This window comes from Roseomonas marmotae (genome assembly GCF_017654485.1).
Taxonomy (GTDB): Bacteria; Pseudomonadota; Alphaproteobacteria; order Acetobacterales; family Acetobacteraceae; genus Pseudoroseomonas; species Pseudoroseomonas marmotae.
The window spans coordinates 1-56504 of the sequence record NZ_CP061094.1; the positions used below are offsets into that span (position 1 = coordinate 1).

The 56504-nt window shown below is 67.2% G+C and carries 49 protein-coding genes and 4 pseudogenes; 28 read left to right on the forward strand and 25 right to left on the reverse strand.

All coding sequences use genetic code 11. The annotated features are described in order from the left end of the window. Positions 1-6 precede the first annotated feature (6 nt). Together repA and repB are read left to right on the forward strand one after the other, a co-directional pair. Entirely contained in the window at positions 7-1212 is a 1206-nt protein-coding gene (gene repA, locus IAI58_RS18530; RefSeq protein WP_208776264.1) for a plasmid partitioning protein RepA, read from the forward strand. After that, positions 1212-2270, forward strand: coding sequence for a plasmid partitioning protein RepB (repB, locus tag IAI58_RS18535; RefSeq protein WP_207446417.1), 1059 nt, complete (start codon positions 1212-1214; stop codon positions 2268-2270). The genes repA and repB overlap by 1 nt, the downstream gene beginning before the upstream one ends. Positions 2271-2371: 101 nt before the next feature. Here repB and IAI58_RS23535 read toward each other — a convergent pair whose 3' ends face one another. Beyond that, on the reverse strand, positions 2372-2623 hold the full coding sequence (locus IAI58_RS23535) for a transposase (RefSeq protein ID WP_208776265.1): 252 nt from the start codon (positions 2621-2623) through the stop codon (positions 2372-2374). Positions 2624-2709: 86 nt separating this feature from the next. Here IAI58_RS23535 and IAI58_RS18545 point away from each other — a divergent pair, with 86 nt between their 5' ends. Further along, entirely contained in the window at positions 2710-3738 is a 1029-nt protein-coding gene (locus IAI58_RS18545; RefSeq protein ID WP_207446459.1) for an IS110 family RNA-guided transposase, read from the forward strand. Positions 3739-3966: 228 nt separating this feature from the next. Here the strand turns inward: IAI58_RS18545 and IAI58_RS18550 are convergent. Then, positions 3967-4377 (reverse strand): annotated as a pseudogene (locus IAI58_RS18550) (IS5 family transposase); the annotation flags it as partial. A gap of 117 nt (positions 4378-4494) precedes the next feature. Next, positions 4495-5451 carry a LysR family transcriptional regulator gene (locus IAI58_RS18555; protein ID WP_207451470.1) on the reverse strand — a complete coding sequence of 319 codons (957 nt, stop codon included), beginning with the start codon at positions 5449-5451 and terminating at the stop codon, positions 4495-4497. An 814-nt stretch (positions 5452-6265) separates the two neighbouring features. Between IAI58_RS18555 and IAI58_RS18560 the strand changes: the two genes are divergently transcribed. Both IAI58_RS18560 and IAI58_RS18565 read left to right on the forward strand, forming a co-directional pair. Next, positions 6266-7282: a zinc-dependent alcohol dehydrogenase family protein gene (locus IAI58_RS18560; RefSeq protein WP_207451469.1), complete on the forward strand. Its 1017-nt coding sequence runs from the start codon at positions 6266-6268 to the stop codon at positions 7280-7282. A 70-nt stretch (positions 7283-7352) separates the two neighbouring features. Continuing rightward, entirely contained in the window at positions 7353-7721 is a 369-nt protein-coding gene (locus IAI58_RS18565; RefSeq protein WP_207451467.1) for an antibiotic biosynthesis monooxygenase family protein, read from the forward strand. Between the two features lie 15 nt (positions 7722-7736). Here IAI58_RS18565 and IAI58_RS18570 read toward each other — a convergent pair whose 3' ends face one another. After that, positions 7737-9068: an IS701 family transposase gene (locus IAI58_RS18570; protein WP_208776159.1), complete on the reverse strand. Its 1332-nt coding sequence runs from the start codon at positions 9066-9068 to the stop codon at positions 7737-7739. Between the two features lie 202 nt (positions 9069-9270). Beyond that, on the reverse strand, positions 9271-10602 hold the full coding sequence (locus IAI58_RS18575) for an IS701 family transposase (protein ID WP_208776159.1): 1332 nt from the start codon (positions 10600-10602) through the stop codon (positions 9271-9273). Positions 10603-10723: 121 nt separating this feature from the next. On the opposite strand from IAI58_RS18575, the gene IAI58_RS23410 reads away from it, so the two are divergent. The 8 genes from IAI58_RS23410 to IAI58_RS18610 all read left to right on the forward strand — a co-directional run bounded on the left by IAI58_RS23410 (position 10724) and on the right by IAI58_RS18610 (position 19395). Then, positions 10724-10942, forward strand: coding sequence for a DUF6726 family protein (locus tag IAI58_RS23410; RefSeq protein WP_336512712.1), 219 nt, complete (start codon positions 10724-10726; stop codon positions 10940-10942). Between the two features lie 620 nt (positions 10943-11562). Next, positions 11563-12576 (forward strand): hopanoid-associated sugar epimerase, encoded by a 1014-nt coding sequence (gene hpnA / locus IAI58_RS18580; RefSeq protein WP_207450996.1) that lies wholly within the window; start codon positions 11563-11565, stop codon positions 12574-12576. Beyond that, positions 12573-13742 carry a glycosyltransferase gene (locus tag IAI58_RS18585; RefSeq protein WP_207450994.1) on the forward strand — a complete coding sequence of 390 codons (1170 nt, stop codon included), beginning with the start codon at positions 12573-12575 and terminating at the stop codon, positions 13740-13742. Before hpnA ends, IAI58_RS18585 begins: the two co-directional genes overlap by 4 nt. After that, positions 13739-14623, forward strand: a complete 885-nt coding sequence (hpnC, locus tag IAI58_RS18590) for a squalene synthase HpnC (RefSeq protein ID WP_207450992.1) — start codon at positions 13739-13741, stop codon at positions 14621-14623. Before IAI58_RS18585 ends, hpnC begins: the two co-directional genes overlap by 4 nt. Further along, positions 14620-15471 (forward strand): presqualene diphosphate synthase HpnD, encoded by an 852-nt coding sequence (gene hpnD / locus IAI58_RS18595; RefSeq protein ID WP_207450984.1) that lies wholly within the window; start codon positions 14620-14622, stop codon positions 15469-15471. Before hpnC ends, hpnD begins: the two co-directional genes overlap by 4 nt. Then, positions 15468-16742 (forward strand): hydroxysqualene dehydroxylase HpnE, encoded by a 1275-nt coding sequence (hpnE, locus tag IAI58_RS18600; protein ID WP_207450976.1) that lies wholly within the window; start codon positions 15468-15470, stop codon positions 16740-16742. The genes hpnD and hpnE overlap by 4 nt, the downstream gene beginning before the upstream one ends. After that, positions 16742-18703: a squalene--hopene cyclase gene (gene shc / locus IAI58_RS18605; RefSeq protein WP_207450968.1), complete on the forward strand. Its 1962-nt coding sequence runs from the start codon at positions 16742-16744 to the stop codon at positions 18701-18703. The genes hpnE and shc overlap by 1 nt, the downstream gene beginning before the upstream one ends. Further along, a complete protein-coding gene (locus IAI58_RS18610; protein ID WP_207450957.1) occupies positions 18700-19395 on the forward strand; it encodes a phosphorylase family protein in 696 nt (231 codons plus the stop codon). The genes shc and IAI58_RS18610 overlap by 4 nt, the downstream gene beginning before the upstream one ends. Here IAI58_RS18610 and hpnH read toward each other — a convergent pair. Beyond that, positions 19309-20520 (reverse strand): adenosyl-hopene transferase HpnH, encoded by a 1212-nt coding sequence (gene hpnH, locus IAI58_RS18615; RefSeq protein WP_207450955.1) that lies wholly within the window; start codon positions 20518-20520, stop codon positions 19309-19311. The two genes, IAI58_RS18610 and hpnH, sit on opposite strands and share 87 nt — an antisense overlap. A gap of 12 nt (positions 20521-20532) precedes the next feature. Continuing rightward, the gene (ispH, locus tag IAI58_RS18620; protein WP_207450953.1) at positions 20533-21489 is read right to left on the reverse strand and encodes a 4-hydroxy-3-methylbut-2-enyl diphosphate reductase; all 957 of its coding nucleotides are present in this window, start codon (positions 21487-21489) and stop codon (positions 20533-20535) included. 254 nt (positions 21490-21743) lie between these two features. Here ispH and IAI58_RS18625 point away from each other — a divergent pair, with 254 nt between their 5' ends. Next, the gene (locus IAI58_RS18625) at positions 21744-21959 is read left to right on the forward strand and encodes a hypothetical protein (protein WP_207450951.1); all 216 of its coding nucleotides are present in this window, start codon (positions 21744-21746) and stop codon (positions 21957-21959) included. Further along, positions 21956-22558: a CDP-alcohol phosphatidyltransferase family protein gene (locus IAI58_RS18630; RefSeq protein ID WP_207450949.1), complete on the forward strand. Its 603-nt coding sequence runs from the start codon at positions 21956-21958 to the stop codon at positions 22556-22558. Before IAI58_RS18625 ends, IAI58_RS18630 begins: the two co-directional genes overlap by 4 nt. Positions 22559-22576: 18 nt before the next feature. On the opposite strand, the gene IAI58_RS18635 is transcribed toward IAI58_RS18630, so the two are convergent. From IAI58_RS18635 to aepX, 4 genes are read right to left on the reverse strand one after another with little or no spacing between them, the layout of a single operon-like run. Further along, positions 22577-23665 (reverse strand): 2-aminoethylphosphonate--pyruvate transaminase, encoded by a 1089-nt coding sequence (locus IAI58_RS18635; protein ID WP_207450947.1) that lies wholly within the window; start codon positions 23663-23665, stop codon positions 22577-22579. After that, positions 23655-24644: a lysylphosphatidylglycerol synthase domain-containing protein gene (locus IAI58_RS18640; RefSeq protein WP_207450945.1), complete on the reverse strand. Its 990-nt coding sequence runs from the start codon at positions 24642-24644 to the stop codon at positions 23655-23657. Before IAI58_RS18640 ends, IAI58_RS18635 begins: the two co-directional genes overlap by 11 nt. After that, positions 24641-25792 (reverse strand): phosphonopyruvate decarboxylase, encoded by a 1152-nt coding sequence (aepY, locus tag IAI58_RS18645; RefSeq protein WP_207450936.1) that lies wholly within the window; start codon positions 25790-25792, stop codon positions 24641-24643. Before aepY ends, IAI58_RS18640 begins: the two co-directional genes overlap by 4 nt. Positions 25793-25800: 8 nt before the next feature. Then, positions 25801-27453: a phosphoenolpyruvate mutase gene (aepX, locus tag IAI58_RS18650; protein WP_207450933.1), complete on the reverse strand. Its 1653-nt coding sequence runs from the start codon at positions 27451-27453 to the stop codon at positions 25801-25803. Positions 27454-27583: 130 nt separating this feature from the next. Here aepX and IAI58_RS18655 point away from each other — a divergent pair, with 130 nt between their 5' ends. From IAI58_RS18655 to IAI58_RS18675, 5 genes and pseudogenes are all read left to right on the forward strand, one after another. After that, a complete protein-coding gene (locus IAI58_RS18655) occupies positions 27584-28324 on the forward strand; it encodes a phosphocholine cytidylyltransferase family protein (protein ID WP_207450927.1) in 741 nt (246 codons plus the stop codon). Between the two features lie 240 nt (positions 28325-28564). Beyond that, the gene (locus tag IAI58_RS18660) at positions 28565-29470 is read left to right on the forward strand and encodes a polyprenyl synthetase family protein (RefSeq protein WP_237182955.1); all 906 of its coding nucleotides are present in this window, start codon (positions 28565-28567) and stop codon (positions 29468-29470) included. Then, positions 29470-31435 (forward strand): annotated as a pseudogene (dxs, locus tag IAI58_RS18665) (1-deoxy-D-xylulose-5-phosphate synthase). The gene IAI58_RS18660 and the pseudogene dxs overlap by 1 nt, the downstream one beginning before the upstream one ends. Positions 31436-31447: 12 nt before the next feature. Then, positions 31448-34057: an MMPL family transporter gene (locus IAI58_RS18670; protein WP_207447660.1), complete on the forward strand. Its 2610-nt coding sequence runs from the start codon at positions 31448-31450 to the stop codon at positions 34055-34057. Between the two features lie 62 nt (positions 34058-34119). Then, complete coding sequence (locus IAI58_RS18675) at positions 34120-34860, forward strand: MlaA family lipoprotein (RefSeq protein WP_208776186.1); 741 nt, start codon at positions 34120-34122, stop codon at positions 34858-34860. Positions 34861-35341: 481 nt separating this feature from the next. Here the strand turns inward: IAI58_RS18675 and IAI58_RS18680 are convergent, their stop codons facing one another. From IAI58_RS18680 to IAI58_RS18715, 8 genes are read right to left on the reverse strand one after another with little or no spacing between them, the layout of a single operon-like run. Further along, positions 35342-36613, reverse strand: a complete 1272-nt coding sequence (locus tag IAI58_RS18680) for an NAD(P)/FAD-dependent oxidoreductase (protein ID WP_207447664.1) — start codon at positions 36611-36613, stop codon at positions 35342-35344. Beyond that, positions 36610-36888, reverse strand: coding sequence for a c-type cytochrome (locus tag IAI58_RS18685; RefSeq protein ID WP_207447666.1), 279 nt, complete (start codon positions 36886-36888; stop codon positions 36610-36612). Before IAI58_RS18685 ends, IAI58_RS18680 begins: the two co-directional genes overlap by 4 nt. Further along, positions 36885-37622: a sulfur oxidation c-type cytochrome SoxA gene (gene soxA / locus IAI58_RS18690; RefSeq protein ID WP_237182956.1), complete on the reverse strand. Its 738-nt coding sequence runs from the start codon at positions 37620-37622 to the stop codon at positions 36885-36887. The genes IAI58_RS18685 and soxA overlap by 4 nt, the downstream gene beginning before the upstream one ends. After that, complete coding sequence (locus tag IAI58_RS18695; protein WP_207447670.1) at positions 37619-37948, reverse strand: thiosulfate oxidation carrier complex protein SoxZ; 330 nt, start codon at positions 37946-37948, stop codon at positions 37619-37621. The genes soxA and IAI58_RS18695 overlap by 4 nt, the downstream gene beginning before the upstream one ends. Positions 37949-37950: 2 nt before the next feature. Continuing rightward, a complete protein-coding gene (locus tag IAI58_RS18700) occupies positions 37951-38391 on the reverse strand; it encodes a thiosulfate oxidation carrier protein SoxY (RefSeq protein WP_207447671.1) in 441 nt (146 codons plus the stop codon). After that, positions 38388-38816 carry a sulfur oxidation c-type cytochrome SoxX gene (soxX, locus tag IAI58_RS18705; protein WP_207447672.1) on the reverse strand — a complete coding sequence of 143 codons (429 nt, stop codon included), beginning with the start codon at positions 38814-38816 and terminating at the stop codon, positions 38388-38390. The genes IAI58_RS18700 and soxX overlap by 4 nt, the downstream gene beginning before the upstream one ends. 19 nt (positions 38817-38835) lie before the next feature. Next, positions 38836-41016: a xanthine dehydrogenase family protein molybdopterin-binding subunit gene (locus IAI58_RS18710; protein ID WP_207447673.1), complete on the reverse strand. Its 2181-nt coding sequence runs from the start codon at positions 41014-41016 to the stop codon at positions 38836-38838. 13 nt (positions 41017-41029) lie between these two features. Then, positions 41030-41491, reverse strand: a complete 462-nt coding sequence (locus tag IAI58_RS18715) for a (2Fe-2S)-binding protein (RefSeq protein ID WP_207447674.1) — start codon at positions 41489-41491, stop codon at positions 41030-41032. 384 nt (positions 41492-41875) lie between these two features. On the opposite strand from IAI58_RS18715, the pseudogene IAI58_RS23145 reads away from it, so the two are divergent. From IAI58_RS23145 to IAI58_RS18725, 3 genes and pseudogenes are all read left to right on the forward strand, one after another. Then, positions 41876-42031 (forward strand): annotated as a pseudogene (locus IAI58_RS23145) (IS6 family transposase); the annotation flags it as partial. Positions 42032-42270: 239 nt separating this feature from the next. Further along, on the forward strand, positions 42271-43344 hold the full coding sequence (locus IAI58_RS18720) for an alpha/beta fold hydrolase (RefSeq protein ID WP_207447675.1): 1074 nt from the start codon (positions 42271-42273) through the stop codon (positions 43342-43344). A gap of 239 nt (positions 43345-43583) precedes the next feature. After that, positions 43584-44219, forward strand: coding sequence for an ABC transporter substrate-binding protein (locus IAI58_RS18725; RefSeq protein WP_208776188.1), 636 nt, complete (start codon positions 43584-43586; stop codon positions 44217-44219). Between the two features lie 16 nt (positions 44220-44235). On the opposite strand, the gene IAI58_RS23540 is transcribed toward IAI58_RS18725, so the two are convergent. The 3 genes and pseudogenes from IAI58_RS23540 to IAI58_RS18735 all read right to left on the reverse strand — a co-directional run bounded on the left by IAI58_RS23540 (position 44236) and on the right by IAI58_RS18735 (position 45320). Next, complete coding sequence (locus IAI58_RS23540; RefSeq protein ID WP_408906204.1) at positions 44236-44493, reverse strand: hypothetical protein; 258 nt, start codon at positions 44491-44493, stop codon at positions 44236-44238. 149 nt (positions 44494-44642) lie between these two features. Then, positions 44643-45047, reverse strand: a pseudogene (locus IAI58_RS23545) (transposase); the annotation flags it as partial. Positions 45048-45086: 39 nt separating this feature from the next. Continuing rightward, positions 45087-45320, reverse strand: coding sequence for a transposase (locus IAI58_RS18735; protein ID WP_207447677.1), 234 nt, complete (start codon positions 45318-45320; stop codon positions 45087-45089). Positions 45321-45595: 275 nt separating this feature from the next. Between IAI58_RS18735 and IAI58_RS18740 the strand changes: the two genes are divergently transcribed. After that, the gene (locus IAI58_RS18740) at positions 45596-46912 is read left to right on the forward strand and encodes a CapA family protein (protein WP_207447678.1); all 1317 of its coding nucleotides are present in this window, start codon (positions 45596-45598) and stop codon (positions 46910-46912) included. Positions 46913-46958: 46 nt separating this feature from the next. Next, complete coding sequence (locus IAI58_RS18745) at positions 46959-48527, forward strand: ABC transporter substrate-binding protein (RefSeq protein ID WP_207447679.1); 1569 nt, start codon at positions 46959-46961, stop codon at positions 48525-48527. A gap of 62 nt (positions 48528-48589) precedes the next feature. Here IAI58_RS18745 and IAI58_RS18750 read toward each other — a convergent pair whose 3' ends face one another. Beyond that, positions 48590-50410 (reverse strand): tetratricopeptide repeat protein, encoded by a 1821-nt coding sequence (locus tag IAI58_RS18750; protein ID WP_207447680.1) that lies wholly within the window; start codon positions 50408-50410, stop codon positions 48590-48592. A 282-nt stretch (positions 50411-50692) separates the two neighbouring features. Here IAI58_RS18750 and IAI58_RS18755 point away from each other — a divergent pair, with 282 nt between their 5' ends. Further along, positions 50693-52864: a DUF4214 domain-containing protein gene (locus IAI58_RS18755; RefSeq protein WP_207447681.1), complete on the forward strand. Its 2172-nt coding sequence runs from the start codon at positions 50693-50695 to the stop codon at positions 52862-52864. A gap of 278 nt (positions 52865-53142) precedes the next feature. Here the strand turns inward: IAI58_RS18755 and IAI58_RS18760 are convergent, their stop codons facing one another. Then, on the reverse strand, positions 53143-53379 hold the full coding sequence (locus tag IAI58_RS18760; RefSeq protein WP_207447682.1) for a hypothetical protein: 237 nt from the start codon (positions 53377-53379) through the stop codon (positions 53143-53145). Positions 53380-53589: 210 nt separating this feature from the next. After that, the gene (locus IAI58_RS18765; protein WP_207447683.1) at positions 53590-53895 is read right to left on the reverse strand and encodes a hypothetical protein; all 306 of its coding nucleotides are present in this window, start codon (positions 53893-53895) and stop codon (positions 53590-53592) included. A 534-nt stretch (positions 53896-54429) separates the two neighbouring features. On the opposite strand from IAI58_RS18765, the gene IAI58_RS18770 reads away from it, so the two are divergent. Both IAI58_RS18770 and IAI58_RS18775 read left to right on the forward strand, forming a co-directional pair. Then, the gene (locus tag IAI58_RS18770; protein WP_207447685.1) at positions 54430-54975 is read left to right on the forward strand and encodes a DUF488 domain-containing protein; all 546 of its coding nucleotides are present in this window, start codon (positions 54430-54432) and stop codon (positions 54973-54975) included. A gap of 247 nt (positions 54976-55222) precedes the next feature. Then, positions 55223-55915, forward strand: coding sequence for a haloacid dehalogenase type II (locus IAI58_RS18775; protein WP_207447686.1), 693 nt, complete (start codon positions 55223-55225; stop codon positions 55913-55915). The last annotated feature ends 589 nt before the right edge of the window (positions 55916-56504 follow it).

Genomic DNA, 56504 nt, shown 5'->3' on the forward strand with positions numbered 1-56504 from the left:
GATAGCTTGGCCGGAAACCGTAAGGCGGTCGCGGATATCGACACCATCATCAGCGCGCAGGCTCAGGAATTATCCGAGAAGCTGCAGGCGCATCGGCTGGAACTCTTCCCCCCTGCGGCGGAGAAGCCCATGCGCGCCTTCCAGGCCGCGGAGGTCGCTAAGCTGCTAGGTGTGAAAAGCGGCTATCTGCGCAACCTCTCCCTGGAAGGAAAAGGTCCTGCGCCGACTGTCACCAGCACAGGACGCCGTTCCTATACCGCCGCCCAGATCCAGGAATTGCGGACCTATCTGGAGGAACATGGCCGTGCCAGCCGGCGCTATGTGCCGCACCGGCGGGGCAAGGAGCACATCCAGGTCGTCGCTGTCGTCAACTTCAAGGGTGGCAGTGGCAAGACCACGACCACGGCCCATCTGGCACAGCATCTGGCACTGACGGGCCATCGGGTGCTGGCGGTCGATCTGGACCCCCAGGCGAGCCTGTCCGCGCTGCATGGATTTCAGCCGGAATTCGATCTCGGACCGAATGAGACGCTCTACGCGGCGCTCCGTTATGGTGACGAGGCGCGTCCGCTGAAGGAGCTGATCCGCCACACCAATTTCCCTGGCCTTGATATCGTTCCCGCCAATATCGAGCTGATGGAATTCGAGTATGACACGCCCCGCGTGCTGGCCACGCATGAAGGCGGGGTCACTGGGCGGGACTTCTTTGCGCGGCTCGACAGCGCGCTGGCCACCGTCGCGGACGACTACGACATCGTCGTAATCGATTGCCCCCCGCAGCTCGGCTACCTCACCATGGCCGCGCTCTGCACGGCAACCGCGGTGTTGATTCCGGTCCATCCGCAGATGCTGGACGTGATGTCGATGTGCCAGTTTTTGCTGATGCTGGGGGATGTTCTCGGGCATCTAAAAGCCGCTGGCAGCAGCCTGCGCTATGATTGGCTGCGCTATCTCGTCACCCGCTATGAGCCCAGCGACGGGCCGCAGACGCAGATGGTGGCCTTTATGCGGTCGCTCTTTGGCCAGCATGTGCTGACACACCCGATGGTCAAAAGCGTGGCGATTTCCGATGCCGGCATCACCAAGCAGACGCTTTATGAGGTGGAGCGGAGGCTTTTCACGCCCGCGACCTATGACCGCGCCATGGAGTGCCTGGACGCTGTGAATGGCGAAATCGAAGAACTGATTCATGCAGCGTGGGGGAGGGGGTGATGGCGCGAAAGAACCTGCTGGCCGGGTTGACCCAGCCAAAGTTGACGGCCGTCAACTCGGATGGCGCCGTAGCCCCGACACGCCCCGCCGCGTTGCCATTCACAAGCCGGGGGGCTGTTGGAGCCGTCACGCGCAGCATCGACGATCTGGCCAGCAAGGCTAACGCGGCAAAGGAACTGGAAGCCCGCCTGATCTCGGGACAGGTGATCGTCGAACTCGACCCAGGCATAATCGATGCCTCCTTCGTAGCGGACCGGATGGCGCAGGATGACGAGGACTACCGCGCGCTACGTGACAGCATCGCACAAAGCGGACAGGATTCACCGATCCTGGTGCGGCCGCATCCCACCGCTGCCGGACGCTTCCAGGTGGCTTTCGGACATCGACGCCTGCGAGCGGCAACGGAACTGTCCAAACCCGTCCGGGCAGTGGTGCGGCCACTCTCAGACCGCGAGCTCATCCTCGCCCAGGGGCAGGAGAACAGCGCGCGGGCCAACCTCTCCTTCATCGAAAGAGCGCGCTTCGCCCACCGGCTGGAAGAGAGCGGCTATGACCGCGAGACGATCATGCTGGCGCTAAGTGCTGATAAAACAACGGTTTCCCGCCTCATCACCGTCGTAGAGCGCATCCCTGCCAGTGTCATCGATGCTATCGGCCCGGCCCCGGGTACCGGCCGTGACCGCTGGGTGGAACTGGCGAATGCCTTCCAGCGGGGCCATCCCCCCGGGGCGCTGGATGCTTTCTTGAGCGGAGAGATATTCCTCAACGCGGCTTCAGACGAACGGTTCCAGCAGGTCCTGGCGCAATTGAGCGATCCTGCACCGCTCCTCCCCTCCGGGGGAGGAGCAGGGAAGGACCGGCGGGAGCCCGCAAGATTCTGGGCCCATTCCAGCGGCGCCCGGGTGGTAAAGATCGCCACCACGGCGCGCAGCACCGTGCTCGCCATCGACAGAGGCGCCGCCCCCGGCTTCGACAACTTCCTGCTGGAGCAGATGGAAGAACTCTACTCACGCTTCCTGGCAGATGCCGCGCAGCGTGGACGGAAGAGAACCCGCTGACTCCTGGTCAGGGCGCCGGACCGGCGGCGGTAAGCGTGGCCAGGCCTTCATGCGGCCGAACATGCGCTCGATGACATTGCGGCCACGGTAGGCACGGCGGTTCAGCGGATGGGGTCTGCGGCGGGTGCGGGTGGAGGGGATGACCCCTCGGTGCCCTGCGCCTCCAGGGGCTTGCGGAGGTGATCGGCATCATAGGCCTTGTCGGCCAATACGCGTCGCGGCGGCGCGATGCCGCCGAGCAGGATGCTGATGTCAGCGACGTTGCCGGGCGTCAGGACGAAGGCGAGCGGTTTGCCTTCGGCGTTGGCTACAGCGTGGATCTTGCTGCTCCGCCCGCCACGTGGCCGGCCGATCGCCTGCGCGGCTTCGCCCCCTTTATGGAATGGCCCGCCCCTCTTTCGCGTAGCCTGCCTGGGGCAACCGGAAAGGGAGGCGGAACATGGACGTTCAGGTTCTCGGGATCGACCTCGGCAAGAACAGCTGCAGCCTGGTAGGGCTGGATGCGTCTGGCCGTGTGGTGGTGCGGCGGCGCATGCGGCGGGAGAGCATCGCGGCCTTTGCGGCCAAGGCGCCGGGCTGCATCGTGGCGATGGAGGCGTGTTGTGGGGCGCACCACCTGGGCCGGCAACTGGCAGGCCAGGGTCACGAGGTGCGCCTGATGTCGCCGGAATACGTGCGGCCCTACGTCAAGGCGCAGAAGAACGACGACCGGGATGCCGAGGCGATCGCTGAGGCTGCGACCCGGCCAACGATGCGGTTCGTCGCCCTCAAGAGCGAGGAGCAGCTCGACGTGCAGATCCTGCACCGGGCGCGCGATCGTCTGGTGGGGCAGCGCACCGCGCTGATGAACCAGATGCGCAGCATCCTGCTCGAGCGCGGCATCACCGTCGCGCAGGGGGTTCGCAAGCTCAGGGACACCCTGGCGGACGTCCTCGCCGCGGAGGTTCCATTCGTGAGCGCCAGGGTGGGGCAGCTGCTGGAGGACATGGCGGAGCAGTGGCGGCGGCTCGACGAGCGCATCGCCTCGCTCGACGGGGAGTTCGCCGGGATGGCCCGCAACGATCCTGCGGCCCGGCGCCTGGCGACGATCCCAGGCATCGGTGTGCTGAACGCGACCGCGTTGGTGGCCGCCATCGGCAGCGGCGAGACCTTCAGGCGCGGCCGCGACCTCGCGGCCTGGCTCGGCCTCGTGCCGCGGCAGGCGACCACCGGCGGCAGGCCGAAGCTGCTCGGCATCACCAAGCGCGGCAGCAAATACCTGCGCAAGCTTCTGATCCAGGGAGCACGATCAGCCCTGCCGTCGTTGTCCCGGACCGCAACTCCCCTGGGCGGCTGGCTACGAGGTCTCCTCGCCCGCGCCCATGGCAACACGGTCGTGGTTGCCCTCGCGGCCAAGATGGCGCGCATCGCCTGGGCCCTGCTGCGGAACAGGTCGGAGCTCGTCGCCATGCAGCCCGCAAAAGCCTAGAAACAAGATCGGCCCCTGACACGCACCCGCGCTCAGGAGGCTGTAGGAGGTCTGCGGGTGGTGGACGTGAGATGGCCTGACAGTCACCGGTGTCCCACAAGCCTATGGCGCAAAATTGCACCTGATGCCGGCCCCTTTATGAGGCCTGGGACGCGCGGATCTCCATCTTGGCCAGGGCTCGACCCTGAGACCGGATACGTTGATGCAGACTGCCTGCGCCAGATCTCAGAAACCGCTTGCCGACGGGGCGGGCCATACGTTTTGCGCCGCCTTCGCCGTCTGACTGTCGATGATGGCCATGGTCGGGCTGGCCTCGCGTCCTGCTTGCTCGCGCATCGCGACGTAGAGCGCGTGGTGCATGCGCTCGATGGTGCCGTCTCATTCCCAACGCGAGAAGTAGTCCCACACCGTGCTCTTGGGCGGCAGGTCCTTGGGCAGCGCGCTCCACTGGCAGCCGGTGGACAGCACATAGAACACGGCGTTCAGCACCTCGCGCACATCTGCCTTGCGCGGCCTGCCGCCGCGCCTCGCTGGCCGGATCAGCGGCGCCACCAGCGCCCACTCCGCATCGGTCAGGTCAGAGGGGTAGAGCAGACCGTACCGGTCCGCCGCAGGCCGATGTTCTGCCGTCCATGTCATCTGTCTGCCTCTGCGAAGCATCCACAGAGACAGCGAATCATAACCGATTCAACGGATTCAACTTCTTCCCGGATGGGCTCTTAGACGAGAACCCGGCCCCTCCGTGTACTCAGGCTATCAGTGACCCGCGGCAGAGTTTTCAACACAGTCATTTCCAAGTCCGGTCACTGCTTCGAGATCACGGTCCCAGTATGGCTCCGGCCCGAATCTAGCAACCAGCCAGTCGATGAATGCCCTGACTTTGGGCGCAAGCTCGCGCGAACTCGGGTAGAGCACCCATAGCGTTTGCGTCGAGACAAGCGAGTACTCGGGAAGCGCTGGAACCAGCAAGCCATTACGGATTTCCTCCGCCGCGCACCAAGTGGCCATAAGCGCGATCCCAAGCCCGGCACATGCGGCATCGCGCACTGCGCCGCCGTCATTGATGCGCAGGGCAGGCATCACCCTCCGCTCCAGGGTCTTTCCGTCCGCTCCCTTGAATGTCCAGAGGTCAAGAGTGCCGACGACGAGACAGGTGTGATCGGCAAGGTCGTCCGGTGAGCGTGGCCGACCACGGCGCGCGATGTAGTCCGGCGATGCGACCAGCACGCGCCGGTCGGGCGCCAGCCGCCGCGCGACGAAAGACGAGTCCCCAAGCTCCGTATAGCGGACAGCGACGTCGAATGAGCCCTCCACGAGGTCGACCACACTGTCGGAGATGCGCATATCGAGGATCAGGTCCGGGTAGCGGCTACAGAACTCGCGAAGGCCCGGCACAATATGCATGCGCGCGAAGGAAGACGGGGCCGCCACACGAAGCGTGCCGCGGGGCGTCGCCTGCTCGCGGCCAAGCGCCGCGCGTGCGGCCTGTGCCGCATCCAACACATGTTCGGCATGCGGCAGGAAGGCCATCCCGTCCTCGGTCAGCGTTGCTTGCCGCGTCGTGCGATGGAGGAGGCGCGCTCCCAACCCCTTCTCGAGCGCTGCGAGGCGCGCGCTTGCCCCTGCCGGCGTGACGTTGAGGTCACGTGCCGCAGCGCTGATGCTGCCAAGCCGGGCGATGCGCACGAACAGATCCAGGTCACTGATGTCCATGATGTGGCTTTCAAGTCAGCGTTGAAGCCGCCATCGACCGGCGTGTGCTTCTCAGAAGTTGGGACAGAGACTCCCATGCCCGCTTGCAGGCGCCGAAGATCTGCTCATGGGCGCGGGCCTCGGTTGCCGAAGCAGACATCAGGCCGTGGCCAGACTTCGGCGCGCTCATTTTCAAGAATCCCTTGAAGCTGATTCGGGAGAATGCCCGCTTCTGCCTTTTCCTGAAAGGGTTCAGATAGGCAACGACAACACGCGACGGCCCCGTCGAGCACCCTTCAGGCAGGAGGCATCCATGCGAACACCAGTGGTTGATGCCTTCGGAGAGGCTGAGGTCCGTCGGCTCGTGATTCTGGCCGGCGCTCGCCCAGGCCGAGGCGTGGTGGTGGCGATTGCAGCCACCAGCGTGAACCCTGTCGATTACGAGATCCGGCGCCAGGCCCTTCGCCGTGCCAAGTCTATCGGAGATGAGGCTCCTGGACGTGTCGACAGAGGGCGGACGCAGGCGGCGGGGTTTACGCTGGGCGCATCGAGGCAGCTTTCCATGCAGACCGCTTCAACCATCGGAGATGCGGAGCGGCACGCCAGACCTCTTGCTGTCGCTCTCCGTCCACTGCTTGCGTCAGGGCTCAAGCCAAGGACTGCCGCCGACGGCCCATACACGATGGGCGGTGTGGGCCTCCTTCGGCCGGCATTCTGGGCAAGGAGCGCCGCATGCGGACCAAGGCATGGAAGCCGACCCTGCCAGCAACCTGACACCAACTCCGAACGGATCTTCACAGACCGCTGAGCCATTCACTGTTGAAAGGAAGCTACCATGTCACAGACCATGAAGGCTGTCGTTCTTACCCGCTTCGGCGGACCGGATGCGTTCGAACTGCGCGAGGTTCCGGTGCCGCCAGTCGGGGCGCGTCAGGTGCGAGTGCGCGTGCACGCGACTGCCGTGAACCCGCTGGACTGCCAGATCCGCCGTGGTGACTACGCGGATTACGTGCCGCTCCCCGCCATCATCGGCCACGACATCTCCGGCGTCATTGAGGAAGTCGGGTCCGATGTTACCGAGTTCGGCATTGGCGATGAGGTCTACTACACGCCAAAGATCTTCGGCGGTGCCGGCTCCTATGCCGAGCAGAACGTCGCTGACGTGGAACTCGTGGGCCGCAAGCCCAGGAACCTGTCTCACATCGAGGCCGCGAGCCTGACACTCGTGGGCGGCACTGTCTGGGAAGCCTTCGTTCAGCGCGCGCAGCTCAAGGTTGGCGAAACCGTGCTGATTCACGGCGGAGCGGGCGGCGTGGGGACCATCGCGATCCAGGTCGCCAAGGCGATCGGTGCGCGGGTGATCACGACGGCACTGGCCCGCGATCATGATTTCGTACGCTCCCTGGGCGCAGATGAGGCGATCGACTTCATGGCGGAGGATTATGTGAAGGCGGTTCTGCGGCAGACTAATGGAGATGGCGTCAACGTCGTCTTCGACACGATTGGTGGTGACACGCTGACGCGGAGCCCGCTGACGCTCTCTGCCTTCGGCCGCGTCGTCAGCCTCGTTGATATCGCGCAGCCTCAGAACCTCATCGATGCCTGGGGCAAGAATGCCGCCTACCATTTCGTGTTCACCCGCCAGAATCGTGGGAAGCTGGACGAGCTGACCAACCTGATCGAGCGCGGCCTGGTGAAGCCTGTGATCGGCGCGGCGTTTCCGCTCGCACGCATGGGGGAGGCACATGATCTCCTGGAGAACGGGAGGACGCATGGCCTGCGCGGAAAGGTCGTGATCGACGTGACAGGCGAGGCGGGAGCGCTGCACCCCGGCCAGCGGGCCGCTGCATGACACGTCGCGCGGACGACCGGCGGATCCCCCCGTCCAGGCCGGTCGTCCGCCCCAACCCCGAGGGAATCAAATGACCACCGAACTCGCGCTTCTTCTCCTTCGTCCTGGCTCCAGCTCGGCCTTCGTGGCTGCCTTCGCCGATGTGGCTCCGCTCCTCACCAGCGCCGATGGTTACATCCGGCACCGCCTCGTGCCAGCGCTCGAGGATGCCGATCTTTACCTGCTGACGGTGGACTGGCGGGACGTGGCGGCCCACAAGGAAGGATTCGAGCCGAGCGAAGCGCATGCTCGCTTCATGGCGCGTCTCGAACCGTTCCTCTCCGGCAACCCTGTCGTTCTCCACGTGGAGGCGGGGCCGCAGCCGGGAAGCCAAGGTCAGGCTGCCTCAGCACGAAAGAGCGACTTCCACTTGGTTCACCAGCCAGAGGTAGCAATCTAGCACTACCTGGGCATTTTATGATGAGGTGACAGGAACCTGCGTCGGCAGTGCGGACATCGGATCGGCGTGACGAGATGGCTGAACAGGCGGTCGAGAATGGCGCGTCGCACGGCGGGCAGGCTTGGTGAGGGTGGCGGGCCCGGCATTGGGGGCCGCATTTTCCCCCCGCCTCGTCCGGCGGTGCGCGGCGAGGCGGAGGTGCTGCAGGTAGGCACAGGCGATGCAGCTCATCAACGCGTGTCGGTGCAGGCCTGTCCAGGACCGTCCCTCGAAGTGGCCGAGCCCGAGTTCCTGCTTCAGCTGCTGGTGCGCCTGTTCGCAGATCCAGCGTCCTTTGATGGTGGCCGCCAGCGCCCGCAGCGGTGTGTCGGCGGACAGGTTGCTCAGATAGTACTTCCGCTCGCCGCTAGAGCGCCATTCGCCGACCAGCCAGGCTTCATCACCCGGCAGATGCCGGTTGTTGCCCCAAACCGCGCCGTCGCCCACCCGGATGCGCGCCGCGGCGAACCGGGCCGCCAATGCGCCCTTGGTACCCTGCCGCCAGGCGATGCGGCGCCAGGTTTGCGAGGCCAACACCCTCTCCGCCTCTGCTGGCTCTTCGTTCGGCACTGGCTTACGAGCCCGTCCCTGCGGCGGCACCAGCTGCACGGCGGCGCTGTAGACCTTCTGGTTGCGCGGGATGCCCACCGCCCAGCGCAGATCCCGAGCATCCAGGCCCTGCCGGAACGCCGCACTTGCGCCATAGCCCGCATCGGCCAGCACAGTGCCGAACCGCACGCCCGCCGCCCTCAGCCGGTCGAGTTCGTCCAGTGCGATTTCGGCCTTGGTTCGCGGCGCCATCGCCGCCTCCGGCACGCCTGCCTGGGCACAGCGTGCAGGGTCATCGGTCCACTTCTCCGGCAGGAACAGCCGTAGACCGACCGGAACAGGCACCTCGCCCTGTGCCAGGGTGAGCGACACCAGCGATTGGCAATTGGCCTTCTTGCCGAGTTGGCCGCAGTACTGCGGCAGCACGCCGACTGACATCGTGCCTTTCTTAGGCAGCGCCGTGTCATCGATCACCAGCCAAGCCTGCGGACCGCCGACCAGCTTGTCGGCCTGCTGCGCCAGCACCGACCACAGCGGCGCATCATCCCAGGCGGGGCTGGCGATGAAGTGCTGCAGCTGGTCGTGGCCGCCCAAGCCAAGCCGGGCGGCCATCGGCTGCAGGCTCTTGCGCTCGCCGGGTCCGAGCAGACCCCGCAGGTAGAGCGGTGCCCAGGTGCGGCGGGTCTTGCGCCCCAGAACCTCCAGGAACGGCGCTAGCCAGCGATCCAGATCTGCTCCACCACCAAGGATGCTCGTCATCATCGTCGCCTCCAGCAGGAGGCGTCGCACACCATCAGATCATACGCAAACAAAATGCCCAGGTAGTGCTAGAGGCTGTTATGAACCACTCATAACATGCTGGATCTGCTCGGCCTTCCGCAGGTAGGTCCGCTGGGGAAGGCCAGCAAAATCAGTTCTCTAGCACCAGGTTCATAACAGCCTCTAGCACTACCTGGGCATTTTATGATGAGGTGACAGGAACCTGCGTCGGCAGTGCGGACATCGGATCGGCGTGACGAGATGGCTGAACAGGCGGTCGAGAATGGCGCGTCGCACGGCGGGCAGGCTTGGTGAGGGTGGCGGGCCCGGCATTGGGGGCCGCATTTTCCCCCCGCCTCGTCCGGCGGTGCGCGGCGAGGCGGAGGTGCTGCAGGTAGGCACAGGCGATGCAGCTCATCAACGCGTGTCGGTGCAGGCCTGTCCAGGACCGTCCCTCGAAGTGGCCGAGCCCGAGTTCCTGCTTCAGCTGCTGGTGCGCCTGTTCGCAGATCCAGCGTCCTTTGATGGTGGCCGCCAGCGCCCGCAGCGGTGTGTCGGCGGACAGGTTGCTCAGATAGTACTTCCGCTCGCCGCTAGAGCGCCATTCGCCGACCAGCCAGGCTTCATCACCCGGCAGATGCCGGTTGTTGCCCCAAACCGCGCCGTCGCCCACCCGGATGCGCGCCGCGGCGAACCGGGCCGCCAATGCGCCCTTGGTACCCTGCCGCCAGGCGATGCGGCGCCAGGTTTGCGAGGCCAACACCCTCTCCGCCTCTGCTGGCTCTTCGTTCGGCACTGGCTTACGAGCCCGTCCCTGCGGCGGCACCAGCTGCACGGCGGCGCTGTAGACCTTCTGGTTGCGCGGGATGCCCACCGCCCAGCGCAGATCCCGAGCATCCAGGCCCTGCCGGAACGCCGCACTTGCGCCATAGCCCGCATCGGCCAGCACAGTGCCGAACCGCACGCCCGCCGCCCTCAGCCGGTCGAGTTCGTCCAGTGCGATTTCGGCCTTGGTTCGCGGCGCCATCGCCGCCTCCGGCACGCCTGCCTGGGCACAGCGTGCAGGGTCATCGGTCCACTTCTCCGGCAGGAACAGCCGTAGACCGACCGGAACAGGCACCTCGCCCTGTGCCAGGGTGAGCGACACCAGCGATTGGCAATTGGCCTTCTTGCCGAGTTGGCCGCAGTACTGCGGCAGCACGCCGACTGACATCGTGCCTTTCTTAGGCAGCGCCGTGTCATCGATCACCAGCCAAGCCTGCGGACCGCCGACCAGCTTGTCGGCCTGCTGCGCCAGCACCGACCACAGCGGCGCATCATCCCAGGCGGGGCTGGCGATGAAGTGCTGCAGCTGGTCGTGGCCGCCCAAGCCAAGCCGGGCGGCCATCGGCTGCAGGCTCTTGCGCTCGCCGGGTCCGAGCAGACCCCGCAGGTAGAGCGGTGCCCAGGTGCGGCGGGTCTTGCGCCCCAGAACCTCCAGGAACGGCGCTAGCCAGCGATCCAGATCTGCTCCACCACCAAGGATGCTCGTCATCATCGTCGCCTCCAGCAGGAGGCGTCGCACACCATCAGATCATACGCAAACAAAATGCCCAGGTAGTGCTAGGCTTGACCAGACAAAGAGTCGGGTCAGGGAGGCTGGATTCATGCTGAAGATGATTGGCCGGACAAGGCGGCTTCATGAAAGCGGCCTTGGGACCAGGGTCAGCCAGATAAGGCTGTTCCTGTTCCTTGCGGTGCTGCTGCCCCTGGGGGGCTGTGGCGTGGTTGCTTTGCCCTTCCGTGTGACAGGCGACGTCGTGAAGGCTGTGCCCATCGTCGGTGACCCCGTTGGGGCGCCTATTCACGCAGTGGGTGATGTCGTTGATCCTTAGGGCAGGCGTTCAGTAGCCCGGAAGGACCAAGGGGTTCTGTTACCGATGGCGCCGGGGTGCCGGCTGTGGTGCAGGGCAGCCGCTGGAATATGCCGCTACATCAAGCAGGGCGCTGTAGCCTTCGCTCACGGGAAGCGCATCATCGCCGGACGATTTCCATATGAAGCGGCTTGGACACCCGGCGGGCAGGCATTCGCCAAACTGTTCCGTGAGAGTTTGAGCCCAGGATGAATGCCTGGGAGGTCTATGCCGCAGAGGTTGATAAGCGAGTCATCGACCTCATCGCTCATCTACCAGCAGACGCAGCGCAGGCCGACCACGAGGCGATGGCGATGAGCAGGAGAGGGCGGACCAACAACCCTCGACGGCTGCGGGCTGTAAGCGCAACCTAGGCTGATCGCGAAGCTCTGTTCCCAGCATGGCCTGATCAATCGTTTACAATAGAATCTCCATGAGATTACCCTCCCGGGCACCGGCTGCCCGCCCGGCGCAACACCTGCCGGAACCATGCGCGCGGCCAGTCGAAAGCGGAGGATGAGCACTGTGGCTGTGGAGACCGGACAGTTCTTGCAGGCCCGGAGCTTCCAGCACGGTGGTGCCATGCACGGGTCGCTGAACGGATGAGCGTGGCTTTGCTGCCGGAGGACAGCGTCCTCGTTACGGGGGCCTCGGGTTTCCTTGGCTCGGCCGTGGCCAGGGCGCTCAACCGGCGGGGCGTTCGGCCCCGGCTGCTGATCCGTCCCTCCAGCCCGCGCGGCAACCTGCACGACCTCGATCATGAGCCAGCCTATGGCGACCTGACGGACGAGGCCTCCTTGGGCACCGCATTGCAGGGTATTCGCTTCCTGTTCCATGTCGCGGCCGATTACCGGCTTTGGGCGCCGGACCCTTCCATGATGCTTCGCGTCAATCTGGACGGCACGGCGGCGCTGATGCGGCAGGCCCTCGCCGCCGGGGTGGAGCGCATCGTCTATACCAGCAGCGTGGCGACGCTGCGGGTGGCGGGGGCGACGCAGCCGGTGGACGAGACGGCGGCGCTGAACCCGGAACAGGCCATCGGCCCCTACAAGCGCAGCAAGACGCTGGCGGAACGCGCGGTACAGGCAATGATCCGCGAGGAGGGGCTGCCGGCGGTGATCGTCCATCCCTCCACGCCTATCGGCCCCTATGACATCCGGCCCACGCCCACCGGGCGCATGATTCTCGATGCCGCGCGCGGCAGGATTCCCGCCTTCGTGGAAACCGGCCTGAACTTCGCGCATGTCGACGACATCGCCGAGGGCCACCTGATGGCCTTCGAGCATGGCCGCATCGGCGAATCCTACATCCTCGGCGGCGAGAACCTGTCCCTGCGCGATTTCCTCGCGGCGATCGCGCGCCGCACCGGGCGCCCGGCGCCGCGCATCAACCTGCCGCGCCTGCCGCTTTATCCGCTGGCGGTGGGGTCGGAGGTGATGGCGAGGCTCACCGGCAAGGAACCCCTGCTGACGCTGGATGGATTGCGGATGTCGCGCTACCGCATGTACTTCACCTCGGCGAAGGCGGAGCGCGAACTGGGCTACCGCAGCCGCCCCTGGGAAGACGGCATCGCGGATGCCCTGAGCTGGTTCCGCCAGGTGGGCCAGCTGGCATGAGCGCCGCGCTGGGGATCGGGCTTCTGGCCCTGGCCATCTGGGTCTATCTGCTGTCGGCACGCGGCGGCTTCTGGCTGGCGCGCCAGCGCGATGACCGCGACGAACCGCCGCCGCCCGCGCGCTGGCCCTCCGTGGCCGCCGTGGTGCCTGCGCGGGACGAGGCCGACATCATCGCCCGCTCCATCGGCAGCCTGCTGGCGCAGGATTACCCGGGCGGGTTCCGCGTCATCCTCGTCGATGATGGCAGTGCCGACGGCACTGCCGAGGCGGCGCGGGCCACTGCGGAATCCCTCGGCGTGGCGGAGCGGCTGACCGTGCTGCCAGGCGCCGCCTTGCCCGCCGGCTGGACGGGGAAGGTGTGGGCGCAGCACCAGGGCATTGCCAGGGCGACAGGGGACACAGCCGAGGGAGCGCCGGAATACCTGCTGCTCACCGATGCCGATATCCATCACAGCCCCGGCAATCTCCGCGCCCTGGTGGGCCGCGCGGAGCAGGGGCGTCACGTGCTGGTCTCGCTGATGGCGCTGCTCTGCTGCACCAACCGGGCGGAGCGGTTCCTCATCCCCGCCTTCGTGTTCTTCTTCCAGATGCTCTATCCCTTCCGCTGGGTGGCGCAACGCGGGCGGCGCATCGCCGCGGCGGCGGGGGGCTGCATGCTGGTGCGCCGGGCCGCGCTGGAGCAGGCGGGCGGCATCGCCGCCATCCGTGGCGAGATCATCGATGATTGTGCCCTTGCCCGGCGGCTGAAGCAGCAGGGGCCGGTCTGGCTCGGGCTGACGCGCCGCGCCGCTAGCCTGCGCCCCTATGGCAGCGTGGCGGAGATCGGCCGCATGATCGCGCGCTCCGCCTATGCGCAGCTCGGATACTCGCCGCTGCTGCTGGCGGCCACGCTGGCTGGCATGGCGCTCACCTATCTCGCCCCCCCGGCGCTGGCGATCCTGGCCGATGGCGCGGCGGCCTGGGCGGGCGCCGCCGCCTGGCTGCTCATGGCGCTGAGCTTCCAGCCGATGCTGCGCTTCTACCGCGTCTCCCCGCTCTGGGGCCTGGCCCTGCCGGTGATCGGCGCGGCCTATGCGCTGTTCACCCTGCAATCCGCGCTGGGCGTGTGGCGGGGCCGGGGCGGCATGTGGAAGGGCAGGGCCCAGGCCATGGCGGGTGGCGCATGACACAGGCAGCCGACCTCGCCTCCGGCAAGGGGCATAAGGACGAGAATTTTCCGGTCGCCTCGCATCTGGTCCGGGCGGAACTGCGCCCCACCATCATGGCCTTCTACCGCTTCGCCCGCGCCGCCGACGACGTGGCGGACCACCCCGCGGCCGCGCCCGGCATGAAGTTGGAGCAGTTGGCGGCCCTGGAGGCCGGGCTGCGCGGCGAAGCGCACGGAAGCCCGGAAGGACAGGCGCTGCGTGCCGCCCAGCAGGCGCGCGGCCTCACCGAACGCCATGCGCTCGACCTGCTGGAAGCCTTCCGGCGGGATGTGGCGCAGCTCCACTATCCGGACTGGGACGGTTTGATGGATTACTGCCGTTATTCCGCCGCGCCCGTCGGGCGATTCGTGCTGGACCTGCATGGTGAATCGCGCAGGCTCTGGCCGATGAATGATGCGCTCTGCGCGGCCTTGCAGGTCATCAACCACTTGCAGGATTGCGGGAAGGACTACGCGGCGCTCCGCCGCGTCTACCTGCCGCTGGATGCCATGCGGGCGGCGGGCGTCACGGTGGAGGCGCTGGGCGAGGCGAAGGCCTCCCCCGCTCTGCGCGGGGTGATTGGCGGGCTGGCGGAACGCTGCGGCCTGCTGCTGCGGCAATCCCGCCCCTTCGCCACCAGCATCGCCGACCGTCGTCTGGCGATGGAAGTGGGCGTCATCCACACACTGGCGGAAAGCCTGACGGAACGCCTGCTGCACCGGGACCCGCTTTCGGAGCGCGTGCATCACCGCAAGGCCGAGGTGCTGACCCTGTCCCTTCGCGGCGGGCTGGGCGTGCTGGCGGCACGCATGGGGCGGCGGCTGCGCGGGCGGCCTGCCATGGCGGGAGGCGGGGCATGAGCGCGGGCATGCAGGCGGCGTTCGACCCCGCGGCCTTGCAGGCGCGGGTTTCCGGAAGTTCCTTCTACACGGCCATGCGGCTGATGCCCAAGGCAGAGCGGGCGGCGATGTTCGCCATCTACGCTTTCTGCCGGCTGGTGGATGACATCGCCGATGACGGCACGAGGCCGCGCCCCGCGCGCGCGGAGGAGTTGCGGCAATGGCGCGCCGACCTCGCGGCGCTCTACGAGAACCGGCCCGCCGGCCGCGCCGCCTTCCTGGCCGATGCGGTGCGCGATTTCGGGCTGCGGCAGGCGGATTTCCTGGCGGTGGTGGATGGCATGGCGATGGATGTCGAAGCCGATATCCGCGCCCCGGATCGTGCCACGCTCGACCTCTACTGCGACCGCGTGGCGAGTGCCGTCGGCCGCCTTTCCATCTGTGTCTTCGGCATGGAGGAAAGGCCGGGCCACAGGCTGGCGCATGAGCTGGGTCGCGCGCTGCAACTGACGAATATCCTGCGCGACCTGGAGGAGGATGCGGAGATCGGCCGCCTCTATCTGCCGCGTGAGGCGCTGGCGGCGGCGGGCATCACCTCCTCCGATCCCGCCATCGTCATCACCGATCCGCGGATCGACCAGATCTCGCGCGGGCTGGCGGCGGAGGCGGAGGCGCATTTCGCGGCGGCGCATGAGGTGCTGCGCGCGCGGCCGCGGGGGCGGCTTTTCGCGCCCCGCCTGATGGGCGCGGTGTACCGATGCCTGCTGCGGGACATGCTGGCCCAGGGCTGGGCGCCGCCGCGCCGCCGCGTGCGCATCGGCAAGCCGCGCCTGCTGTGGATCGTGGCGCGCTGCGGCCTGGGCGGATGACGCGCGCGCCGCGCATTCACGTCGTGGGGGCGGGGCTCGCCGGCCTCTCGGCGGCCGTGGCGCTGGCCGCGCGCGGGATGCGTGTCATCCTCTCCGAAGCCGCGCCGCAGGCGGGGGGGCGCTGCCGTTCCTATCACGATGCCCGGCTGGGCATGCTCATCGACAATGGCAACCACCTCGTCCTGTCCGGCAATTCTGCCGTGGGGCGCTATCTGCGGAGGATCGGCGCCGAACACCGGCTGGCCGGTCCACCCTCCGCCGAATTCCCCTTCCTGGACCTGCGGGACGGGACACGCTGGACGCTGCGCCCGAATAACGGCGTGTTGCCCTGGTGGGTGCTCTCCTCCAGGCGGCGCGTGCCGGGCACGGTGCTGCGCGACTATGCCGCCCTGGCGCGGCTCGCCCGGCGCCATCCCGGTAAGCGGATCGACGAGATCCTGCCCTGCCGGGGGACGCTCTGGGAGCGGCTGTTGCAGCCCGTGCTCATCTCCGTGCTCAACACGATGCCGGAGGAAGGCTCGGCGGAACTGGCCGGCGCGGTGATACGGGAGAGCCTGGCGCGTGGTGGCGCCGCCAGCCGCCCCCTGGTGGCGGTGCCCAGCCTGGATGCCGCCTTCATCGAGCCCGCGCTGGATTACCTGCGCGGAGCGGGCGCCGCGATCCGCCTGGGCCGCAGGCTGCGCGGGCTGAAGGTCGCGGGCGACCGTGTCGCCGCGCTGGACTTCGCCGATGGTGTCGAGCTGCTGGACGCGCAGGATCGCGTGATCCTCGCCCTGCCGCCCTGGGTGGTGGCGCCGATGGTACCGGGGCTGATGGTGCCCGATTCGTTCCACGCCATCGTCAACGCCCATTTCCGGCTCGCACCGCCGCCGGGGACGCCGCCCATCACCGGGCTGGTGGGCGGCAAGGCGGATTGGGTCTTCGCTTTCGCTGACCGCGTCTCCGTCACCATCAGCGCCGCCGATCACCTGCTGGAGCACGATGCGGACGCCTTGCTGGCGGCGCTGTGGGGGGAGGTGGCGGTGGCACTGAACCTGCCGCCCGAGCCGCCGCCGGGGCGGATCGTCAAGGAGAGGCGGGCCACCTTCGCGGCCACGCCTGGGCAGGATGCGCGCCGCCCCCCGGGCCGGACGGCCTTCGCCAACCTGGCCCTGGCGGGGGATTGGACGGCGACGGGCCTCCCGGCCACCATCGAGGGCGCCTTGCGCTCGGGAGAGACGGCGGCGGCGCTTGCGCTCTCGGGGCTTCTCGCGGCACAAAATCCCCTGTGATGAAAGATGCCCTTTCGTTCCAGGCAAGCCCGGCCATGCCGGTCCTGCCGGATGGTGTCGAGGACGCCATTCGCCATGCCACGGCCGCGCTGGGGCGATACCAGCGTGATGACGGGCACTGGGTGTTCGAGTTGGAGGCGGATGCCACCATCCCCGCCGAATACGTCCTGCTGCGCCAGTATCTCGGCGAGGCGGATGATTTGCCGCTGGAGCGCAGGATCGGCAATTATCTGCGTCGTATCCAGGGCAAGCATGGTGGGTGGCCGCTCTTCCATGGCGGAGCCTTCGATATGAGCGCCTCGGTGAAGGCCTATTTCAGCCTGAAGATGATCGGCGACGATCCGGCCGCACCGCATATGGCGCGTGCGCGGGAGGCCATTCTCGCCCATGGCGGTGCCGCGCGCTGCAATGTCTTCACCCGTATCCTGCTGGCGCAGTTCGGGGAGCTGCCCTGGTCCGCCGTGCCAGCCATGCCGGTGGAGATGATTCTTCTTCCCCGCTGGTTTCCGGTGCATCTTTCCAGGATGTCCTACTGGGCGCGCACCGTGGTCGTGCCGCTGCTGGTGTTGCAGGCCCTGAAACGGCGCGCGCGCAACCCGCGTGGCATCGGGGTGAGGGAATTGTTCCGCCCCGGCATACGGGCCGGCACGGGGCGCACGCATCAGCGCCGTGGCTGGGCGGCCTTCTTCAACGGCCTGGATATGGCACTCCGGAAGGCGGAGCCGTTCTGGCCGCGAGGGCAAAGGCAGCGGGCCATCGCCCGTTGCAAGGCTTTCGTCACGGAGCGGCTGAATGGCGAGGATGGCCTCGGCGCCATCTACCCCGCCATGGCCAACAGCGTGATGATGTATGACGCGCTGGGCGACGGCCCGGAGCACCCCGGCCGCGCCATCGCCCGCCAGGCGATCGAGAAGTTGCTCGTGGTGGGCGAGGACGAAGCCTACTGCCAGCCCTGCGTCTCCCCGGTATGGGACACCGCCCTGGCGAGCCACGCGATGATGGAGGCGGGGGGGGAAGCGGCCGGCGCCGCGTTGCGCGGCCTGGAATGGTTGCGCCCGAGGCAGGAGCTGGAGGTGAAGGGCGACTGGGCCGAGATGCGCCCCAATATCCGCCCCGGCGGCTGGGCCTTCCAGTACCGCAACGCCCATTACCCGGACCTCGACGACACGGCCGTCGTGGTCATGGCGATGGATCGTGCCCGGCGCCAGTTCGACGCAGGGGAGGGGCATGACACCGCCATCGAGCGCGGCGCGGAATGGGTGGTGGGGTTGCAAAGCTCGAATGGCGGCTGGGGCGCCTTCGACGTCGATAACAACCATGATTTTCTTAATAACATCCCCTTCGCCGACCATGGCGCGCTGCTGGATCCGCCGACGGCTGATGTCAGCGCACGATGTGTCAGCATGCTGGCTCAGCTCGGGCGGACGGATACGCCGGAGATGCGGCGCGCGCTGGATTACCTGGGACGCGAGCAGGAGAAGGACGGAAGCTGGTTCGGCCGCTGGGGCGTGAACTATGTCTATGGCACCTGGTCCGCGCTGTGTGCGCTGAATGCGGCTGGCTTCGACGCCTCCCGTCCCAGCATGCGCCGGGGTGCCGAGTGGCTGCTCTCCATTCAGAACGATGATGGTGGCTGGGGCGAGGATTGCGACAGCTACAAGCTGGGCTACCGGGGCTACGAGCCGGCCCCCTCCACCGCGTCCCAGACAGCCTGGGCGTTGCTGGGGCTGATGGCGGCGGGCGAGGTGGATAACCCGGCCGTGGCGCGCGGCATCGAATGGCTGTGCCACGCACAGGGGGAGGATGGGCTCTGGCCCGAGGAAGCCTATACAGGTGGCGGCTTCCCGCGTATTTTTTATCTGCGTTACCATGGATACCCGAAGTTCTTCCCACTCTGGGCGCTGGCGCGCTATCGCAACCTGCGCGCCGGCAACGCGCGATATGTGAGCCAGGGGATGTGACCATCCTGGCCGTAACGGGGCTGCGGCGGGAACAACGCATCCTCGCCACCCCCGACATCGAGGTCCTGGCAGGAGGTGGCAATGCCGGGCGGCTGGCTGCCCTGCTGGAGACCCACGCGAGACAGGCGGAAGGCATCATCAGCATCGGCATTGCCGGCGCGCTGGCCCCGGAATTGCGGCCTGGGAATTGGATTGTTGCCACTGCTGTGCGGGATGGAGAGGACAGCTGGCCCACGGATGCGGCATGGCGGACCCGCCTCGCGGCCCTGCTGCCGGGCGCCGAGGAAGGTGTGCAGCTCGGCCGCGACACCATGGTGGCGCGCGCGGTGGAAAAGGCGGCGCTGCACCGTGCCACAGGGGCCGTCGGCGTCGATATGGAATCACATCTGGCGGCACGCGCGGCGCGGCGGCATGGCCTGCCCTTCGCCGTCGCGCGGGTGGTTTCCGATGGGGCGGACCGCGACCTTCCCGTAGCGGCCCAGCGCGGGATGCGGCCGGATGGCGGGGTGGACATCTCTGCCGTGCTGCGCGCCCTGGCGGCCGATCCGCGTCAGCTCCCGGCGCTGATCCGCACGGGGTGGGAGGCGGAGAAGGCCTTCCGCGCCCTACTCGGCGGCCACCACCGGCTCGGGGCCCGGCTTGCTGCCTCCCCCATTGCTGCCTCCAGTGCGGGTGATACGGGGCTTGTGTGACCCCGGGTGCTTGGCAGCGCGGATCTCGCCCAGCTTCTTCTCCACATGGCCGGAAAAGACGAATTCGGCGGGGCGCTGGTTATCCAGCGGAATATCCCTCGCCATGGCGCCTTCCGTCCGCACGCCCTTCAGCGTGATAGCCAGCGCCTTCAGCGGGTGGCGCATCATGTCGTCCACCGCCGAGGCCTCGAAGCCCGAATGCACCATGCAATCGGCGCATTTCTCGTAGTTGCCGACGCCGTATTTGTCCCACTCGGTATCGTTCATCAGTTCGTCAAAGGTTTTGGCGTAACCTTCGCCCAGGAGGTAGCAGGGCTTCTGCCAGCCGAAGACCGTGCGCGTCGGGTTGCCCCAGGGCGTGCAGTGGTAACTCTCGTTCCCCGCCAGGAAGTTCAGGAACATGCGGGACTGGGTGAAAGGCCAATCCCTGCCGCCGCGCCCCCGTGCAAGGATGCCGCGGAACAGCTCCTTCGTTTTGGTGCGGTTCAGGAAATGCTTCTGGTCCGGCGCGCGCTCATAGGCATAGCCGGGGGAGACGGTGATGCCGTCGAGCCCGAGGGTCTTCATCTCGTCGAAGAAGGCGGCGGTCTGCGCGGGGTCCGCGTCATTGAACAGGGTGCAGTTGATGGAAACTTGGAAGCCCTTCGACTTCGCCAGCCGGATGGCCTCCACCGCCTTGTCATAGACCCCGGTCTGGCAGACGGATTTGTCGTGCATCGCCTGGTTGCCATCCAGATGGATGGACCAGGTGAAGGCCGGGCTCGGCTTGTAGTCGTCGATCTTCTTGGTGAGCAGCAGCGCGTTCGTGCAGAGGATGACAAACTTCTTGCGCTGGAGGTAACCCTGGACGATCTCCGGCATCTCCTTGTGCAGCAGCGGCTCGCCGCCGGCGATGGAGACGACGGGCGCGCCGCATTCATCGATGGCGGCCATGCATTCGTCGAAGGAGAGGCGCTGGTTCAGGATTTCATTCGGGTAGTCGATCTTGCCACAGCCCGCACAGGCCAGGTTGCAACGGAACAGCGGCTCCAGCATCAGCACAAGCGGGAAGCGCTTGCGGCCGGACAGTTTCTGACGGACCAGATAGGCTCCGATCCGGGCTGCTTGCCCAAGGGGAATTCCCAAAATCGCGCTCCTTCACTCGCCCGGCTGGGCGACCGTTCCGCCGGACGGATTGCGGAGCTCCTGCGGCAGGCGGAACTCGACATCCTCGCGGATACCATTCATCTGGGTGACTTCGATGTCGGCGTGCTGGCGGAGCGCCGCGATCACGTCGAGGATCAGTTCCTCCGGTGCCGAGGCGCCGGCGGTCAGGCCTACCATCTCCACGCCCCGCAGCCAGTCAGGGTCGATCTCGCTGCCATCGGCGATGAGATGGCTCGGGATCCCGCGCTCCACGCCGATCTCGCGCAGGCGGTTGGAATTGGAGCTGTTGCGGCCGCCGACCACCAGCAGCAGTTCCACCACCTCGCACAATTCGCGCACGGCGGTCTGCCGGTGCTGGGTGGCATAGCAGATGTCGGAAAGATCCGGGCCTTCCAGATTCGCGAACCGTGCTTGCAGGGCCGCGATGATGCCGCGCGTGTCATCCACGCTCAGCGTGGTCTGGGTGACATAGGCCACCGGAGCGTCGTCCGGCAGATCGATCCCCGCGACATCCTCGGCGGTGGAGACCAGATGCACCCTGGCATCGATCTGGCCGATGGTGCCCTCGACCTCCGGATGCCCGGCATGGCCTATCAGCACCAGCGCCTTGCCGCGCGCGACGTAGCGCTTGCCCTGGACATGAACCTTGGACACGAGGGGGCAGGTGGCATCGAGCACCGGCAGCCCCCGCTGGGCGGCTTCATCCACAACGGAGCGGGCGACACCATGCGCGCTGAAGATCGTGACGGCGCCATCGGGGATCTCGGAAAGCGACTCGACGAAGACCGCTCCCTGCCGCTTCAGCTTTTCCACGACGTGGCGGTTATGCACGATTTCGTGACGGACATAGACCGGCGCACCGAATTTGACGAGCGATTGCTCGACGATCTCGACAGCTCGCACGACACCAGCGCAGAAGCCGCGGGGCTGTGCCAAAAGAACCTTCATGCAGGATAGTTCTCCGTCATAGCGGTTATCGCCAGGATCGGGTGAAGCGCTGAAGCAAAGCCAAAGGTTTGTGATCAAAAACGTGATACGGCTGGCAGAGCCGGATCCGATCCGCAGCACAGTCCGGTGACAATAGTCCAGCAATGTCGCGCGGGATGCAAGCATTCACATGTTCAGGCTGCCCTCAGGAACAGGTTGCGCCACGCCGCCAAAATAACGATAACGGACTGTAAAGAAGGGATACTCGTGCTGTAATGATTCCCGACAATGACAAGGCATTGATCAGCCCAAAGGTTGTCGGGGCGGAGCAGACTGTCCGCCACATCTGCCTCAGCGAGGATGAGCGCCACATGGCGGGCCAGGATCCGCGCCTGTCGCGGTCGGGCATCATCCCCTCTGCCATCTGCTCCGCCCGCCGGTTCATGGGTGGGCCGAAGCCGGCGGCGGAAGCCGGGGGAGGCGTGGCGTGAGCGCCGACACCATCATCCACCGCATCGTCCGCCCGGCGGTCCGGCTGGTGGCGCCGAGCCGGATCACGCCCAACCACATCACCACCCTGCGGCTGATCACGGGCATCGCGGCGGCGGTGGCCTTCGCCGCGGGGGATGACGGCTGGCTCGCCATTGGTGCCGCCATCTTCCTGCTCTCCATGCTGCTGGATCGCGCGGATGGCGAACTGGCCCGGCAGACAGGCCAATCCAGCGTCGCCGGGCACCGCTATGACCTGGTGAGCGACTGTTTCTCCAACATCATCGCGTTCATCGGCCTTGGCATCGGGCAGATGGGCGCGCTGGGGCTGCTGGGCCCGGCCTTGGGCGTGGCGGCTGGTCTGGCCGTCGGCGTGCTGTTCTGGCAGCTCCACATCCTGCGGGTCGGGCAGGTGCGGGGCTATCGGCTGGCGCCTGGCATCCTGGTCGATCCGGATGACCTGCTGGTCTTCGTGCCGATCCTCGTCTGGGCCGGGGCCACGGTGCCGATGCTGTTCGCGGCGGCCATCATCACCCCGGCCGCCGCCCTCTGGCTGGCCATCGCCGGATCCCGGCAGGGTGACGCGGAACGGGGGGCCTGACGGCCTTCCTCAGTGCCATCAGGCGCCGATCACATCCTCGATCGCTGCCAGCAGGCGCCTGAAATCGGTCTCATCCAGGGCGCCGATGCAGCCGATGCGAAAGGTCTCCGCCTCGGTCAGCTTACCCGGGTAGATCAGGAAGCCGCGTTCCGCCAGGGCATCGTAGAAGGGCCGGAACGCCAGGGCCGGCGCCTGGGGCAGCCGGAAGGTGGCGATGACCGGGGCCTGCACGGCAGGGTCCAGGTAGAGCTCGAAGCCGAGCCGCGCCATGCCCGTGGTGAGCGTCTCCAGGTTGCGGCGGTAGCGCGCGAGGCGTGCCGGCGGCCCGCCCTCGGCCTCCAGCCGCCGCAAGGCCTCCACCAGCGCGGCCACCACCTGGACCGGCGGCGTGAAGCGCCACTGCCCGTCCTTCTCGAAGCCACGCCATTGCGCGTGCAGGTCCAGGCTAGTGGAGGGGCTGCGGCCTTCCGCCGCCGCCAGTGCCGCCGTCTCGATCAGCGCGAAGCCGAGGCCCGGAACCCCTTCCAGGCATTTGTTGGAGGATGCCATGAGCGCGGTGACGGGCGTGGTCCGGAGGTCGATGGGCAGGGCGCCGAAGCTGCTCATGGCATCCAGCAGGAAGGGCCGGCCCGCCGCCGCGACGGCCGCCGCGATCTCCGGCAGGGGGTTCAGGATGCCCGTGGTGGTCTCGCAATGGACCAGCGCGACATGGGTGATGCCTGGGTCGGCCTGGAGCGCGCTGGCCACCAGGCCCGGCGTCACGGGCTCATCCTCCCGCCAGCGCAGGGCCTCGGCCCGGCGGCCCATCCGGCGGGCGATGGAGACCATCCGCTCGCCATAGGCGCCATTGACCAGCACGAGCAGCTTGCCCTCCGGAGGCAGGAGGGTGGCCAGCGTGGCCTCGACCACGAAGGTGCCGGAGCCCTGCAACGGCACCGCGACATGGCTCCCGGCACCCTGCGCCACCTGCAGCAGGCGGGCGCGCATCTCGGCGGTGAGGGCGATGAAGCCGGCATCGCGCGAGCCCCAGTCCCGCAGCATGGCCTGCCGTGTCGCCGGGTGGGTCGTCAGCGGGCCGGGGGTGAGCAGGATGGGGCTATCGGTCATGGCTGACTTCCAGGTTGCCTTCCGGTTTCGGCCCGGCCGCGGCGCCCAGGCGCCAGGCGATGAGGCCGGGGACGCCGAGCAGGATGTCCCGCAGCCGGCGGATGAGGGCGAGGGCGATGGCCTTGTCCGGTGGAATCCCGAACAGGGCGCAGATGAGGACATAGCCGCCTTCCTGCACCCCCAGCGTGCCGGGGATGAAGAAGCCGGCGCTCCGGATGGCCTGGCCCAGGCTTTCGATGACCAGCGCCTCGGCAAGGCTGGCCTGCACCCCGAGCGCGTAGAGCGCCGCCCAGGTCTCCAGCACGCCCAGCAGCCAGGAGAGGGAGTGCCAGGCCCCGCTGCGCCAGAAGCGGGCGGGCTCGCGGTAGAGCCTGACGACCGTCTCGTGAAGGCCGAACAGGTCGCCCGGCGAGGCCCGGCCGAGCCGCGCCGCCAGCTTCGGGAGCATGCTCTCCACCAGCCGGAACAGGCCCCAGCGCTGCGCCGCCATGAAGCTGCCCGTGATGCCCGCGCCCAGCACGATGCCCATGATGGCCCAGTACAGGGTGTCGCCGCCGCCCTGGTGCGGGATGAGCAGCAGCACGGCGAGCCCGAGCAGGGAGAAGGCGATCTGCGAGGCCATCTCGGTGCCGAGATCGGCGGCCACGCTGGCGATGACGCGCAGCTGGGCCACGCCCTTGCGGGCCAGGAGCTGCGCGCGCACCAGCTCCCCCACCACCGGCAGCAGCGCGTTGATGGCGCCACGGATCCAGCGGATCCGCGCCAGGGCCATCAGCCCCGGGCGGCGCGGGTCGTCGATCAGCGGCGCCCAGGCCTGGGCGGAGGCGAGGATCTGCGTGACATAGAGCCCCACCACCAGCGGCATCCACCAGCCCGCCTGCAGCAGGAGGTGGCCGATGCTGGCGGGGTCGTTGGTGGCGATCAGCGCGATGGCGATGGACAGCCCGACCAGCAGCCCCGGCAGGTAGGACCGGATCACACCGGGCCCAGCAGGAAGTCACGGAAGCGGCGCGCCACATCCTCGGGCCGGATGGTGGGCCTGCCGAGCCTGGACATGGAGCCGGGCGCGATGCGCAGATGGATGAGCGCGGGTCCCTGGCCCAGCGCCTCGCCGAACGCCCTGGCGAAGCCTTCCAGCGTATCGGCCGAGGCGGCGTAGCGGTAGCCGCAGGCCAGGGCGATGGCGGCGAAATCCACCGAGGGGGACACGGTGGGCTGGCCGCCGGTGGAGTCATGCACGCCATTGTCCAGCACCACATGCACGAGACGGGCGGGCGCCTGCGCGCCGATGGTGGCGAAGGTGCCGAGCTTCATCAGCGCGGCGCCATCCCCATCCAGCACGACCACCGGCTTCATCGTGTTGAGCGCGACGCCCAGCGCCATGCCGCTGGCGCCGCCCATGGAGCCCACCTGGTAGAGATGCTGGGGACGGTCCGCGAGGGTGAAGAGCTCCCGCCCGCATTTGCCGGTGGTGGCGATGATGGCGGCTTCCGGCGGCACGATCTCCAGCAGGCGCTCCAATGCGGCTGCGCGGCCGGGACGCTCGCCGGCCCGCGCCGCGCCCGCGGTGTAGTCCGCGCGGGTGCCAGGGCCGGGGAGGGACGGGGCGAGGGCGGAGAGGCCGGTTTCCGCCACATCCCCCTGCCGCATGACGAAGGCGAAGGGCAGGGCGCTGGCATTCATGCGCGCGACGGCGCGGCCGAGGGCGGGCGCGAGCTGCCCAGGCTCCGCCGGGAAGGGCTCCTGCTCCACGCCGACAAGCGCGAGCAGAGGCTGGGTGATGCGGCCCATCACATCATGCTGCGGCTCATCCGGCCGGCCGGGCTCGCCCCGCCAGGTGGTGATGAGCAGGGTGGGAATGCGGAACGGGGCGTTCAGCGAGGTCAGCGGGTTCACCGCATTGCCGAGGCCGGAATTCTGGCACATCACGACCGTCTGGCGGCCGGCGAGCCATGCGCCGGAGGCAATGGCGACGGCCTCGCCCTCGCTGGTGGCGCCGACATAGGTGAGGGACGGGGCCGACAACACGCCGTTGATCAGCGGCGTCAGATAGCTGCAGGGCACGCCGGTATAGAAGCTGAACCCGGCCGCGCCGGCCTCGGCGATGAAGGAATCCGCGGTGATCATGCCTGTGCTCAGGTAAAGTTTCGGGCTTTGGCGAGGTCCGTCAGTGTATCGACATCCAGCCAATGGCCACTGAAATACTTCACGCGGACGGGATGTTTCTCGGCCAGCCGGGTGAGGAGCAGGGGCATGTCGGCATTCTCCAGCAATCCCTCCTGCTCCATCGAGGCCAGTTCCTCCCGCAGCCAGACGGCGCCCCGCGCGCTGAAGCGGACGAGGCCCATCCACTCGCCGCAGACCTCTCCCTCGGCGATATCCTGGCCGATGCGGCGCAGATGGGCGGGCCTCTCATCCAGGTATTCACCGGAGAAAGGCTGGTCCGCCAGCACGAGGTCGCGTGGCTGGCCTGGCCTCGGTTGCAGGCGGCCGAGCGCATCCACGGCGATCGCCACATCGGCGCTGCTGGTCAGCAGGTTGTCGAGGATGTAGCGGCGGAACAGCACGTCGCCATAGGCCACCACGGTCTCGCCCCCGATGGCGTTGCGCGCACAGTGCAGGGACCAGACCTCGCCCGTTTCCGCATATCGATCATTGTCGATCATGTGGATGCCTTGCAGGACGACCAAATCCTTGCGGTAGCCGCGCACCACCTTGATGTCGCGCACGCCGCTTTCGCGGAGCGTGCCCGTCAGGCGCTGCAACAAGGATTGGCCACGGATATCGGCCATGCATTTCGGCTGCCCGGGGTCGCCGACATCGCCGGCGGAAGCGGCGAGGACGATGGCCGTAGTGGCGGGCTTCGCCGGGAGATAGCGGCGCTCGGCCTCCTCCAGCTCGGCATTGCCGACCAGGCGGAAGATGTCCTTCACCGTCGCGACGCTGCCTTCCACGCGGACCAGGGACTGGTCATCATGGATGCGCGCGGCGGTCTCCCGCATCGCGGTGATGGAGCTCCGGAGCAGGTGGTTCGCCCAGATGATGGTGGAAATGCCGGCCTGCCGGAACAGCTCCGTCGGCGTGGCGTAATACATGGTGGGCACGATCACCAGCGGCGCGCGGTCGCCCCAGCGCCCGGCGAAGGTGAAGATCTCCTCGGCGGTCGATTGCTTGGAGTGGATGAGGATGGCATCGGCACCGGCGCGGTGATAGGCCTCGGCGCGGCGTAGGGCCTCCTCCATGCCGCGGCCGGAGACCAGCGCCTCGACGCGCGCGACGAGGGTGAAATCCAGGTCGGTCTGGCTGTCCTTGCCGGCCTTGATACGACCGCAGAATTCGTCGAGATCCGCGAGAGGCTGTGCCTCCCCGATAAAGGAATTGGTCTTTGGGAAGAGCTTGTCCTCGATGCAGACGCCAGCGATGTTACGCTCGCACAGCTTGCGCACCAGACGGCGGACATTGTTGAAATTGCCATAGCCAGTGTCGCCATCCACCAGAATCGGCAGGGTGGTGGCGTCGGACATGTATTCAAGCACGTCCAGAACCTGCGTCCAGGAGGCTTCGTTGCTGTCCCTGAGGCCGAGCGACGCGGAAATCGTCAACCCCGATGCCCAGATGCCACGGAACCCCGCTTCCTCGGCGATCTTGGCGGAGAGGCCGTCATGCGCCTCCATCAGAAAGGAGAGGGACGAGGATTCGATTTCCCGCCGCAGAGCAAAGAAGCGCGTCTGCGCTTGCCCGGCGGTGGGTGAGACTCCATTCCCGAAGGAGTTGGCCGTATCGTTCAAGGCTCGATCCCTCTTCCATTGATGGGGATTCGGCACGGATGCGTCGCTTGCAATTCCTTGAAGCATCGTATTAGCTTCAAGGAATTGCAAGACTAACGCAGGGACTCCTGACGTGGCGGCATACGGATCCGTGACTTCCGCCATCATCCTGGCCGCCGGCGTGGGGCGCCGCCTGGGCGTGGATCAGACAAAGCCCAAGATTCTGCTGGAGTTCGGGGGCGAGAGCCTGCTCTCCCGCCATCTTTCCGCATTGGGGCGGCACGGCATCGAGCATGTCGCCATCACGGTTGGATACAAGCAGGACCTGATCGTCGCCGAAACCGAGCGTCTCGGCTGGCACGGGCGCGTGCGCTTCGTGCGGAATCCCGACTATCGCAAGGGCAGCCTGCTGTCTCTGGCCGTGCAGGAGGAGGCTTTGCGCGCCGGCGAGCCGCTGCTGCTGATGGATGGCGATGTTCTCTATGACGACCGTATGATTGCGGCGCTGGTCGAGGCGCGAGGGGAGAACATTCTTCTCCTGGACCGCGAAGTCGAACCCGGTGACGAACCTGTGAAGATATGTTTTCGCGGGGAAACGATTGTTGATTTCCGCAAGATCCCCGAACATGCGCATGACTCGTTTGGGGAATCGGTGGGATTTTTCCGTTTGTCGCCAGACATGGCCTCGCGCCTTGCCGATCGCTGCGCCGCGCATATCGGCGCCGGACATCTTCATCTCGAGTATGAGGAAGCCTTGCGCGACCTGATGCTGGCGGAGCCGCACCGGTTCACGGCGCGCGATGTCACCGGACTTCCCTGGGTGGAGATCGATTTCCCCGCCGATGTCACGCGGGCGCGTGGCGAAATTCTGGCGCAGTTGCAGGTTGCGTGACGCGCTTCGGCATTGACGTGGAAGAGAGGGATGTTCCCCTCATATCGCAACGCCCGCCCGGACCAGCGAGGGATCTCGTCACAATGAGTGGCGGGCTCGCTTTAGGACGCTGCTCGCGACAGATGCCGGGTTACCCTGCTCGTGATGCGGTATCCAGGTCTGGCTATGACCTGGCGGCCTCTCGCCGTGCCGGCACGCCGTTAGGATGAGGCGACAGATAGATTGAACCGGGAATACGCCGTGACCCTTCTTGCTTCGCCTCTGTTCGATTCCCTGTCCATCGCCGCCTTAGAAATAGAGGAGGCGCTGGAGACGTTGTTGCCGCCGGAGGAGGGGCCGGAGGCGCGTCTGGCGGCGGCCATGCGCTATGCGACGCTGGGTGGTGGCAAGCGGCTGCGCGGCTTTCTGGTGCTGGAGAGCGCGCGGCCCTTCGGCGTGGCGCGGGCCAGCGCCCTGCGCGTCGCCGCCGCGGTCGAGATGCTGCACGCCTATTCGCTGGTGCATGACGACCTGCCGGCGATGGACAATGACGAGCTGCGCCGCGGCAAGCCCACCACCCACCGCGCCTTCGGGGAGGCGACCGCCATCCTGGCCGGCGACGCGCTGCAGGCCCATGCCTTCGCGGTGCTGGCGGATGAGGACACGCATTCCGACACCGCCGTGCGGGTGGAGCTGCTGCGCCGCCTGGCCATCGCCGCCGGGCCGCGCGGCATGTGCGGCGGCCAGATGCTGGACATGCTGGCCGAGGAGGGGGCGGAGCCGCCGACCGAGGCCTCCATCGGCCGGCTCCAGCTGCTCAAGACCGGCAAGCTGATCGAATTCGCGGCCGAGGCCGGGGCGATCCTGGGCAAGGCGCCCTCGCCGCTGCGGCATGCGCTCTGCGCCTATGGCCGCGACCTCGGCGCCGCCTTCCAGATCGCCGACGACGTGCTGGACGCGACCGCGACGGCCGAGGAGACCGGCAAGGCCACCGGCAAGGATGCCGGGGCCGGCAAGGCCACCCTGGTCGGGCTGCTGGGGCTGGAGCGGGCCCGCGCGCAGGCGGAACGACTGGCGGCCCAGGCGCGCGACCATCTCGACAGCCTGGGGGAGCGCGCCGATCTCTTGAGGATGCTGGCCGGCTACACCATCGCCCGGAGATCCTGATGGCTCAGTCCCCGACCCCCCCGGCGGCCAATCCCCGCCCGGTGACGCCGTTGCTGGACCGCATCCGCACGCCCGCCGACCTCAAGAACTTCTCCGCCGACCAGCTGCGGCAGGTGGCGGATGAGCTGCGGGCGGAGACGGTGCATGCCGTCAGCCAGACCGGCGGGCATCTCGGTGCCTCGCTGGGCGTGGTGGAGCTGACGGTCGCCATCCATGCCATCTTCGACACGCCGCGCGACCGGCTGATCTGGGATGTCGGCCACCAGGCCTATCCGCACAAGATCCTGACCGGCGGCGCGACCGCATCCGCAGCCTGCGCCAGGGCGGCGGCCTCTCCGGCTTCACCCGCCGCAGCGAGAGCGAATACGACCCCTTCGGCGCGCGCATTCCTCCACCTCCATCTCGGCCGGGCTGGGCATGGCAGTGGCCCGCGACCTGCTGCGCGGCCGCCGCAACGAGCAGAACGTCATCGCCGTGATCGGCGACGGCGCCATGAGCGCGGGCATGGCCTATGAGGCCATGAACAACGCGGGCGCCATGCGCTCCCGCCTGATCGTGGTGCTGAACGACAACGACATGTCGATCGCGCCGCCGGTGGGCGCCATGTCGGCCTATCTCTCCCGCCTGATCTCCTCCCGCCCCTTCCTGACGCTGCGGGAGGTGATGGCCAAGCTCGCCCGCCGCTTCCCCGCGCCGCTGGAGCGCGCGGCGCGGCGCGCCGATGAATTCGCCCGCGGCATGCTGACCGGCGGCACGCTGTTCGAGGAGCTGGGCTTCTACTATGTCGGCCCGGTGGACGGGCATAACCTGGACCACCTGCTGCCGCTGCTGCGCAACCTGCGCGACGCCGAGAGCGGCCCGCCGGTGCTGCTGCATGTCGTGACGCAGAAGGGCAAGGGCTATGCGCCCGCCGAGGCCAGCGCCGACAAGTATCACGCGGTGGCCAAGTTCAACGTCGTCACCGGCACCCAGGCCAAGGCGCCCCCCGGCCCGCCGACCTATACGAAGGTCTTCGCCCAGTCGCTGGTCGCCGAGGCCGAGCGGGACGAGAAGATCGTCGCCATCACCGCCGCCATGCCCTCCGGCACCGGGCTGGACCTGTTCCAGAAGCGCTTCCCGCGCCGCAGCTTCGACGTGGGCATCGCCGAGCAGCATGCCGTGACCTTCGCGGCCGGCATGGCGACGGAAGGGATCAAGCCCTTCGTGGCGATCTATTCCACCTTCCTCCAGCGCGCCTATGACCAGGTGGTGCATGACGTGGCGCTGCAGAAGCTGCCGGTGCGCTTCGCGCTGGACCGCGCCGGGCTGGTCGGCGCCGATGGCGCCACCCATGCCGGCGCCTATGACATCGCCTATCTCGGCTGCATCCCGGAGATGGTGCTGATGGCGCCGGCCGATGAGGTGGAGCTGGCGCATATGGTGGCCACCGCCGCCGGCCATGACGCGGGGCCCATCGCCTTCCGCTTCCCGCGCGGCGAGGGCTTCGGGCTGGAGAGCGTGCCGGCGCGCGGCACGCGGCTGGAGATCGGCCGCGGCCGCATCCTGCGCGAGGGCGAGACCGTCGCCCTGCTGAGCTACGGCACCCGCCTGCAGGAAGCCCTGCAGGCCGCCGCCGAGCTGGCGGCGCATGGCCTCTCCTGCACCGTGGCCGATGCCCGCTTCGCCAAGCCGCTGGACACCGCCCTGGTGGAGCGGCTGGCGCGGGAGCACGAGGTGCTGGTGACGCTGGAGGAAGGCTCGGCCTGCGGCTTCGGCGCGCTGGTCATGCAGCACCTGGCCTGGCGCGGCGCCTTCGATGCCGGACTGAAATTCCGTCCGATGTGCCTGCCAGACATCTTCATCGACCACGACACGCCAAAGGCGCAATACGACGCCGCCGGGCTCTCCGCACGCTCCATCGTCGACACCGTCCTGGCAGCGCTGGGAGGCGCGAGTCAGGCGGCGAATGTTTCCTCACGCCGCTGATACTTCCGGTCCATGACCATGCCGAGCCGCCCAGAGGGACCCTCTTCTCTGGCGCGCGTTGTCACTATCAGCACGCGCCACGCCTGGGTCACGGTGCTGTTGGCGGTCCTGCTTGCCGCTGCGGCGCTGTTCTACACAGCGCGTAACTTTGCCATCACGACCGATACGGCGGAGTTGATCTCCACCGATCTCGACTGGCGAAAGCGGGAACTGTCTTTCGATGCCGCCTTCCCCCAGCTGGACGATCTGATCCTGGTCGTGATCGACGGCCGGACACCGGAACTGGCCGACGCCGCATCCCAACGCCTCGCCACGGCATTGCGCGGGCAGCCTGGCCTGTTCCGCAGTGTGCGGCAGCCGGATGGTGGCGCCTTCCTGGAACGAAACGGGCTGCTGATGTTGCCGGAAGCCGAGGTGGAGAAAGCCACTTCGCAACTGGTCAATGCACAGCCTTTCCTTGGCCCGCTGGCGCTTGATCCCAGTTTGCGCGGCGCTCTCGGTAGCTTGTCGACGGCGCTTGAGGGGGTCGAACGCGGCGAGACCACCCTGGCCAATCTGCAGCCGGGCATCAACGCCTTCGCGCGAACCTTCGAAGATGTCCTGGCCGGGCAACCGGCCTTCTTCTCCTGGCGCAGCCTGATCGCGGACACGGCACCCACCCGGCGGGAGACGCGGCGCATTCTGCTGGTGCAGCCGGTGATGGATTTCACCGCTCTCCAGCCCGGTGCCGCTGCCGGCCGCGCAATCCGCAGCATCGCCGCCAAAGAGGGGGTGACGCCGGACCAGGGCGTGACCGTGCGCCTGACAGGGCCCGTGCCCCTGGCCGATGAGGAATTCGCCACGCTGGCCGAGGATGCGGAACTGGTAACGGCCGTCATGCTGGCCGCCCTCATCGGCATTCTCTGGCTGGCCGTGCGCTCGGGGCGCGTGGTGGTTGCGATCCTGATCACGACATTGCTCGGGCTGGTGATGACGACGGGGCTGGGCCTGCTGGCCACTGGGCGGTTCAACCTGATTTCCGTCGCGTTCATCCCGCTTTTCGTCGGGCTGGGGATCGATTTCAGCATCCAGTTCAGCATCCGCTTCCTGGCCGAACGGGTGGGGCAGCCAGATACGGCATCGGCGCTGGCGGCGGCGGGCCGGAGTGTTGGGCGCGGCTTGGCGCTGTCCTCCGCCGCGATTGGGCTGGGCTTCTTCGCCTTCCTGCCGACGAGCTATCTGGGCGTGGCGGAACTGGGCGCGATCTCTGGCCTGGGCATGATCATCGCGTTCGCGCTCAGCGTCACACTGCTGCCCGCGCTGCTCATGCTTCTGGCTTCGCGTAGCGCAGGAATGGCGGAGCCGGGCTTTCCGGCGCTCGCCCCGGTTGAGGCCTGGCTGCGCCGCCGCCGTGGGCTCGTGTTGGCGGGCGGGGGTGCGACCGCCATTGTGTGTCTGGCGCTGCTGCCCTTCGTGCGGTTCGATTTCAATCCGCTGCATCTCCGCAGCGAGCGCGTGGAATCGATGTCCACGCTCCATGACCTCATGACGGACCCGGACCGCAGCCCCAACAGCCTGACTCTTCTGGCCAACACCCCGGAAGAAGCGCGGGCCCTCGCGCGACAGTTGGAGGAACTGCCGGAAGTGGGTCGCACCGTCACGCTGACCGATCTGGTACCGGCGGCGCAGGACGAGAAACTCGCTCTCATCGCCGATGCCGGCATGTTCCTGACCCCCGTGCTGGAAGGGATAGCCCCCCAGCCACCACCCTCGGACGCGGATCTCAGGGAGAGCCTGGCCCGCACCGCGGCGGCCTTGCGGGCGGCGGCAGGTCAGGGCACCGGCCCCCCGGCAGAGACCGCCGGAAAGCTCGCCGGATTGCTTGAGGCCCTGCGGGATGCAAGCCCCGAGATCCGCGCCAAGGCGGCTGAGGCTGTTGTGATGCCGCTGCGCGTCGTGTTGGATCAGACCCGTGCGTTGCTCTCCTCCGGCCCCATCACGCTGGAGGATCTGCCGGATGACCTGAAGGCAGATTGGGTCGCGCGCGATGGCCGCATCCGTGTCCAGGTCTTCCCGCATTCCGGTGCGGAGGATGATGCCTCTCTCGGCCGCTTTGCCGCCGCCGTCCAACGTGTCGAGCCGGAGGCGACGGGGGTTCCGATCTCGATCCGTGCCGCCGGGGACATGATCGTCACGGCCTTCCTGCAGGCCGGGCTCTTCGCGGGCATCGCCATCACGCTGCTGCTGGCGGTCGTTCTGCGTCGGGTGCGGGATGTCATCCTGACCTTGGTGCCGGTCCTGCTCAGCGGATTGCTCACCCTTGCCAGTTGCGCGGCGCTGGACCTGCCTCTGAACTTCGCAAACATCATCGCATTGCCGCTGCTGTTCGGTGTCGGCGTAGCCTTCAACATCTATTTCGTCATGGCCTGGCGGAATGGCGAGACGCACCTGCTGCAATCAAGCCTGACCCGTGCCGTGGTGTTTAGCGCATTGACGACGGCGACGGCCTTTGGTGCACTCTGGCTTTCCAGCCATCCAGGTACCGCCAGCATGGGGCGGCTTCTGATGCTGTCCCTGGGCTGGGAATTGCTGGTCACGCTGCTCTTCCGCCCGGCATTGCTGGCGCGTCCGGCGCGGGCATGATGTCACGGCATCGTGCGCAGGCGGAAGCTCCTGCTGCGGCCGGCCTCACCTATGCTATGGCTATGCGCGGCCTTCGCCTCCTGCCGGTTTTGGCAATGCTGCTGGCCTTGGGTGCCTGCGCGAGCAGGGGAACTGGCTCGCCGCCGCCGACGGCGGGAGACCCGCTGGAGCCGCTCAACCGCGACGTCCTGGCATTCAACACGGCCATCGATGATGCTGCGATCCAGCCGGTGGCGATGGGCTACCGCAAGGTCGTGCCGAGCTATGGCCGCCGCCGCGTCCGCGCCTTCCTTGACAACCTCGATGAGCCGCGCATCTTCGTCAATCAGCTGCTGCAATTCCGGCCCCTCGGGGCGGCGGAGACGATGCTGCGATTCGTCTTCAACTCCACTGTCGGCGTCGGCGGTCTTTACGATGTCGCGACCGATTGGGGCCTGGGCCGCCATCAGGGCGATTTTGGTCAGACCCTATGGGTCTGGGGCGTGGGGGATGGGCCCTATCTGGTGCTCCCCGTGGCCGGGCCTTCCAATGCGCGTGACCTGGTCGGACGGGTTGGCGACGGCTTCATGAATCCCTTCAACTGGCTGCTGCCCCTCGATCTCTCCCTCACGCGCGCCGGGGTTGATGGCATCGATGTGCGGGAGCAGAATATAGAGGGACTGGACGAATTGCGGACCGGCTCGCTCGACTACTACGCGCGGCTCCGCAGCGTGTGGCAGCAGCAGCGCGACGCGCAGCTTGGCCGTAGCGGCGCCACTCCTGACGCAGTGGATGTGCTGGAAGATCCCGGCGCCACGCCCTAGCTGCCCGGTTGTGAGACCTCCTTGGCGTCCTCAGCAATGAGGCGTGCGCGGGCGATGTCCTCTGGTCCGGCTCGACCTTCAGGTGTTTCGGGTTTGGGGCGGGCGAGCTTTCGTCGCGTGCGGCCATCATAGCTTTGGACACGGTGCCGGCTGATGCAGGGCATGACGCCGCGCACAACCATCGCCTCTGCCGGGACGAACCCGGCATCGGCATCGCTTTCCTCGCGTCCTCTATCACCAGCAGTGGCACATCGAGAGCGGGTTCAGCCAACATGAACGCCGCCTCGGCTCCGCGCTGACTGCGCGCAGCCATCAGCCGCAGCGCCGCGAACTCATCCTGCGCGTCCTCACCCACAACCTCATGATCCTCAGATCCCGGCCAGGAAGGTTTCGACAGCGCATGCGGGCCTCAGTATCCGTGCAAGGTGCATCCGTGGAGGCCTCGCGCGGCGGCAAGGAGCGCACCATGCTGGGTGCGCTGTCAGCCGAACATGTCACGGGTGATGCTGGCGTACCAACCATCGGCGTGCAGAGCCTCCAGCCGCCGCTGCTCCGGCAGGTCACCACGCGGGGAGGTGCCGCCGGAGGCCGGCACCTCCGCGAAGCTTCGGCTCTCCGCATCCGCGTGGAAGATGTTCGCGACCGAGATCGCGTATTCCGGCCCGATATGGGAATAGCAGGTATTGACGAAGACCGGCTCCGGTGGGGCTTCTCCGCGGAGCAGGGCGGCAGCCGCGCCCACTGCGGCTTTTGCCTCGGAACTGGCGAGGAAGCCGGATTTCGGCATGGGGCCGGGAAACATCGCGTCCCCTACCACATGGACGCCCGGCGCCAAGCGTGACTCCAGCGTCCGTGGGTCCACGGACACCCAGCCCGTGCTATCGGCCAGCCCCGCGTCGGCCGCGATGGCGGCGGCCGATTGCGGCGGGATGACATTCGCCACGTCCACCCGGTGGCGGGTGCCGAACTCCGTCTCCAGCACCATGGCCTCAGGGTCCACGCGGACCACGCGCCCGTCATTCGTGGCGGAAACCCACTCGACCATACCGGGATAGAGGGCCTGCCAGGCGTCCTGGAACAGCGCCTGCTTGGAAAAGGCATCCTTCGCATCGAGGGCCAGGATCTTGGAACGCGGCTTGTACTTTGAGAGATAGCTGGCGATCAGGCTGATCCGCTCATAGGGGCCCGGAGGGCAGCGATAGGGATTGGGCGGGATGACAAGCCCGACGACGCCACCATCCGGCATGGCCTCCAGTTGCCGCCGCAGGAGCGTGATCTGCGCGCCGTCAGCGGCGATCCAGGCGTGGGGCATTCGTGCCGATGCGGCCTCGTCATAGCCCTCCAACGCGTCGTACCGCAGCGCGATGCCGGGTGAGAGGATCATGCGGTCGTAGAAGAGGGTCTCGCCGCCGCCTAAGCGCAGACGCCGCGCCACAGGGTCGAGGTGGACAGCGCGGTCATGGACCACCCGCACGCCCCTGGCACGCAGGCCTTCATATCCATGGGTGATGTCAGCGAGCGCGAGGTCGCCCGCGAGGACGCGGTTGGAATAGGGGCAGGTGATGTAGGACCTCCGCTGCTCCACCAGCGTCACGTCCAGCCAGGGGTATTCGCGGCGCGCGTAGGATGCGGCAGTGGCGCCGCCGAAGCCACCGCCGACCACCAGCAGCCGGGCCGCGCCCTGCGCGCGGGCCAGCGCGGGCATGGCGAGAGTGGCGCCGAGGAGGACGCGGCGGGGAAGGGGAATGGTCATCGCAACCCCGAGAAATAGGCGGCGACGGCGGCGATCTCCGCCTCGGTATAGCCCCGCGCGATCCGGTTCATGATGGTCGCTGGCCGCTCGTTGGCGCGGAAGGCAGCCATGGCGGCGGTGAGTTCGGCCGTGTCCCGGCCCGCGAGGGGCGGCACCGTCCCGGATCCCCTGCCGCCCGGGCCGTGGCAGGTCACACAGCCCTCGGCCACGGGTTTCGCGGGCTGCGCCGGGGCGGCACCCGTGAAGAGAATGAGAAGCAGGGCCGCGCGGATCATCGCCGCAGCCCCGGCGCCTCGACCGGCAGCCCTTGCGCACGGCTCGCCAGGAAGAGCTCCAGCGTCAGGTATTCCTGCGATCCCAGGGAAAACTGCTCCGCCCGCACGCCCAGCGAGCAGGCCCGCAGGCGGCGATGCAGCGAGCCCATCGTGTTCCACTCCAGCCGGTAGGCCGGGTATCCGGTGCCGAGGCCATTGGAGATCACATCCCCCCGCAGCCGCCGGCCCGCATTGTCGTCGTGGCACTGGCCGCAGGAGAGGTTCAACTGTCCCTGCCGCGTCTCATAGAAGCGGCGCCCCTCCTCCAGGAAGGGAGCCGCCGGCCCATCTGTCGCGACCGCGACGGGCATTCCCCGGGATTGCAGCGCGATGGCGGCCGTCAGGGCCAGCAGTGCCTCACTTTCCCGGCCAAAGCTGGCCTCGCCCTGGTGCTGCGTCCGGCATCGTTCGATCCGCCCCTCCAGATCCAGAAGCTGGCCGTCCCTCGCAACCGCGGGATAGCGCGCCGCCACCCCCGCCATGCCAGCGATGCCTCCGTGGCAGGCGGCGCAGGGCTTCTCCCCGGCCCGCCACAAGGCCTCGCCCTCCTCCACCCAGAGCCAGCCCGGGTGGCGGGAGGGGTCCTCCTGCGCCGCGCGGATCTCCGGAGAGAGATACTCCTGCGTCGGCCGCAGCTCGGCGGCCCCGAGGAGGATCGCGATGAGCGGCAGCAGCCCCCAGCGGGCGCGGGTCACGTTACTACCAGGCGCGCCTCGCGCCGATAGATCGTCCCGCCATCCTCCTCCCATGCGAAGACGAGGTCGCCCGTCTCCGTGGCGACCGTCGTGAACTCCAGATAGGGGTTCGCTGCAATGCCGGGGGAGAGCACCATGTGGAACACTTCCTCTCCGGCATAGGTGACGCGCAGGGTGTGGAGGATTTTCCGCGGCACCGGGGTCAGCCCCGCCGCGTCCACCGCCCGTTCCATAGGGTGGCGGACAAGGACGCGCACCGTCACCACCTCGCCCCGCCGTGCGGAAGCCGGAAGCGTGATCCGCGCGGTGATCGGAACCGTCTGCATGGCTACCCCGTCTCGACGCAGGCGCCGAGCACGACGATCACGTCGCGCGCCGCGCGGTGGACCTCGCCCCGGCTCGTCTCGGCAATGGCGACGATCGTCTGGCTGGTGGCCAGGCGGATCCGGGTGGCGACCTCCGCCCGGCCGGCCCGCGGCGTCAGCGAGAAGGTGGCGACGAGGGGAAAGGGGTTCTTCTCCGCCAGGAGATGGATGGCGGTGACGTGGTCCTCCGCCGTCATGGGGCTGTCCACCCGGACCGAGAGGTCCACCGAATTCCCGTTCTCCGACAGTGGCGGGACATCGAGGGCGATCGCACCCTCGGCCGGGACGCGGCCGGTGAGGATGGCGCGCAGCGCCGCCGCGAAGTCCTCCTCCGCCGCCGCCCGGGAAGCACTGGCGGCCAGGAGGGGAGCCGCCAGCAGGGCACGGCGGGACAGCACCGTCATCGCTCCGGCGCCTTCAGCGCGCTCAGATAAGCCACCACGTCCTCCACCTCCTGGGCCGTCAGCACCGGACGGCCGCGGTATTGCCGGTCTACCCGCAGCAGCCCCTCCGTGCGGTGATAAGCCGGCATGATCGCCTGCGGGTTCCACAGGGTCGGGTCCACGACCCGAAGCCGGATCTGCCCCGGACTCAGACGAGACCCCACCCCCGCGAGCGGGGGGCCGACCTCCCCCATGAAGCGCTCGGTCGTACCAGGAATCATGTGGCATATCAGGCAATTTGCCGTCTCCCGGTTCCGGACCACCGCCTCGCCCCGTGCAGGATCGCCCCGCAGCCCGTCCAGCGGCGCCTCGATGGCGTCCGACGTCACCGTGAAGGGCGCCACCTGTCCTGCCGCGGGCGCGGCGAGAAGGGACAAGACCAGCACAGGCGCGGCTCCTCGCACCTCAGCCTTGCTTGCGAAGCTGATCCCCCAGCGGCATCTCGCGGATGCGCCGGCCGGTTCCCGCGAAGACCGCGTTCAGCACCGCCGGCGCCGCGACCATGATGGTCGGCTCGCCCACGCCACCCCAGAAGCCGCCTGACGGCACGACGATGGTCTGGACTTCCGGCATCTCGCCGAGGCGCATCACGTTATAGGTGTCGAAATTCGTCTGCTCGATGGCACCGTCCTTTACTGTGCAGGCCCCGTACAGCATGGCGGAAAGGCCGTAGACGAAAGACCCTTCCACCTGCATCTCGATCTGGCGGGGGTTCACCGCGTGGCCGCAATCCGTCGCCGCGACGATGCGATGGATCCGCAGATCCCCGCGGTCGCTGACCGAGACCTCGGCCGCGGCGGCGACGTAGCTGCCGAATCCCATCTGCTGCGCGATGCCACGATGGATCCCGGCCGGCGCTGGCGTCCCCCAGCCGATCCCCTCCGCCACCGCGTTCAGCACGGCCAGGTGCTTCGGGTGGTTTGCCATCAGCGAGCGGCGCAGCGCCAGCGGGTCCTGGTTCGTCGCCTGCGCCACCTCGTCGAGGAAGCATTCGAGATAGATGGCGTTCTGGTTGTTGTTCACGCCCCGCCAGAAATGAGCGGGCACATGCGGGTTCCGCATCGCGTGGTCGATCAGCAGATTGGGGAAGGTATAGCCGATGGCGCTCTCCGCGCCGCCGGCGTTCAGCCCCTGGAACTGCACGGGATCGCGCCCGTTCTGGAGACCGCCGGGGAAGGCGGTGGCCAGGATGGACTGGCCGGAGATGCGCATATGCAGCCCGACGATCCGGTTGTCCGCGTCGAGACCCGCGACGAGCCGGCACTTGGTGACGGGGTGGTAGCGCCCCTGCACCATGTCCTCCTCACGCGTCCACATGGTCTTGATCGGGACGCCCGGCACCTGCCGCGCGATCAGGACCGCATCCGCCAGCCAGTCATGCACCGTGCGCCGGCCGAAGCCGCCGCCGAGGTCCAGGCGGTGGATGTCGCACGCCGTCTGCGGCAGGCCCGCCGCCTGGGCAGCGGCGGCCAGCGCCGCCTCCCCGTTCTGGGTCGGGCACCAGACGTCGCAGCGCTCAGGCGTCCAGACCACCGTGGCGTTCATCGGCTCCATCGGCGCGTGGTTCTGGTAGGGATAGGAGTAGGTCGCCTCCACCCGGCGGACCGCGCCCGCAATGGCCGCCCGCGCATCGCCCTGCTGGTTGCCGATGAAGGCCTCAGGCGCCGTGAGCCCCTCGTCCAGCATGACCGAGATGGTTTCTGACGAGACGCCGCCGTTCTCCCCGGCATCCCATTCCACCGGCAGCGCATCGAGCGCCGTCTTCGCCTGCCAGAAGGTGTCAGCCACCACGGCAACGGCGGAATCGCCCACCTGCAGGACGTGGCGCACGCCGGGCATGCCCGACGCCGCCGCGGCATCGAAGGACTTCACCGTGCCGCCAAAGACGGGGCAGCGCTTCGGCACCGCGATCAGCATGCCCGGCATCCGCAGGTCCTGGCCATAGACCAGCTTGCCCGTGGTCTTGTCCGTGGTATCCAGGCGCGGAAGGGGCTTGCCGATCACCGTCCACTGCGCCGGATCCTTCAGCGGAACGTCCGCCGGCGGGGTCAGGCGCGATGCCTCCGCCACGACCTCGGCATAGCGCAGCCTGCGCCCGCTTCCGGCATGGGTGATCACGCTGTCCTTGGCGGAGCACTCGGCGGCCGGCACCCCCCAGCGGGCGGCGGCGGCCTCGGTCAGCATCACCCGCGCCGCCGCGCCGCCCTTGCGGACGATCTCCTGGCTCGACCGGATCCCCTGGCTGCCCGCGGTCTGAAAGTTGCCCCAGACCCGGCTCCGGGCCAGGCTCTGGCCCGGCGTGACATATTCGGTGGAGAGCTTCGACCAGTCGCAGTGCATCTCCTCCGCGAACATCTGCGCGAGGCCCGTCCGGACGCCCTGGCCCATCTCGCTCTTCGCCATCCGCAGCACCACCCGGTCGTCGGGGTGGATCACCACCCAGGCGTTCAGTTCGGGCGGGGAGCCGGCGGGCATACCCTGCGCGGCGGCTTGCCGCGCGGGAAGGTGGAACCCCAGCAGCACCGCCCCGGCGGCAGCCTTCATCAGCCCCCGGCGGGACGGACGCACGGTTTCAAACGTCGTCATGTCGCGCCCTCCCTCAGCCTGCGATGCCGCCGCCGGCGGCCTGATGGATGCCCGCGCGCACCCGTTTGTAAGTCCCGCAGCGGCAGATGTTGGTGATGGCCTCGTTGATGTCCTCGTCCGTCGGGCGCGGCTTCTCGGCCAGCAGCGCGGCGGCGGCCATGATCATGCCGGGCTGGCAGAACCCGCATTGCGGTACGTCCAGCGCGCGCCAGGCGACCTGGAGGGGATGAGTGCCGTCGGGTGAGAGGCCCTCGATCGTCACGATCTTCTGGTCCTCGGCCACCGCCGACAACGGGAAGGCACAGGAGCGGATGGCCTGCCCGTCCAGATGCACGGTGCAGGCGCCGCATTGGGCAATGCCGCAGCCGTATTTCGTGCCGGTCAGCCCGACATGCTCGCGAATGGCCCAGAGCAGGGGGGTATCCGGATCAGCATCCACCTTCACGCTTCGCCCGTTGATGTTCAACGTCGCCATCTTGGTATCCTCTCCTGCGCGAACTGTCGCCGCGCTGTTGCTGCGAATATCGGCAAGGCCGCGCCTGGGCCGCAACGATGAAGTGGTCTCTCGCCACGTCTCGCGCCGAAATGATCACTGAAGGCTGCGGAGGAGATTGTTACATTGCCCGCGAGCCCATGCAGGCTGCGGCGGCCTGGAGCGTGGGTCAAGCCTCATGGCGTGGTCGGGACGGGTTCCGTTCAGCAATTTCTGGCAGCCGTGAATGGCCGCGACAGAAGCCAGATCTGGCGACGGCATGGAACAACTCGGCGACAAGGGTGACCTGGGCCCGCATGCCTCGTCCGGGCATTGCCAAGTTGAGCGGCAGAAGCCGGAGAGAGCGAGCTGTGCGAAGCTGGTCGGATGACGCCAGGCCCCGTCACTTATCCTGGATGCCGCTTCCCGGCGGAGATCATGAGCCACGCGGTCTGGCTGTATCACGTGTTCAGCCTGAGCCTGCGGGGCGTGGAACTGATCCTGGCGGAACGGGGCATCACCGTCACGCACGAGAGTATCCGGAGCTGATGCTGGACATCCCGGTCCAGGACCTGCGGAATGCGGGGTGCCGCCAGACGCTTCTTCAGGCGCCGGCTGCGGGCTGAAGAGCTACGGCGCGGCACAGCGCGAGCTACGGGTTATGAGTCCCGACCGTAGCTGCTGCCATCAGGAGGTTGCTTGGCCTGCCGCAGCAATCGCAGCCAGCTCCGGTTTGATGAGAAACGGAAGGCCGATCTGAATGTATAATATGGGGAAACGTCATGAGCATTGATAAGCATCGCCGAACAGGAGTGGTTCGGCTCAAGCGTCATTTGCGTCATCTTACCTTTACCGCAGCCTTGGTCTTCGCGGGCCTCCCGGCTTCCGTGCGGGCACAGGAGGCGGGGCCGATCACGCTGGAGCGATTCGGCTCCTTCCACGTCGGTGGCCGCATGGTGGAGATTTCCGGCCAGCCCATTCGCGAGTACATGCCGACCATCGGCGGCGCCTTGAACCGGATCGACCCAAACGGCTCCTACATCGTAGGGGCCATGTACGCGCAGTACAAGATCCCCAGCCCACAGCGCGGCACCGCGCCGCTGATGCTCTGGCACGGCGCTTACTTGACCGGCGTGACCTATGAAACCACGCCGGATGGCCGGGAAGGCTGGGAGCACTTCTTCCTGCGCCGGGGTTGGGCAACCTACGTGACCGATGCAGTGGAGCGCGGGCGTAGTGGCTGGGCCATGGTTCCCGAAATCTTCCGCGAGCCCGTGTTTCTGCCACTCCAGAATCCTTGGGAGCGCTTCCGCATCGGTGATGGCCCTGGCTCTTTCGCGCGCAATACCACCGCGCCTGGCGCGCAGTTCCCGACCAACCGGGACAGCTACCTGAACTTCATGAGACAGGTCGTGCCGCGGTTCCTCAGCACCGACGAGGACGTGCTGGCCGGTTACGCCGCATTGTTGGAGCGGGTGGGACCCAGCGTGGTGATTGCCCATAGCCAGGGCGCCGCCTTCGCCTGGCAGCTGGCACAGCGGCGGCCCGAGCTGTTCCGCGCATTGGTCCTGGTCGAACCCGCTGGAACTGGCGACATGGCACAGGCCGGCCGGCTCAAGGATATCCCGCAGGTCTTCGTTTACGGCGACAACATGGACCCGCGTTGGTCAGCGATCCGCGACAACGCCCGGCGCTTCGCAGCAGCAATCCGCGAGGCCGGCGGGCAGGTTGACGAGATCGACCTGCCCGCCCGGGGCATCGCCGGTAATACCCACATGATCATGATGGACCACAATGGCAACGCAGTGGCGCAACTCCTTCAGGAATGGCTAACCGAGCGCGGTTTCTGGCGCTAACCTAGCCGTTACTGGTGCTGCGATCCGCGCGGCGAGACAGCGGGTAGCGGCGTTGACCAGCAGCGACGCTACGGCAGCAATCGCGCCGGGCAGCAGCGATCCACTCCACGACAGGCTGCTGTTCTGGTGCCGACGGCGCTCTGGGGCGGGTGCCCGTACGCCGCTGCGCCGCACCGGCCGGCGAAGAATCCTGTGCATCAGGGGGGCGCATTTCCATCTGTCTCGCCTATATTGGCCTCATGGATCGCGACCACGCAGCACCTTCCGCCGCTGACCTGCCTCGCCGGCTTCTGGCAGGTCTCTGCATTGCCGCGCTCGGCGCGGCGCCACTCCATGCGCAGGTCAGCGCTGCACAGCCGGTGGAGCAGCTTCACGCGGCGCTTCTGGATGTCTCGCGGCAGGCCCAGGCCTTGGGCGTCCAGGGCCGCTTCAACAGGCTGCGCTCCGTCATGGAAGCAAGTTTCGACCTGCCGGCGATGACGCGCATCGCCATAGGCCCCGCCTGGACGCGCATCACCCCTGAGCAACAGGCCGCGTTGGTGCAGGCCTTTTCCGAGTGGTCCATCGCCACCTACGCCAACCGCTTCAACGGGTTTTCCGGCGAGAGCTTCACCACCGAAGGAGAGTCGGAACTTCGCAATGGCGATCGCCTCATCCGCACCGTGCTCAACCGGCCAGGCAACAGCGCCGTGCAGTTGAACTATCTGGTGCGACGCAGCGGCGGCACTTGGCGTATTGTTGATGTCTATCTGACAGGCTCGATCAGCGAGCTGGCCTCGCGCCGGGCCGATTTCGCTGCCCTGCTCGCCGAAGGCGGACCCGCTCGACTGGCTGCCGAGCTGCGACGCCGTTCGGCGGCGTTGCTGCAAGGCTGAAGAATCCTTCCTGGCATCACAGTTGCTTTCTTCGTTTGGCGTGGGCCTCTTGCGCGGCGGCTTGATGAGCGCGTTGCCAGAGTGACCAGGCGATGATGGTGGCGGGCTGGATCCGCCGCTGTGCCAGGTGGATCGCTATGCGGCGGATTTCCTGAATCGACCACCGGATGAGGCGCGGGCTGCCCGGGGCTGCTTCTGTGCTTTTTGGGGCGTCGGCTGGATTGCGTGATGGCAGATCACCGCCAGCATGGAAGGCCAGCATCACCAGCGACACGTGGCGGTGCCAGCCGTGCCAGGGTTCAGGGCACTGCCTTGACCGGTTCATTATGCGTCAGGCCGAGTTCGTTCCTGGCGGTCTCAAAGCTGTCATCGATGGCCCAGCGATGGTCCTCGACAGCGACGAGCGTCTCGATGGGTGTTCCGGCCGATCTGGCAGTTGGTGATCTTGCCTGCCGAGCCGGTGTACTGCCGCCCCACACTACAGGAAGCGCGGCCCTGCTTCAGGAAGCCGGTCTCATCAATGACCAGTACGGCATCCTCCGCGGCGAAATGCTCGACCACGTAGTCGCGCACCATGTCGCGCAGCGCATCGGCCTCCCAGCGGCCGCGGCCGAGAATGGCCTGCTGGCGCCATGGCCCGGGATCGCCCGCCGCCTCAGCCCGCATCCAGCCTGTCTTGCGGCGCTCAGCTCCCGGCAGGCCATCCAGGAACAGCCCAGCGGAGACCGCTACCCGCTCCTGAGCAAACAGCGGCCGGATCCGTGCTTTGACCTCACGCAGCGATGACGCCCAGAGCTCCAATGTCGCCTCGATCGAAGCGCCCGCCATCCATGATCTCCAAATCATGGTCCGCCATAGATTCGGAGATCATCCAAAACCGCAGCTGTAATGCCAGTAGAAACAGCCGGAAGCCACCGGAGCCGGCACCTTACCCTGCGCCAGGATAAATAGGACAGGCGACTGGCGGTCGACCGGCCTGCCAGGCCGGTCGCAGTACTGCGGCGCTACACCCACCGACGTCGTGCCCTTCCTGGGCAACGCCGTATCGTCGATGACCAGCCGATCCGCCTGTCGTGCCAGCACAGGCCGAAAGGGGGCCATTATCTCAGGCAGGATCGACGGTGAATGCTGCGGCTGGTCGTGGCCACCCCAGACCCGGCCGCGCCGCCAGGACTACAGACTGTCGCCCTCGCCAGCGCCCGGCCGCCCGCCATGCCGCTCCAGGGTCTGACGCACTGGCACGCCCGCAGCGCCGCATCACGAGCCGCCGGGAAAGCCAAGCTCAAGACCACTAGGCGGAAGTGAAATTTATCCCTTAAAAGCTCCGACGGCTCACCCACTGGGCCGACGCCCGAGAAAGCAGGAGAAGTCGCTTTATGACGTCGAGATCGCCGCTCCGGATCGCCCTGACAGGCGACAGTATTCTCATGCGGCGCCTTGGCACGCTCACCGACCCGCAGCTGCGTCCGCTTTTCGACATCGTGCGCGATGCTGATGTGGCTTTCACCAATCTCGAATGCCTTCCCAACGGCTATCGTGGCGATCCGGCGCTGGAGAGTGGCGGCTCGCATTTTGCCGCGCCGCCCTGGGTGATCGACGAACTGGTGGACGCAGGCTTCGATCTTTTCGCTACCGCGACAAACCATTGCCTGGATTACAGCATCTCCGGCCTCCTTGCGGCCAAGGAGGAGCTGGACCGGCGCGGCGTCCTCTATGCGGGCATCGGCCAGCATCTGGGCGAGGCGCGGATGCCCGTCTATCGTGAGCATCCGCATGGCACCGTCGCGATGCTCTCCTGCGCTTCCACCTTTGCAAAGGGGCAGGAAGCCTCGCCCCAGACCGCTGAGATGCAGGGCCGCCCCGGCCTCAATCCGCTGCGCTTCGACACCGTGCATCAGGTCACGCCCGCACAGCTCAGCGCCCTGCGGGGCGTCGCGGAGCAGCTTGGACTGGAGAAGCAGCGGCAGAGCAGGATCCAGCTCGGCTTCGGCTTCCCCCTCGACGACCCCGATGCCGTCGCACTGGGCGACATGGTCTTCAGCGCCTCCGACCAGGTGGCCCTGCGGACGAAGGCCCGGGCGAAGGATCTCGATGCCATCGCCCGCTGGATCCGTGAGGCGCGCCTCGTCTCCGATGTGGTGATGGTCAGCGTGCACGCGCATGAGCAGGGGGCCAGCAAGGAGGACCCGGCGGAATTCCTGGTGGCCTCCGCGCGGCAGATGATCGATGAAGGTGCCGACATGGTCGTCGGTCACGGCCCGCATCTCCTGCGCGGCATGGAAATCTACCGCGGCAAGCCGATCTTCTACAGCCTCGGCAACTTCATCGGGCAGAACGAACTGGTGGCCCGGCTGCCCATGGATTCCTATGAGCGCTTCCGCGCGGACCCCGCGCTGACGCCTGCCGCCGTCTACCGCAAGCGTACTGATGACGACCGCAAGGGCTTCCCATCCGACCGCCGCTTCTGGGAAACGGTGATGCCCGTCTGCATCTATGCGGAAGGGAAGCTGAGCAGTATCGATATCCATCCCGTCACGCTGGGTCTCGGCGAGGCACGGCATCTGCGGGGCCGCCCCCGCCTGGCCGAGGGTGAGGAAGCCCGGAGCATCCTGCGCCGCTTCGCGGCACTTTCCGCGCCCTTCGGCGTCACCATGGACATCGCCGGCGACAAGGCACGCGTCACCGTCGCCTGAGACGCCGCGGGCCCGCAGGCCCAAGAGATATAGAGGAGGATAAGTCATGATCCGCATCGCAAGGCCGCTCGCAGCGGCGGCGACCATCGCGCTGGCGCTCTCGGCGGGACCGGTGTCCGCCCAGAAGCTGACCCTGGCGACCAAGCTTCAACTCACCACCCTTGATCCGCATTTCTTCAACGGCTTTCCCACCGCTTCCGCGCATGCGCAGGTCTGGGAAGGTCTGGCGCAGATCAACGAGCGCCTGGAGCTGGAGCCGGCGCTCGCGGAATCCTGGAGCCTGATCGACAACCATACCTGGGAGTTCAAGCTGCGCCGCGACGTGCGGTTCCACGACGGCACGCCCTTCACGGCCGACGACGTGGTCGCGACCATCGCCCGCGTCCCGAATGTCCCGAACAGCCCGGCCCTCTTCACCTCCTTCATCCGCTCGGTGAAAGAGGTGGTGAAGGTCGATGACCACACCGTCCGCGTCATCACCAGCACTCCGGCGCCGACGCAGCCCTTCGATCTCGCGCGGATCTTCATCATCCCGGCGCGGGATGCCTCGGCCACGACCACGGACTTCAACGGCGGGCGGGTCAATGGCACCGGTCCCTACCGCTTCGTCCGCTGGGAGAACGGGACCTCCATGACCCTCTCCCGCAACGACGCCTGGTGGGAGGGCCGCGAGCCCTGGGAGCAGGTGGAACTGCGCACCATCGCGAGCGACGCTTCCCGCGTCGCGGCGCTGCTGGCGGGCGAAGTGGACGGCATCGACCTGGTCCCCACCGCGGACAAGAAGCGCATCTCCTCCGACAGCCGCTTCCGCTCCGTCAGCGGCACCGCCGGCGTCGTGCAGTACATCGCCCTGGACGCGGCGCGCGAGCAGAGCCCCTTCGTGAGCGCGGCGCCCGGCCAGCCGGCCCTGCGCGGCAATCCGCTGATGGACAAGCGCGTCCGCCGCGCCCTTTCCCTTTCCATCAACCGCGAGGCGCTGACGGAGCGGCTGATGGAAGGCTCCGCCACCCCCGCCAGCCAGTTCCTGCCGAGCGAGTTCGAGGGTACCAGCCCCAATCTGCGGCCCGATGCCTTCGATCCTGACCGCGCCAAGGCCCTGCTGCGCGAGGCCGGCTACCCGAACGGCTTCCGTCTGACCCTGCATTCCACCAATGACCGCTACCCCAAGGATGGCCAGATCGCCCAGGCCATCGGCCAGATGTGGACCCGTGCCGGCCTGAATGTGACGGTCGAGGGTGTTCCGGGCCAGGTCTTCTTCGCGGCGGCCACACGGCAGGAATACAGCGCCTTCTCCGCCCAGTATGGCGTCAATCAGGCCAGCGACGGGTTGCGGGCGGTGATCCACACCAATGACGCCCAGGCCGGCCTGGGCGCCGCGAACCGCACCCGGTTCAGCAACCCGCGGGTGGATGCCCTGGTGGTGGCGGCCCTGACCGAGATGGATACCGAGAAGCGCCGCCAGGCCGAGCACCAGGCCATTGAAGCCGCGATGGAGGAACAGGCCATCATCCCGCTCTTCCACCCGACCTGGGACTTCGCGGTGCGCAAGGGCCTGAATGTCGTCTCCCGCCCGGAGCGGCGCTTCAACGCCCTCATGGTGCGTCCGGCCGAGTGAGGCCAGGAGGCGGGAGCCTGCTCAGCGGCAGGCCCCGCCTTCCCGTGGCGCCACGCGGGCTTTCAACGGTTCCCGGCTTCCGGCCGCCACTCCTGCCGCGCCAATGCGGCCTGTAGCTTCCGGACCACACTGACCCAGTCGCCCGGCGCGGGCTGGCGGAACTGGCGCAGGCCGGGATACCAGGGGCTGTCCTCCCGCCCTTCCTGCCAGCGCCAGCAGGAATCATACCGGTTCAACAGCCAGACCGGCTGGCCCAGCCCGCCTGCGAGATGCAGCACGGCGGTATCGACGCTGATCACCAGATCCAGCGCCATGACCAGGGCGGCGGTATCCTCGAAGCCATCGCCGTCCATGGCGGGCCGCTCCAGCGGCAGCCGGGAGAGCGCGTCGGCGGCCGCGCCGCGCTGCAGGGATACGAAGCTGGCGCCGGTGAGATCGGCCAGCGGCTCCAGAAGGTGCAGGGGCATGGAGCGGCGCGCATCCGCCGCCATGCCGGGGCTGCCGGCCCAGGCCAGTCCGATCCTCGCGCCGGGGAGATGCGCCAGCCGCTCCCGCCATGACATGACCCGGGATGGCTCCGCGGCCAGATAAGGCACCACCGGGGCCGCCATACCCCTCAGGCGATGCGGCAGGCTGAGCAGGGGAGCGTGCCAGTCCAGGCGGGGCGGAGGCTCGTCCATGGCCTGGACGCCCGCGATACCGGGCAGCCGCTGCAACAGCCGGACCAGGGGGCGTTGCACCCGCAGCACCACATGGGTTTCCGGCGGAAAGCGCGTCGCGTAGCGGACGAATTGCAGCGTATCGCCCAATCCCTGTTCGGCCTGCAGCAGAATGCTCTGGCCACCCAGGTTCTCGCCTCGCCAGGGCTGTCCCGGCAGGCTCTGGGGCTCATGTATCCAGGGCGCCGCATTCCAGCGATGCTCGTAGGCGGCCCATCCTTCCTCGTCGCGGCCGGTTTGCAGCAGGGTAAAAGCGAGATTCACCTGTGCCTCCGCCAGGCCCGGTGCCAGTCGCAGCGCGTGCCGGAGGCTGGCCTCGGCCGCGGCGAAGGCCTTCCGGTTGCGCAGGGTATCGCCCAGGGAATTATGCGCGGCTGCCAGGTCCGGTTTCAGCGCCAGCGTCGTCCTGAAGTGCCCTTCGGCTTCCGCGTAATCCCCCTGGATGGCCGCGGTGATGCCGAGGCCCAGATGCGCTTCCGGGCTACCTGGGTCGCGCTCCAGGGCCGAGCGGAAGCAAGGGGCTGCCTCCACCGGACGGGCTGCGGCGAGCAGGATGTTTCCCAGCTCCACCCAGGCGGCGCTCACCTCCGGCCGCAGCCGCAGGGCTGCACGCAGGTAAGCTTCCGCTTCCTGGTAGCGACCTTGCCGCCGCAGGCTCTCGCCAAGCCCGGCCAGGGCCGCGGCATCATGCGGGTTGGCGCGCAGCAGCAGCCGGTACTGTACTTCCGCCGTCGCAGGCTGGCTTTGTTGCAGCAGCAGTTGCGCCAGGTTGATACGTGCCGGCTGAAAATCCGGACGTTGCTCCAGCGCCGCGCGGAAAGCTCGCTCGGCCCCTGCAGGATCGCTCCGGTCCCGCCGCACGGCGCCCAGATTGTTGAGGGCTTCCGGATACTGGGGCCGCAGGCGCAGGGCCTCGTGCAGGCAGGCTTCCGCCTCCGTCAGGCGTCCCAGATCCCGCAGCAGGTTGCCCAGGTTGCCATATGCATCGGCAGAATCAGGGCGGGCGTGAAGGGCGCGGCGCAGAAAGATTTCGGCCTCCGATAGCCGTCCCAGGGCGCCCAGGATCGCCCCCAGTGTGGCATTGGCTTCTGGCAGGTCCGGATACTGCGCGACGACGGCCCGGAACAGCGGCTCGGCCTCACGCAGCCGCCCTTGTCGCAGCAAATGCGCTCCCCTGTTGAAATGGCGCAGGGCCCGATCGGAAAGAGGCTGCACGATGTGGTTCCGGCTCCTGGATGAAGGCTGGCTACACCCGGGCATCAATGGATGCGGCAGCCGTTTCCTTCTTACTGATTTGTAAATTCCCTGTGAGACATCGTGGCCGGAGCAAAAACCATGTTCCTGCAGCTGGACCTGGAGATTTTTTATTGGGCAGAATGAAGACAGCGGTGAGTTTCGGCTCGCCGATAGAGCTTGCCTACTCCAATCATGCATACCGGAGGAAACATGGCGCTCACCGCAATCTCTCCCGAAAGCGGGAACCAATTCGTCGATGCGTTTATCAATAACGGTCGGCACTACGTCAACGCCCCGAATGACGACGGGACACCAAACACCTCTCCTTTTGTCATCGACTACTACTTCGACAAGCTGCCGGGGCCGACCAATCCAACAACCGGGGCCGGCACGCCGTACGACTGGCGGCCCTTCGAAATGCAGGCCTGGCAGAAGGCGGTGCAGGGTTGGGCCAATGTGGCCAATGTGACCTTCAATCAGGTCTTCACCGCCGAGGAAGCCCTGTTCCGCGAGCGACTGCAGGATCAGGCCACAGCCGGCGGCACCGTCTCCGCCTCCCACAACCTGCCCAGCGCCAACCCGAACGCGCAGTCCTTCGGCACCTATAATTTCGAGGCCGTGAATGTGCGGCAATGGACCCCGGACCAGATGGAGCCGGGCGGCAATTTCCACCGCACCTTTATTCACGAAGTGGGCCATGGCCTGGGCCTGAAGCACCCGCATGACGGCGGCAGCGGCGAATTCGCAGGCAATTATTTCCCTGGCATCGATTCCACCATGACCTCGGCGGAGCGGCAGCGCAGCCTGGGCGTGCTCGAGCTGAACCACATGCTCGGTTCGGTCATGTCCTATATCCATGGCTACGAGTTCGACGAGCAGGGGCATGTGCAGCTGGTGCCGACGCGCCAGCGCCCGGTGGCCGATGACTTCTTCCTCGACCATGGTTTCGCGGCCACACCAATGGCCTACGACATCGCCGCCGTTCAGTATCTCTACGGCGCCAACATGAACTATCGCACGGGGGATAACGTCTACATCCTGCCGGATTCGAACGACCCGCATCCCTTCGTGCGCGGCGAGCCGAATGAAGCTGGCGTGCCGGAATCGATCATCTACCAGCCCGACGTGGCCTACTGGGAATGTATCTGGGACGCGGGCGGCATCGACGAGATCCGCTATGACGTGATGGATGCCAATGGCAATGCCGTCGCAGGCACCCGCAATGTCATCATCGACCTCACTCCCGCTACGCTCGACATGAGCGAGACGGGCTATGGCGTGCTGAGCTACGCCGCCTTCATCGGCGGTGGATATACCATAGCCAATGGCGTGGTGATCGAGAATGCCACAGGCGGCGACGGAAACGACACGCTGAAGGGTAACTTCGCTGACAACGTTATCCTCGGCCGGGGCGGCGATGACACGATCACCGCGACCGGAGGCCTGGACACGGTGGATGGCGGCGCGGGCTTCGACCGGCTCGTCTTCTCCGGCTTCGGCCGGGGCGATGTGACGATCTCGCTGGGGCTTTCCGAAGGCCGTTCCAGTATCGGCTGGAGCGCGGCGGACGTGACCACCTTCACCGGGATCGAGCGTGCCGAACTGGTGGATGCGCGTGTTGAATACACCGCCTCCAGCGATGCCGCGCTGGTGGACCGCCTGTACACGGCTCTGCTGGGCCGCGAGGGCGATGGCCTCGGCGCCGCGCGCTGGACGGCGATGGTGGAGCAAGGGATGTCCAGGGCCGTGCTGGCAGAGGCATTCCTGAATTCGGCAGAAGGCTCGGCGGTTCTGGGGGGCCTGGACGATGCCAGCTTCGTGCGGAAGATCTATTCCTCCGCCCTGGGCCGCGAGGCAGGCGATGAGGAAGTCGCCGGCCGCGTGCAGTCGCTCGCCGCGGGTACTACGCGGGGTGAGCTGGTGGCCGATGTGGCGGGCTCGGCCGAAGCGCACTCGGCCGATATCGGCGGCGCCATGGCTGGCCTGATGGTCGCGAACTACAATGTCCTGTTGGCTGAGCATGGCTATCGGGCGGCCCTGGGCCGTTCCGGGGAAGCCGCCGGGCTGCAGTTCCATGCGCAGAACCTCGGCAATGGCCTCTTCACAGAGCGGTCCTATGCCGATGCCTTCGTGAATTCTGATGAGTTCACGCAGCTCTACGGCAGCCAGAGCAACAGCGACTTCATCCTGAGCCTCTATGGCAATGCCTTCGGCCGCGATGCCGATGCCGACGGCGCGGTCTTCTGGAACAGCTTCCTGGAGAGCGGCGGCAGTCGTGGCCAGGTGGTGCAGGGCTTCCTGGACGCGCAGGAGTCGCAGGATCTTCTTGGCCAGCTCGCCGATAATGGCCTGTCGCTGCGCCAGGATCTTGTCCTGGCCTGAAGGTTCAGGCCCGGCGCAGCAATGCGCCGGGCCTTCCTGCCGGGCAGGCATGGCCTGAAGCCAGGCGGCCTGGATTCCGCTGACTCCTGGTCAGGGCGCCGGACCGGCCGCGGTCAGCGTGGCCTATAGCTGGTGGTGTAAGCTGGCGCCGTGGCTGGATCGCACCGGGTCACGGTAGGTGCCTAGCGCTGCAATCTGCCTGCCGCGGCGGCGCTCAATGGTGTCGTCGATGCCCAGGACGACTGGCCCGCCGGGTGCGAAAGCCGCAATCAGATGTGTCAGCAGAACACGCGATGCAGCCCGGGGGGCTCCAGGCCACCTGGTTGAGCACCCGATGATAGTTTACGAAGCGCCGCTCCCGCACGAGCCCGCTGCAACAGGCTGGTCACCGTATGTTTGCCGGGCGCCAGGATGGCCCCAATCAGCAGCACCTCAGTATGCCGCCAACTGCGCTGGCAAAACAGCGGCGCAAAGCTCAGGATCACCGCGGCGAAGCAGGATGGAAGGTGAGGCATGGCGGCGTCTCCTGGCGGGGATACGCCAGCCTGGCCAGTCACCCGCCTCGCCGCCTTCGCCCGCCTCAGATGGCCAAAGTCGAGCTTAAGGCAACCAATGGCGGTATGTGAGTATCCAACAAGGGCACGCGGCGGATGGTCCTGACAGCGGAACACCAGGGCGCCCTTGCGGGAACCCTGGCGCCTTACGCGGTGTGTGGCGTGCCCGGGTCAGCGAGACGCCATCGCCGAGGCCGTGGCGGGAAGGTAGGCCACGCCGCCTTCCGAGCCGCCGGTGAAGACGGGGATGCCGGCGGCGTGGGGAGCAAAGCGGGCCTCGACATGGACGATCTGCTGGCTTTCGCCCTGGCCCATGACGTGGACGGCGCCGCCGCCGACGATGTTGCCGGTGTAGCTCTCCTCATACTGGACCGAGAAGTTCTCGCCCTGGCCGAGCACGGTCAGCGGGGTGGCGAAGGCGCTGGCGGCGGAGAAGCTGACCAGGAGGGCGGCGGCGGCGGTGGTGAAGCGGGACATGGACGTGATCCTTTGGTGTATGGTTCGGGTGGCGCCCTGCGGCGCGGTGGGGTTTATCTACCGCCGTATTTAATCGTGCGCGACATAAATCGCTGCATACCAGCCATGCAGATGTGTCGTGCGCGATATTAAGCGGTCCTGGGCGGCCATTGGCGGCGAGGGTGGCGATCAGGCCCGCCAGAAGCAGAGATGCGGCAACCTCGCTGGGACAGAGCGGCCTGCCAGTTCCGCGCCTACCGCCATGCCGATGAGGCTCGCATCCCGGGTGGCCAACTCGTACCATTCGCCCCGGTGAATGGCCGGTTCAGGCCCCCTTGGGGATAGCCTGTCCGGGCCTTCGAGCCATCCTGCTGCCGATGACAGGAGTGCCCGCATGACCGACACAGGCCGGACCGCTGCCACCGGTGGGCGGTTGTCACTTGGCGCTGGTCCCATGGGAACTGGCCCCGGCATCGCAGCCATGACGCACCAGATGGACCTGCCAAACGGCCACCACCTCGCAACGTTATCCTCGTGACGAAAGCAGGGCAGGGGATGCGAGGCGATCCTCCCTTCTACACCGTGGGCCATTCGACCCGGTCGGTGGAGGAGCTTGCCGACCTCCTCCGGCAGGCCGGAGCCGACCTTGTCGTCGATGTGAGGACCATCCCGCGTTCGCGCACCAATCCGCAGTTCAATGCCGACACGCTTCCGGACGCGCTGGCCACCTGGCAAATCGGCTACCGGCACCTCCGGAAGCTGGGCGGCCTGCGCGGGCATCGGAAGGACCAGCCGCCGTCGCGCAACACCTTCTGGGAGAACCGGAGTTTCCGGAACTATGCCGACTACACGGCCACTCCGGACTTCCGGGAGGGCATGGCCGCGCTCCACGAACTCGGCCGCGACCATGTCTGCGCCATGATGTGCGCCGAGGCTGTCTGGTGGCGCTGCCATCGGCGTATCATCGCCGACTATCTCCTCGCGGGTGGCGACGAGGTGTTCCACATCCTGGGGGCAGGCAAGGTCGAGAGGGCAACCCTGAACACCGCGGCGGTGCGAGGGCCTGATGGAACGCTGGTCTATCCTGGACATGGCCCTTGAGGAATCCACGGGATTCTCATCGCCACCAGCCATCGGCGTCCTCTTTGACAAGATGGGCGACCAGCGGACAATCTTGAGCAGATGCTCCTTCGACCGGCCGCTCAGCGTCCAGAGCGGCTGCCCCCGATGTCTGGCGACAGCCTGGAAGCAAACATCAATCAGTGATGATGCAGGCTGGCATCGCCTGGCATAGGACTGACACCGTCAGCCGCCATTGCGGTGCTTCACAGATGCCGGACCGTACGCCATGACCTTCCTGCTCGAACCTGCGCCGAAAATCATCACCTTCGACTGCTACGGGACGCTCGTGCAGTGGTACGAGGTGCTGCTTCGTGAGATCAGGTCGATCCTTGACGATCAAGGGCGGGATGGTTCGGAAGCGGGCAGGCTGCTCGATACCTTCTCACAGCACTCGCGGCGCCTGGAGGCGGAGCGACCCCACCGGCTCTACAAGGACATCTTGCGAACCGGTTTCCGCGCCGCCCTGCAGGAGCACGCCATCGCCCCAAGCGAAGGAATGGTGGAGCGGCTTGCGGCCGCTATCCCGACCATGGGCCCGCATCCCGAGGTGCCGGGGGCGCTGCGGAGGCTGCGCGAAGGCTATAAGCTCGCGATCTTCACGAACTCGGATGAGGATCTCATTGCCCGGAACGTGGCGCGGATCGGTGTTCCCTTCGACTATGTCATCACGGCCGAGCGGGCAGGGGCCTACAAGCCTTCCCGGCAGATCTTCGAATATGCCTACCGCATGATGGGCGTGACGAAGGAGGAGACAGTTCACGTCGCCATGGGCATGTTCCTCGACATGAAGGCCTGCCACGAACTTGGTGTGCGGGGAATATGGGTGAACCGGTTGGGGCAGGTCGGAAACCCGGAGTGGCTTCCCTACGCCGAGGTCCCGGACCTCGACGGAGCCGCGGCGCTCCTCCTGCCACCGTGAAGCTGGTTTGGCTTCAGGCTGGATCCATGTCTCTCAACGCGCTCGACGGAATGTCAGCCGTACTCCGAGCGGAAGAGCCATTCACGCATTCGTTTTCAGCCAGGGCTGCCCGCCCATCTTCGGATCTGGCCATGGCGGATGTGTACACGTTCCGGCCATAGGGACGGGATCGCCGCATGCCCGAAAGCGGACGGGGTTGCTCGGGTGGCATATGCCCGAGTTGGCTGGAGGGGACACAGATGACGTCATGCTCCGTCCGCCGCGCCTGCTGAACTTCCTTCGGCATGTCCATGATGCCCGTGGAACGCATAGTGAAGTTCCAGGTGTCCGGTCAAAAAACCGGAATCCGTCGTTATTTATAAGAACCGAGTATGATTCGGTGTAGGGCATTGCTCTTTTGTAAGAAATCATCTTCAGAAATCGCCCATAAATCGATAAATCCACCGCTTCACCAGAAGATGATAACCTTGGCGGCAAAATACCGTCCTAGTCTTCGACAAAAGGAGAAAACGGAAGCCCGAAGAACGCTTCCGAAGAAATCAGGGGAAATGAAGTGAACTCATCTCGGAATCCTGGCCGCTGCTGCGCG

Excerpts from the sequence above, each read along its gene's own strand:
- IAI58_RS18760 (WP_207447682.1), bottom strand. The coding sequence starts at position 53,379 with ATGCCTCACCTTCCATCCTGCTTCGCCGCGGTGATCCTGAGCTTTGCG.
- IAI58_RS18545 (WP_207446459.1), top strand. The coding sequence starts at position 2,710 with ATGGACGTTCAGGTTCTCGGGATCGACCTCGGCAAGAACAGCTGCAGC.
- hpnD (WP_207450984.1), top strand. The coding sequence starts at position 14,620 with ATGAGCGCGGGCATGCAGGCGGCGTTCGACCCCGCGGCCTTGCAGGCG.
- IAI58_RS18740 (WP_207447678.1), top strand. The coding sequence starts at position 45,596 with ATGACGTCGAGATCGCCGCTCCGGATCGCCCTGACAGGCGACAGTATT.
- IAI58_RS18755 (WP_207447681.1), top strand. The coding sequence starts at position 50,693 with ATGGCGCTCACCGCAATCTCTCCCGAAAGCGGGAACCAATTCGTCGAT.
- ispH (WP_207450953.1), bottom strand. The coding sequence starts at position 21,489 with ATGAAGGTTCTTTTGGCACAGCCCCGCGGCTTCTGCGCTGGTGTCGTG.
- IAI58_RS18725 (WP_208776188.1), top strand. The coding sequence starts at position 43,584 with ATGGATCGCGACCACGCAGCACCTTCCGCCGCTGACCTGCCTCGCCGG.
- IAI58_RS18555 (WP_207451470.1), bottom strand. The coding sequence starts at position 5,451 with ATGGACATCAGTGACCTGGATCTGTTCGTGCGCATCGCCCGGCTTGGC.
- IAI58_RS18700 (WP_207447671.1), bottom strand. The coding sequence starts at position 38,391 with ATGACGGTGCTGTCCCGCCGTGCCCTGCTGGCGGCTCCCCTCCTGGCC.
- IAI58_RS18675 (WP_208776186.1), top strand. The coding sequence starts at position 34,120 with ATGCGCGGCCTTCGCCTCCTGCCGGTTTTGGCAATGCTGCTGGCCTTG.
- IAI58_RS18695 (WP_207447670.1), bottom strand. The coding sequence starts at position 37,948 with ATGCAGACGGTTCCGATCACCGCGCGGATCACGCTTCCGGCTTCCGCA.
- IAI58_RS23410 (WP_336512712.1), top strand. The coding sequence starts at position 10,724 with ATGATTGGCCGGACAAGGCGGCTTCATGAAAGCGGCCTTGGGACCAGG.
- IAI58_RS18745 (WP_207447679.1), top strand. The coding sequence starts at position 46,959 with ATGATCCGCATCGCAAGGCCGCTCGCAGCGGCGGCGACCATCGCGCTG.
- repB (WP_207446417.1), top strand. The coding sequence starts at position 1,212 with ATGGCGCGAAAGAACCTGCTGGCCGGGTTGACCCAGCCAAAGTTGACG.
- shc (WP_207450968.1), top strand. The coding sequence starts at position 16,742 with ATGAAAGATGCCCTTTCGTTCCAGGCAAGCCCGGCCATGCCGGTCCTG.
- IAI58_RS18770 (WP_207447685.1), top strand. The coding sequence starts at position 54,430 with ATGCGAGGCGATCCTCCCTTCTACACCGTGGGCCATTCGACCCGGTCG.
- hpnC (WP_207450992.1), top strand. The coding sequence starts at position 13,739 with ATGACACAGGCAGCCGACCTCGCCTCCGGCAAGGGGCATAAGGACGAG.
- IAI58_RS18710 (WP_207447673.1), bottom strand. The coding sequence starts at position 41,016 with ATGACGACGTTTGAAACCGTGCGTCCGTCCCGCCGGGGGCTGATGAAG.
- IAI58_RS18765 (WP_207447683.1), bottom strand. The coding sequence starts at position 53,895 with ATGTCCCGCTTCACCACCGCCGCCGCCGCCCTCCTGGTCAGCTTCTCC.
- hpnA (WP_207450996.1), top strand. The coding sequence starts at position 11,563 with ATGAGCGTGGCTTTGCTGCCGGAGGACAGCGTCCTCGTTACGGGGGCC.
- aepY (WP_207450936.1), bottom strand. The coding sequence starts at position 25,792 with ATGATCACCGCGGATTCCTTCATCGCCGAGGCCGGCGCGGCCGGGTTC.
- IAI58_RS18735 (WP_207447677.1), bottom strand. The coding sequence starts at position 45,320 with ATGGCCCCCTTTCGGCCTGTGCTGGCACGACAGGCGGATCGGCTGGTC.
- IAI58_RS18680 (WP_207447664.1), bottom strand. The coding sequence starts at position 36,613 with ATGACCATTCCCCTTCCCCGCCGCGTCCTCCTCGGCGCCACTCTCGCC.
- IAI58_RS18635 (WP_207450947.1), bottom strand. The coding sequence starts at position 23,665 with ATGACCGATAGCCCCATCCTGCTCACCCCCGGCCCGCTGACGACCCAC.
- IAI58_RS18575 (WP_208776159.1), bottom strand. The coding sequence starts at position 10,602 with ATGACGAGCATCCTTGGTGGTGGAGCAGATCTGGATCGCTGGCTAGCG.
- IAI58_RS18570 (WP_208776159.1), bottom strand. The coding sequence starts at position 9,068 with ATGACGAGCATCCTTGGTGGTGGAGCAGATCTGGATCGCTGGCTAGCG.
- IAI58_RS18670 (WP_207447660.1), top strand. The coding sequence starts at position 31,448 with ATGACCATGCCGAGCCGCCCAGAGGGACCCTCTTCTCTGGCGCGCGTT.
- hpnE (WP_207450976.1), top strand. The coding sequence starts at position 15,468 with ATGACGCGCGCGCCGCGCATTCACGTCGTGGGGGCGGGGCTCGCCGGC.
- IAI58_RS18715 (WP_207447674.1), bottom strand. The coding sequence starts at position 41,491 with ATGGCGACGTTGAACATCAACGGGCGAAGCGTGAAGGTGGATGCTGAT.
- IAI58_RS18625 (WP_207450951.1), top strand. The coding sequence starts at position 21,744 with ATGATTCCCGACAATGACAAGGCATTGATCAGCCCAAAGGTTGTCGGG.
- IAI58_RS18775 (WP_207447686.1), top strand. The coding sequence starts at position 55,223 with ATGACCTTCCTGCTCGAACCTGCGCCGAAAATCATCACCTTCGACTGC.
- IAI58_RS18720 (WP_207447675.1), top strand. The coding sequence starts at position 42,271 with ATGAGCATTGATAAGCATCGCCGAACAGGAGTGGTTCGGCTCAAGCGT.
- IAI58_RS18585 (WP_207450994.1), top strand. The coding sequence starts at position 12,573 with ATGAGCGCCGCGCTGGGGATCGGGCTTCTGGCCCTGGCCATCTGGGTC.
- IAI58_RS18560 (WP_207451469.1), top strand. The coding sequence starts at position 6,266 with ATGTCACAGACCATGAAGGCTGTCGTTCTTACCCGCTTCGGCGGACCG.
- IAI58_RS18685 (WP_207447666.1), bottom strand. The coding sequence starts at position 36,888 with ATGATCCGCGCGGCCCTGCTTCTCATTCTCTTCACGGGTGCCGCCCCG.
- IAI58_RS18565 (WP_207451467.1), top strand. The coding sequence starts at position 7,353 with ATGACCACCGAACTCGCGCTTCTTCTCCTTCGTCCTGGCTCCAGCTCG.